The organism is Dehalogenimonas sp. THU2 (assembly GCF_039749495.1).
Classification (GTDB): domain Bacteria; phylum Chloroflexota; class Dehalococcoidia; order Dehalococcoidales; family Dehalococcoidaceae; genus Dehalogenimonas.
In genome coordinates, this window is sequence record NZ_JBDLLU010000003.1 from 1 (window position 1) to 55909 (window position 55909).

62 protein-coding genes (1 of these 62 cut by a window edge) are annotated in these 55909 nt (G+C 55.7%); 34 read left to right on the top strand and 28 right to left on the bottom strand.

Going from position 1 to position 55909, the window contains the following annotated elements; translation table 11 throughout:
- The first annotated feature begins 167 nt into the window (after positions 1–167).
- A complete protein-coding gene (locus ABFB09_RS01885; RefSeq protein WP_346999472.1) occupies positions 168–530 on the top strand; it encodes a prepilin-type N-terminal cleavage/methylation domain-containing protein in 363 nt (120 codons plus the stop codon).
- Here the strand turns inward: ABFB09_RS01885 and ABFB09_RS01890 are convergent.
- Entirely contained in the window at positions 527–1831 is a 1305-nt protein-coding gene (locus ABFB09_RS01890; protein WP_346999474.1) for a glycosyltransferase family 39 protein, read from the bottom strand. The two genes, ABFB09_RS01885 and ABFB09_RS01890, sit on opposite strands and share 4 nt — an antisense overlap.
- Positions 1832–2008: 177 nt before the next feature.
- Between ABFB09_RS01890 and ABFB09_RS01895 the strand changes: the two genes are divergently transcribed.
- Together ABFB09_RS01895 and ABFB09_RS01900 are read left to right on the top strand one after the other, a co-directional pair.
- Positions 2009–4543 carry a hypothetical protein gene (locus ABFB09_RS01895; RefSeq protein ID WP_346999475.1) on the top strand — a complete coding sequence of 845 codons (2535 nt, stop codon included), beginning with the start codon at positions 2009–2011 and terminating at the stop codon, positions 4541–4543.
- 148 nt (positions 4544–4691) lie between these two features.
- Positions 4692–5417 (top strand): acyltransferase, encoded by a 726-nt coding sequence (locus ABFB09_RS01900; RefSeq protein WP_346999476.1) that lies wholly within the window; start codon positions 4692–4694, stop codon positions 5415–5417.
- A gap of 286 nt (positions 5418–5703) precedes the next feature.
- Here ABFB09_RS01900 and ABFB09_RS01905 read toward each other — a convergent pair whose 3' ends face one another.
- A complete protein-coding gene (locus ABFB09_RS01905) occupies positions 5704–5844 on the bottom strand; it encodes a hypothetical protein (protein ID WP_346999478.1) in 141 nt (46 codons plus the stop codon).
- A gap of 115 nt (positions 5845–5959) precedes the next feature.
- Between ABFB09_RS01905 and ABFB09_RS01910 the strand changes: the two genes are divergently transcribed.
- Positions 5960–7243, top strand: a complete 1284-nt coding sequence (locus ABFB09_RS01910) for a glycosyltransferase family 87 protein (protein ID WP_346999480.1) — start codon at positions 5960–5962, stop codon at positions 7241–7243.
- A gap of 56 nt (positions 7244–7299) precedes the next feature.
- Here the strand turns inward: ABFB09_RS01910 and ABFB09_RS01915 are convergent, their stop codons facing one another.
- Both ABFB09_RS01915 and ABFB09_RS01920 read right to left on the bottom strand, forming a co-directional pair.
- Complete coding sequence (locus tag ABFB09_RS01915; protein WP_346999482.1) at positions 7300–7593, bottom strand: hypothetical protein; 294 nt, start codon at positions 7591–7593, stop codon at positions 7300–7302.
- Between the two features lie 10 nt (positions 7594–7603).
- Complete coding sequence (locus ABFB09_RS01920) at positions 7604–7888, bottom strand: hypothetical protein (RefSeq protein ID WP_346999484.1); 285 nt, start codon at positions 7886–7888, stop codon at positions 7604–7606.
- Positions 7889–8218: 330 nt separating this feature from the next.
- Between ABFB09_RS01920 and ABFB09_RS01925 the strand changes: the two genes are divergently transcribed.
- Complete coding sequence (locus tag ABFB09_RS01925; RefSeq protein ID WP_346999486.1) at positions 8219–8590, top strand: hypothetical protein; 372 nt, start codon at positions 8219–8221, stop codon at positions 8588–8590.
- A 5-nt stretch (positions 8591–8595) separates the two neighbouring features.
- On the opposite strand, the gene ABFB09_RS01930 is transcribed toward ABFB09_RS01925, so the two are convergent.
- Entirely contained in the window at positions 8596–8754 is a 159-nt protein-coding gene (locus tag ABFB09_RS01930) for a hypothetical protein (protein WP_346999488.1), read from the bottom strand.
- 154 nt (positions 8755–8908) lie between these two features.
- Here ABFB09_RS01930 and ABFB09_RS01935 point away from each other — a divergent pair, with 154 nt between their 5' ends.
- Positions 8909–9235, top strand: coding sequence for a type II secretion system protein (locus tag ABFB09_RS01935; protein WP_346999490.1), 327 nt, complete (start codon positions 8909–8911; stop codon positions 9233–9235).
- 81 nt (positions 9236–9316) lie between these two features.
- Here ABFB09_RS01935 and ABFB09_RS01940 read toward each other — a convergent pair whose 3' ends face one another.
- Positions 9317–9460 (bottom strand): hypothetical protein, encoded by a 144-nt coding sequence (locus ABFB09_RS01940; RefSeq protein WP_346999492.1) that lies wholly within the window; start codon positions 9458–9460, stop codon positions 9317–9319.
- 326 nt (positions 9461–9786) lie between these two features.
- Between ABFB09_RS01940 and ABFB09_RS01945 the strand changes: the two genes are divergently transcribed.
- The 8 genes from ABFB09_RS01945 (at position 9787) to ABFB09_RS01980 (ending at position 15987) form a co-directional block, all read left to right on the top strand.
- Positions 9787–10098 carry a hypothetical protein gene (locus ABFB09_RS01945; RefSeq protein ID WP_346999493.1) on the top strand — a complete coding sequence of 104 codons (312 nt, stop codon included), beginning with the start codon at positions 9787–9789 and terminating at the stop codon, positions 10096–10098.
- A complete protein-coding gene (locus ABFB09_RS01950) occupies positions 10091–11428 on the top strand; it encodes a phage portal protein (protein ID WP_346999495.1) in 1338 nt (445 codons plus the stop codon). Before ABFB09_RS01945 ends, ABFB09_RS01950 begins: the two co-directional genes overlap by 8 nt.
- Before the next feature lie 15 nt (positions 11429–11443).
- Positions 11444–11845, top strand: coding sequence for a hypothetical protein (locus tag ABFB09_RS01955; protein WP_346999499.1), 402 nt, complete (start codon positions 11444–11446; stop codon positions 11843–11845).
- 94 nt (positions 11846–11939) lie between these two features.
- A complete protein-coding gene (locus ABFB09_RS01960; RefSeq protein WP_346999501.1) occupies positions 11940–12860 on the top strand; it encodes a major capsid protein in 921 nt (306 codons plus the stop codon).
- Positions 12861–12951: 91 nt separating this feature from the next.
- Complete coding sequence (locus ABFB09_RS01965; protein WP_346999502.1) at positions 12952–13584, top strand: hypothetical protein; 633 nt, start codon at positions 12952–12954, stop codon at positions 13582–13584.
- 49 nt (positions 13585–13633) lie between these two features.
- A complete protein-coding gene (locus ABFB09_RS01970) occupies positions 13634–13873 on the top strand; it encodes a hypothetical protein (RefSeq protein ID WP_346999503.1) in 240 nt (79 codons plus the stop codon).
- A complete protein-coding gene (locus tag ABFB09_RS01975) occupies positions 13870–15609 on the top strand; it encodes a hypothetical protein (RefSeq protein WP_346999504.1) in 1740 nt (579 codons plus the stop codon). Before ABFB09_RS01970 ends, ABFB09_RS01975 begins: the two co-directional genes overlap by 4 nt.
- 168 nt (positions 15610–15777) lie before the next feature.
- A complete protein-coding gene (locus ABFB09_RS01980; RefSeq protein WP_346999505.1) occupies positions 15778–15987 on the top strand; it encodes a hypothetical protein in 210 nt (69 codons plus the stop codon).
- A gap of 3 nt (positions 15988–15990) precedes the next feature.
- On the opposite strand, the gene ABFB09_RS01985 is transcribed toward ABFB09_RS01980, so the two are convergent.
- Positions 15991–16245: an HNH endonuclease gene (locus ABFB09_RS01985; protein WP_346999507.1), complete on the bottom strand. Its 255-nt coding sequence runs from the start codon at positions 16243–16245 to the stop codon at positions 15991–15993.
- Between the two features lie 35 nt (positions 16246–16280).
- On the opposite strand from ABFB09_RS01985, the gene ABFB09_RS01990 reads away from it, so the two are divergent.
- Positions 16281–16760 (top strand): hypothetical protein, encoded by a 480-nt coding sequence (locus tag ABFB09_RS01990; RefSeq protein WP_346999509.1) that lies wholly within the window; start codon positions 16281–16283, stop codon positions 16758–16760.
- Here the strand turns inward: ABFB09_RS01990 and ABFB09_RS01995 are convergent.
- From ABFB09_RS01995 to uppS, 9 genes are all read right to left on the bottom strand, one after another.
- The gene (locus ABFB09_RS01995) at positions 16727–17248 is read right to left on the bottom strand and encodes a hypothetical protein (RefSeq protein WP_346999510.1); all 522 of its coding nucleotides are present in this window, start codon (positions 17246–17248) and stop codon (positions 16727–16729) included. The two genes, ABFB09_RS01990 and ABFB09_RS01995, sit on opposite strands and share 34 nt — an antisense overlap.
- A gap of 10 nt (positions 17249–17258) precedes the next feature.
- Entirely contained in the window at positions 17259–18956 is a 1698-nt protein-coding gene (locus ABFB09_RS02000; protein ID WP_346999511.1) for a proline--tRNA ligase, read from the bottom strand.
- A gap of 13 nt (positions 18957–18969) precedes the next feature.
- The gene (locus ABFB09_RS02005) at positions 18970–19527 is read right to left on the bottom strand and encodes a hypothetical protein (RefSeq protein WP_346999512.1); all 558 of its coding nucleotides are present in this window, start codon (positions 19525–19527) and stop codon (positions 18970–18972) included.
- A gap of 31 nt (positions 19528–19558) precedes the next feature.
- Positions 19559–20605: a flavodoxin-dependent (E)-4-hydroxy-3-methylbut-2-enyl-diphosphate synthase gene (ispG, locus tag ABFB09_RS02010; protein ID WP_346999513.1), complete on the bottom strand. Its 1047-nt coding sequence runs from the start codon at positions 20603–20605 to the stop codon at positions 19559–19561.
- Positions 20606–20657: 52 nt separating this feature from the next.
- Positions 20658–21704 (bottom strand): M50 family metallopeptidase, encoded by a 1047-nt coding sequence (locus ABFB09_RS02015; RefSeq protein WP_346999515.1) that lies wholly within the window; start codon positions 21702–21704, stop codon positions 20658–20660.
- On the bottom strand, positions 21705–22832 hold the full coding sequence (dxr, locus tag ABFB09_RS02020) for a 1-deoxy-D-xylulose-5-phosphate reductoisomerase (protein ID WP_346999516.1): 1128 nt from the start codon (positions 22830–22832) through the stop codon (positions 21705–21707).
- Between the two features lie 112 nt (positions 22833–22944).
- A complete protein-coding gene (locus ABFB09_RS02025) occupies positions 22945–24048 on the bottom strand; it encodes an aminopeptidase (RefSeq protein WP_346999518.1) in 1104 nt (367 codons plus the stop codon).
- Between the two features lie 106 nt (positions 24049–24154).
- Positions 24155–24949: a phosphatidate cytidylyltransferase gene (locus ABFB09_RS02030; RefSeq protein WP_346999519.1), complete on the bottom strand. Its 795-nt coding sequence runs from the start codon at positions 24947–24949 to the stop codon at positions 24155–24157.
- Positions 24950–24952: 3 nt separating this feature from the next.
- The gene (gene uppS / locus ABFB09_RS02035) at positions 24953–25663 is read right to left on the bottom strand and encodes a polyprenyl diphosphate synthase (RefSeq protein ID WP_346999521.1); all 711 of its coding nucleotides are present in this window, start codon (positions 25661–25663) and stop codon (positions 24953–24955) included.
- Between the two features lie 128 nt (positions 25664–25791).
- Here uppS and rplU point away from each other — a divergent pair, with 128 nt between their 5' ends.
- From rplU to ABFB09_RS02075, 8 genes are all read left to right on the top strand, one after another.
- Complete coding sequence (gene rplU, locus ABFB09_RS02040) at positions 25792–26112, top strand: 50S ribosomal protein L21 (protein WP_346999681.1); 321 nt, start codon at positions 25792–25794, stop codon at positions 26110–26112.
- Positions 26113–26127: 15 nt separating this feature from the next.
- Complete coding sequence (rpmA, locus tag ABFB09_RS02045) at positions 26128–26382, top strand: 50S ribosomal protein L27 (RefSeq protein WP_346999523.1); 255 nt, start codon at positions 26128–26130, stop codon at positions 26380–26382.
- A 7-nt stretch (positions 26383–26389) separates the two neighbouring features.
- The gene (gene rpmE, locus ABFB09_RS02050; RefSeq protein WP_346999525.1) at positions 26390–26599 is read left to right on the top strand and encodes a 50S ribosomal protein L31; all 210 of its coding nucleotides are present in this window, start codon (positions 26390–26392) and stop codon (positions 26597–26599) included.
- A gap of 101 nt (positions 26600–26700) precedes the next feature.
- Positions 26701–27657: a DUF1385 domain-containing protein gene (locus tag ABFB09_RS02055; RefSeq protein WP_346999526.1), complete on the top strand. Its 957-nt coding sequence runs from the start codon at positions 26701–26703 to the stop codon at positions 27655–27657.
- 93 nt (positions 27658–27750) lie between these two features.
- Entirely contained in the window at positions 27751–28644 is an 894-nt protein-coding gene (gene pdxS, locus ABFB09_RS02060) for a pyridoxal 5'-phosphate synthase lyase subunit PdxS (RefSeq protein WP_346999527.1), read from the top strand.
- 155 nt (positions 28645–28799) lie between these two features.
- Positions 28800–31646 (top strand): phosphoribosylformylglycinamidine synthase subunit PurL, encoded by a 2847-nt coding sequence (purL, locus tag ABFB09_RS02065; protein WP_346999528.1) that lies wholly within the window; start codon positions 28800–28802, stop codon positions 31644–31646.
- Positions 31640–32413: a phosphoribosylformylglycinamidine synthase I gene (gene purQ, locus ABFB09_RS02070; protein WP_346999530.1), complete on the top strand. Its 774-nt coding sequence runs from the start codon at positions 31640–31642 to the stop codon at positions 32411–32413. The genes purL and purQ overlap by 7 nt, the downstream gene beginning before the upstream one ends.
- 183 nt (positions 32414–32596) lie before the next feature.
- Positions 32597–33148 carry a molybdopterin-dependent oxidoreductase gene (locus ABFB09_RS02075; RefSeq protein WP_346999531.1) on the top strand — a complete coding sequence of 184 codons (552 nt, stop codon included), beginning with the start codon at positions 32597–32599 and terminating at the stop codon, positions 33146–33148.
- A gap of 3 nt (positions 33149–33151) precedes the next feature.
- Here ABFB09_RS02075 and ABFB09_RS02080 read toward each other — a convergent pair whose 3' ends face one another.
- From ABFB09_RS02080 to ABFB09_RS02100, 5 genes are all read right to left on the bottom strand, one after another.
- Complete coding sequence (locus tag ABFB09_RS02080) at positions 33152–33481, bottom strand: hypothetical protein (protein WP_346999532.1); 330 nt, start codon at positions 33479–33481, stop codon at positions 33152–33154.
- Positions 33482–33524: 43 nt separating this feature from the next.
- Positions 33525–33770 (bottom strand): hypothetical protein, encoded by a 246-nt coding sequence (locus ABFB09_RS02085; protein ID WP_346999533.1) that lies wholly within the window; start codon positions 33768–33770, stop codon positions 33525–33527.
- 229 nt (positions 33771–33999) lie between these two features.
- Positions 34000–34680: a zinc ribbon domain-containing protein gene (locus ABFB09_RS02090; protein ID WP_346999534.1), complete on the bottom strand. Its 681-nt coding sequence runs from the start codon at positions 34678–34680 to the stop codon at positions 34000–34002.
- Position 34681: 1 nt separating this feature from the next.
- Positions 34682–35179 carry a zinc ribbon domain-containing protein gene (locus tag ABFB09_RS02095; RefSeq protein WP_346999535.1) on the bottom strand — a complete coding sequence of 166 codons (498 nt, stop codon included), beginning with the start codon at positions 35177–35179 and terminating at the stop codon, positions 34682–34684.
- 2 nt (positions 35180–35181) lie between these two features.
- Positions 35182–36615: a hypothetical protein gene (locus ABFB09_RS02100; protein ID WP_346999536.1), complete on the bottom strand. Its 1434-nt coding sequence runs from the start codon at positions 36613–36615 to the stop codon at positions 35182–35184.
- A gap of 273 nt (positions 36616–36888) precedes the next feature.
- On the opposite strand from ABFB09_RS02100, the gene aroF reads away from it, so the two are divergent.
- Together aroF and ABFB09_RS02110 are read left to right on the top strand one after the other, a co-directional pair.
- Entirely contained in the window at positions 36889–37905 is a 1017-nt protein-coding gene (gene aroF, locus ABFB09_RS02105) for a 3-deoxy-7-phosphoheptulonate synthase (RefSeq protein ID WP_346999538.1), read from the top strand.
- 142 nt (positions 37906–38047) lie between these two features.
- Positions 38048–39439, top strand: coding sequence for a 4Fe-4S binding protein (locus tag ABFB09_RS02110; RefSeq protein WP_346999540.1), 1392 nt, complete (start codon positions 38048–38050; stop codon positions 39437–39439).
- Positions 39440–39506: 67 nt separating this feature from the next.
- On the opposite strand, the gene ABFB09_RS02115 is transcribed toward ABFB09_RS02110, so the two are convergent.
- The 4 genes from ABFB09_RS02115 to ABFB09_RS02130 all read right to left on the bottom strand — a co-directional run bounded on the left by ABFB09_RS02115 (position 39507) and on the right by ABFB09_RS02130 (position 46109).
- A complete protein-coding gene (locus ABFB09_RS02115; RefSeq protein ID WP_346999541.1) occupies positions 39507–40649 on the bottom strand; it encodes a GuaB3 family IMP dehydrogenase-related protein in 1143 nt (380 codons plus the stop codon).
- Between the two features lie 66 nt (positions 40650–40715).
- Positions 40716–43334, bottom strand: a complete 2619-nt coding sequence (locus tag ABFB09_RS02120; protein ID WP_346999543.1) for a PAS domain S-box protein — start codon at positions 43332–43334, stop codon at positions 40716–40718.
- Between the two features lie 156 nt (positions 43335–43490).
- Entirely contained in the window at positions 43491–45083 is a 1593-nt protein-coding gene (locus ABFB09_RS02125) for an FMN-binding glutamate synthase family protein (protein WP_346999544.1), read from the bottom strand.
- 654 nt (positions 45084–45737) lie between these two features.
- Entirely contained in the window at positions 45738–46109 is a 372-nt protein-coding gene (locus tag ABFB09_RS02130; RefSeq protein WP_346999546.1) for a methionine-R-sulfoxide reductase, read from the bottom strand.
- Between the two features lie 79 nt (positions 46110–46188).
- Between ABFB09_RS02130 and ABFB09_RS02135 the strand changes: the two genes are divergently transcribed.
- Positions 46189–47388 (top strand): MalY/PatB family protein, encoded by a 1200-nt coding sequence (locus ABFB09_RS02135; RefSeq protein WP_346999547.1) that lies wholly within the window; start codon positions 46189–46191, stop codon positions 47386–47388.
- A 27-nt stretch (positions 47389–47415) separates the two neighbouring features.
- Here the strand turns inward: ABFB09_RS02135 and ABFB09_RS02140 are convergent, their stop codons facing one another.
- Together ABFB09_RS02140 and ABFB09_RS02145 are read right to left on the bottom strand one after the other, a co-directional pair.
- Entirely contained in the window at positions 47416–48006 is a 591-nt protein-coding gene (locus tag ABFB09_RS02140; RefSeq protein WP_346999548.1) for a hypothetical protein, read from the bottom strand.
- Positions 48007–48048: 42 nt separating this feature from the next.
- Positions 48049–48993, bottom strand: coding sequence for a diacylglycerol kinase family protein (locus ABFB09_RS02145; RefSeq protein ID WP_346999549.1), 945 nt, complete (start codon positions 48991–48993; stop codon positions 48049–48051).
- 261 nt (positions 48994–49254) lie between these two features.
- On the opposite strand from ABFB09_RS02145, the gene ABFB09_RS02150 reads away from it, so the two are divergent.
- The 8 genes from ABFB09_RS02150 to ABFB09_RS02185 all read left to right on the top strand — a co-directional run bounded on the left by ABFB09_RS02150 (position 49255) and on the right by ABFB09_RS02185 (position 54694).
- Positions 49255–49767: a sigma-70 family RNA polymerase sigma factor gene (locus ABFB09_RS02150; RefSeq protein WP_346999550.1), complete on the top strand. Its 513-nt coding sequence runs from the start codon at positions 49255–49257 to the stop codon at positions 49765–49767.
- Entirely contained in the window at positions 49768–50616 is an 849-nt protein-coding gene (locus ABFB09_RS02155) for a DUF4382 domain-containing protein (RefSeq protein WP_346999551.1), read from the top strand.
- A gap of 206 nt (positions 50617–50822) precedes the next feature.
- Complete coding sequence (locus tag ABFB09_RS02160; RefSeq protein WP_346999552.1) at positions 50823–51686, top strand: DUF4382 domain-containing protein; 864 nt, start codon at positions 50823–50825, stop codon at positions 51684–51686.
- A 129-nt stretch (positions 51687–51815) separates the two neighbouring features.
- Positions 51816–52292 (top strand): HIT domain-containing protein, encoded by a 477-nt coding sequence (locus ABFB09_RS02165; RefSeq protein WP_346999553.1) that lies wholly within the window; start codon positions 51816–51818, stop codon positions 52290–52292.
- Entirely contained in the window at positions 52289–52546 is a 258-nt protein-coding gene (locus ABFB09_RS02170) for a PLD nuclease N-terminal domain-containing protein (protein ID WP_346999554.1), read from the top strand. The genes ABFB09_RS02165 and ABFB09_RS02170 overlap by 4 nt, the downstream gene beginning before the upstream one ends.
- Positions 52524–53459 carry an ABC transporter ATP-binding protein gene (locus tag ABFB09_RS02175; RefSeq protein WP_346999556.1) on the top strand — a complete coding sequence of 312 codons (936 nt, stop codon included), beginning with the start codon at positions 52524–52526 and terminating at the stop codon, positions 53457–53459. The genes ABFB09_RS02170 and ABFB09_RS02175 overlap by 23 nt, the downstream gene beginning before the upstream one ends.
- Positions 53456–54217, top strand: a complete 762-nt coding sequence (locus tag ABFB09_RS02180) for an ABC transporter permease subunit (protein ID WP_346999558.1) — start codon at positions 53456–53458, stop codon at positions 54215–54217. Before ABFB09_RS02175 ends, ABFB09_RS02180 begins: the two co-directional genes overlap by 4 nt.
- A gap of 21 nt (positions 54218–54238) precedes the next feature.
- The gene (locus ABFB09_RS02185; protein WP_346999560.1) at positions 54239–54694 is read left to right on the top strand and encodes a hypothetical protein; all 456 of its coding nucleotides are present in this window, start codon (positions 54239–54241) and stop codon (positions 54692–54694) included.
- 965 nt (positions 54695–55659) lie between these two features.
- Here ABFB09_RS02185 and ABFB09_RS02190 read toward each other — a convergent pair.
- Positions 55660–55909, bottom strand: partial view of an MBL fold metallo-hydrolase gene (locus tag ABFB09_RS02190; protein WP_346999561.1) — the final stretch only. The gene runs 1145 nt beyond the window's last position; 250 of the gene's 1395 nt are visible here — the last part of the coding sequence; its start codon lies off the right edge, out of view; it ends in the stop codon at positions 55660–55662.

Below are 55909 nucleotides of genomic sequence, written 5' to 3' on the forward strand. Positions count from 1 at the left end.
ACCCACTTGCATAAGCAATAATTGCTTTTCATGTCTAAAAAAGGCCCCCTTAAACGGGGGCCTTTTTTTGGTCCGCTACCCACTGGTCTTGACACAATGACATTGCCGGGTATAATAATCTGGAGTTGTAGTCGTGTTTTGGGAGCAAAACCCAGGGATATGTCGATATGAAAAAGATTGAAGAAACAAGGCAACGAGGTTTTACTTTATTAGAACTATTAGTGGTTTTTGCCATATTAGGTGTAATAGTTGCTGTGGCTATTCCTAATGTCCTTGGTTATATGGCTGAATCCAATCGTACCGCCGCCCTTGAAGAAGAGCATAACGTATTAGTCGCGGTTGGCGCTGCGATGAAAGAGGGCAACGGCACAATCGTCGGTGATTATGCTTCAAGCGGGAAGATACCGGCTAGTTCAAGCGCTCCTATCAATGACCCTGCCAGATATCTGGTCAACAGTTCAGAGTTTGAGTGGATAATTACAACGGGTGGCGTATTGACACCGGGCACCGGCAATCCGCTTAACGATTAACCATTACTATCATTTCCGTGGTCAATTGACATGGGTTGCGGCGTGTTGAGTTTATCCGGAGAAAATAAGTAGCGTATAAACACGTACAGCAAAACCCCGGCTGCCAATTTCCATGCATAAGGGATCGGTGCCAGGTAAACGAAAAAGCCGGTATGAACTATCAAAAACACGGTAACCGACCATTTTAACAGCCTCTTCAGAACGCTGGAGTTAAAAGCCGGATAGTTTTTGGTCAGGTCCCACAGAGATATCGCCACCGCCAGGCACAGAGCGCCTATCACCGGGTAGAGGTAAAAAACATAGCTTGTCCGGTCGGTGATCAGGCTTATCGGTATCCAGATCAGATAGGTGCCGGTAAACCACGCCAGGCAGAATATCGCGGCGTTGCTTCCCCTCCTGGCTTTTACTGCCATGTACGCCATAGAAGGTATGGCCACCAGCCAGATATTCGGGCTGAGCATCGCCAGATAGTGCGGGTCAGGCCAGTAAGTGATTATTTTCAGGTTCAGCAGCCACTCCCACGGCCTGCTCAGTAGTGTCGAGTCAATTTCAGCAAAGGTCGAGTAGCTGTTGAGTCGCAGCATCGTTATCGTCTCTTCTAACGGGTCGATGAATTTCCCCCAGATGATCCAGTCCAGCGCCGGCAGCATCACCATGTAGAACACCGGTATAAGGGCAATGGACAGACCGAACCTGAACCAGTTTTTTCTATTGGTCAGAAGCCAGTGCAGGCCGATCACCGGAATCGCCAGGACACCGGTGAACTTGGCAAGCATCGAAAGCGCGATCAATCCCCCGCTGACCATATATCTGCCTTTCAAGTACAACAGGAACGCCGCCAGGGCAAATGTGACGCTGAAAACGTCCAGCATCCCGATGCTGGATTGAACAAAGCTGAAATTCTCAAATGCCAGTAGGAAAGCGGCTATGAGGGCGAGCTGATCCGGCAGTTTCAATTCCTTGCAGATCAGGTAGATGAGGACTATGCCGGCAAGGCCGAACATGACCGGAAAGATGCGCCAGCCGAACGGATCATCCCCAAAGACCGTAATGCCTCCGGCAATTATCAATCGGCCCAATGGCGGGTGCTGTGGGATGAAGCTGCCGGTTCCCTCAGCTATAAACCTGGCGTCTTCAACATACCAGTGCTCATCGAAAACAAGATCCGGCGGGTTGCTTATGGTGGTCAGGTGAAGAAAAAAGGTCAAAGTGACCAACACGCTCAGCCAGAAATAGGGCCAGCGCCGGGCTTTGTCCAGGTAACACTTGAAATTACTAAGGTACTCTACCATTGTTTCCATGTCGGGGGTATTATGTTAAAGTTACCCCTATATCTGTCAAGGTGCGTTGCTCAAAGAGCGGATGATAGAAGCCTTTGTGTATGGCGGTTGGTAGAGCTAAAGTCCATCCAAAATTAGAAAAATCCAAGCTGAAGTACGTAATGACCCCATCATACATTTTGAGATTTCAGAGGTGGCGTGAAAAATAGTATATTCAGCTCCATCGAGAAACACCCCACGACGTTTGCTTTACTAATAGCGGGATCAATTGCGGCTTTAGTTTTTGGACCGCATCTTTTTGACCAGCTTGTGCCGATTGAAGGGGATGTTCGTGCGCATATTTTCAAGATTGCTCAGTATAATGAAGCGCTAACAAATGGTTCTTGGCCTGGTTGGACCCAATACTGGTACCAGGGGTTACCTTTGGGGCAGTATTATCCCCCAGGCTTTTATTTTTTAGGTGCGTTGATCGAAATTATCGTTGGGAGTTCGGTCGTAGCGTATAAATTACTGTTGTTTATAAGTCTGGTGACAAACGGTTTAGCATCCTATGTATTTGCGAAAAAAATATTAAAGTTTGATCAATTCACGAGTCTGATATGCATGGTCGCTTACCAGACATCCACCGCTCTCTTGATTAATTATTTGTATGGTGAAGGACCAAATCTACTCGGGTGGAGTCTGTGCCTATGGTTTATGATAATTATTTTCAACAAACTACTCGCCAACAGATTGACGTTTACAGATTCGCTTATACCTGGTTTAATGCTCGGCCTGACGATCCTTATTCACCCATTCCCGGTGGTTTTTGCGGCGCTGGCGGTGGGTGTTTATATGATCGTCAGTATATTTGGCGGCAAGATAAGACTGGCTGATTTCCCGCGTTTACTACGGTACCTGATTTATATCATGGCGATTTCCCTTTTAGTTGGCGCGCATTACTGGATACCAGCTGTCCTGACCTTTCATTTTGCAAGTCCGATATATGTTTACACAGTAGGTTTTTGGCCTGCCGGGGTCCCCTTCTTAGTATGGTTGATTTTGCTTGCGTTGGTATCTGGAGTCATATTCCGGAAGAGGCTGGCTGATGCGTTTTGGGTAAATGTATTAATCGGATTACTCTTGGTAAGTTTGGTTCTTGGTTTTGGTGGAACCCGTTTTATACCTGGAGATTTTGGGACTTTCCTCCATGAGTTTCGGTTTGCCACAATGATGGCGCCTCTGTTCTCAGTCTATCTTATCGGATTCGCTCTTAATCAACGTGAAACCGCCTATGGCCTCCATTTTACTAGATCAGACGGGTGGCTTTCACTTTTAGTCATTTTGCCGGTTTATGTGGTCGGTGGCCTGATAATTTTTTCCGCTTATTACCAAGAAGAAAATTTCTGGAAAGCTATTCTTAACACTTATTTGAGTTTAGTTATTATCATAGCGCCAACCTTCATCGTCATTCATTCGATTCTATCTTCCACCATTAAAAACACTGATTCTCCATTTCGAATGGATTTGAGGCTTGTCTTGGCCTTTTCTTTAATTTTGATCACAACTGTTTTGCCTGCCGCCAGCACATGGGAATCATCCGGCTTAACCCGAATATTTCAATATGTTGAAAATTACAGACAGAGCCAATATGAAGAAATCCTTGACCAAATAGATGAGGGACGATTAATAGTACCCCCTTATGCCGGATTTTTGGGAGAGGGTGATTCCTTTGTCACTTTTGGATGGCAGCAGGGCGTGGAAACAGTGAACGGACCGTACAATCAAGGAGACCCGAAATTTTTTTCACTGACAGTTCATTTGGAATGGGAAGAAAGATGGTTGAGTTTTCCGTATTCTTTGGAAAATTTAATGCAGGAAAGTGGTGCTAAATATCTGTTCGTGAGAGATTCTCATTCCTTGCTCAGCTTTGGTACCGCTGAAGTAATTGATCCCATACTTGATGATTCATATGGTATTTTATATGAGATTAATGAGAGCGTCGCAAGAGCTGTTCACGTTACGCCCATTCTGTTGGATGTAAATGATCCTCAAATGGTTACGGAGATCTTCAACATCATGCTTCCGGATGGGTACAGATATGTTTTCGTCGATAAGGCCGTAGTCAGTGACGATCTGCTGGAAGAGTTTGAATACGTTTTCGTGGATGATATAGACGAATTAGAGCAATATAGCAATCACACTAGAGTATTTCTAAATGATATTCCATATGAACAAGAATCATCTGTAACTGACTCAAATAATAATATGGTAATCAGTTTGCCGTTCACTCATATATATGAAACAAATTTTTACCTTGGTGATCAAGGTTATAGTAAAGGGTGGAATGATTTTGATTTTGATACGCCTTATTCCCAATTAGTAAGAATCTTTGATTATTTGGATGATATCGCCCTTGATGTAGAGAGTATACTTGATAGGTTAGAATATAGTCCCGCGCAATATCAATATTCGAACAATCAAATAGAAGTTCAATCAAATCCGGGTTTCACCCTTATTAAAGATTCCTATTTTCCGTATTGGCAAGGAGATAACCTTGTTAGCACCACCCAAGGGCTTATGCTGGTCAAATCTGATACCGGAAAAATCGAATTGACATATGACAAACCGTTGATAAACGGCATTGCAGGACTTATCACGGTGATATCCTTATTTGGGTTATCAATTGGACAAATTGTGGTGTCGTTACGTAGAAGGGCAGATCGTGTCAAACAAGCTTTATCGAAACCTTAAGTTGCAGTACTATCCGACGGTTCCTTCGGATTTGTTGCATTTGTGAAGAATATCGAGTTGGCTTATTGACATAGCTTTGAAACGGCATGTGTTAGAAACAAAAATACAATGAACTTAGAGAATGTGACCACAGGCCGGAGCAATAACCTTGATTCAATCAGGCTTGTGGCAGCCTTCTTCGTCGTTCGGACATTCATTTCCGTCTGGCAGTCCTGTATTCCCGTTCTATCCGGCAATGGGATTTTTGGGCGTTGTAATATTTTTTTTCATTAGCGGTTTTCTCATTACTCAAAGTTATGAACGATCAAATGATCCTCTCAGATTCTTGTGGGCGAGGATTTTAAGAATTGATCCTGCCCTTATAATGGTTGTTGTTGTCACCGTGTTTATTATCGGTCCGTTTGTGACAACATTATCTGTTTCAGAATATTTTTCCTCTGACGCTACATATAAATATTTGCTCAATGGATCTCTTATAGATTTTGTGAGGCATTTACCTGGAGTGTTTGAAGGGAATGATGTGAACATCCCTTTGTGGACACTGCAATACGAGTTTCTCTTTTATTTAGTGGTCTTGTGTGTCGGCATGCTAAATATGATCAAACACAAAAAGGCGGTTTTGGGAACCTTCCTCGTTTTTGTTGTTTTATCTTTTCTTAATATATTCCAGGATTTTGATAATTTGGATTCGTTTAGTTACGCAAGACTAATTTTTCTGTTTTTGTATTTCAGTGCTGGCATGACTGCTTACCTGTACCGGTCACATATAAACCTGTCAATTCCAATATTCGGATGTGCCGTCATTCTCTTGGTTGGTGCCTCTTTTATTGGCGGACTTCCGGATTATATTTGGGTATTTCCGATGGGGTATTGAGTTCTGTTCCTGGGTTACTACCCTGGCATCAAGATACCGTTGGCAAAATATGGGGATTTTTCTTATGGTGTTTATCTGTGGCATTGGCTTATTATTAGTCTGATATGGCATGCATACACTGAGATTAATCCATGGCTAGTATTGGTCGGCGCTGGGAGTTTTGCGTACTTGATGGCGGTTATCTCTTGGTTTGTTATTGAAAAACGCGCTTTAAGCTTAAAAAGCAAGGAGTTCAATATTCCAAGAATCGCATTTATTCGTTCGGATAAGTGATTATCTTGCCCGGTTATTGATTTATCTCCCGTTGCCGTTTTAAGTAGTTCAGTATCTCCTGCGCCACGCTGGCATGCCATTCTTCTTCCTTGGCTATTTCACGGAACTTGTCCTTGAAGCCTTCCGGTACCAGCCTGGTGGCCGCGGCGTGCATTTCGTGGCCCTCTTGTTTTTTGCATACTCCGGTCGTGCCTGATGCTTAGCATTTGGTGGCACCTCCGCAGGCGGCGGGGGATTGCTACGGATACGGGGGGATATGGCAGCCGGGCGTGGCAAAGTGTTACCATTGGGAGGTGAAAGACACCTCCTCTAACCAAACTTGCCTCCGCTGGCCGGTGGCGGCGGTGTTCATGGCGGTTCATATCTTCATTTTCACCGTCGGGTTTTCCATGGGCTTCTACGAAGATTACTCCTTCAACGCCTTCGGCATCCATTACATCTACGCCGATAACATTCTGAACGGGCAGTTGCCTTACCTGGATTTTCCTGTTGAATATCCGCCGCTGGGGCTGGTGTTCATGGTCATACCCCGGCTGTTTGCGGAGACGCTCTCCGGTTACACCGGTTGGTTCATTGCGGAGATGCTGCTGTTTGACCTGGCGGCGCTTTTGGTGCTGGGGGTTTTCTCCGCCCGGCTTAAGATCCCGCCTTGGAAGACGCTGGCGGTCTTCACCCTGCTGCTGTTAGCGGTGGGACCGATCATCACCGTGCGTTACGACATGGTGGCGGCGTTATTGTCGCTCGGGGCGGTTTACGCCTTCGCCCGGGGCCGCTACACGCTGGCCTGGGTGGCGCTGGGGCTGGGGGTGATGACCAAGCTCTACCCGGTGATTCTGGTACCGCTGTTTTTGATCTGGCATTTCCACGGCGGGCAGTACCGGCGGATGTTCAAAGGCGGCGCGGTGTTTGCCGCGACTGTTTTGGCGTCGGCCGCGGTGCCGCTGTTGATCGACCCCGGCGGGTTTATCGATTCTTTCGCCTATCACGCCGCGCGACCGCTCCAGCTTGAGAGCCTGTATGCCTCGATTCTGCTGATGGCGGAATCGCAGGGATGGGTGACGGCAGCGCAGGAACTCAGCTTCGGCTCGATCAATCTGATTTCCCCGGAGGCGGATTTTTTCGCCTCCGCGTCGATGTGGTTTATGGCGGCCGGTCTGGGGGTGATCTACCTGGCCTGGGAACGTTTAGCCATGAAAGAGGCCTTGAACCGGGAACTGGCGCCGGGCTACGCGCTGGCGGCTTTTTCAGCGGCGGCGGTGACCGTGTTTTTAGTGTTCAACAAGGTGCTGTCGCCGCAGTTCATCATCTGGCTGTACCCGATGATTCCCCTGATGTGGCGTAACGGCCCGCTGCCGGTGGCCATGTTCGCGGCGGTGGGTTTCATGACCGCCTATATCTATCCGCTGCACTACGATGACCTCCAGCTCGGTGATGGCGCCGCCCGGTGGGTACTCCTGGGCCGGAACGTGTTGCTATTGGTGATGGCACCGCTCTTGTTGAGATGTGTGTGGCGGGGTGGGAAATGCGTGGATTTTACGAAGACCGGGGGGTGAGGGGATCGTAGGGGCGAAACACCGTATCGCCCATGGGAAGGTGGGGGTGGCTCAGCTTACGGGTGCGGTGTTATAGCGACAATCGTGATGCAGTCTTTAGCCGGACCGTAGAACCAGAATACGCGGTATGCCGCCGCCGTCCGCTGTTCCGCATAGGCTTCGAAGACTTTCTCGCCGCCGGGACCTCTAAGACTGGAGAATTCATGTGTTTGCAGGCTGTTGTGCCGGGGGTCGCCTGCCAGAAGCTGGAGTGTTTTCCTGACAGCTTTATAACGTTTCAGGAGGGAAGGGCTGGACTTCAGCGTCTGGTAGGTATCATGGGCTTCCGGCGTCCAGTACAGATCAAACAATGGTCCGGCCTTACAGCGTGCTGGTATCGATTTTGGTGAGTTTACCGGCAGCCGCGTCTGCCAGACCGCGGCGTACCGCGGCGATGGCCTCAGGATTGGCGTACAGCCAGGCTTCCGAGGCCGGAACGGTGACCTGAGGGTCGAGGACTATCTGTCCCAGCCGGTTGGTATAGACATGATAGGTGACATCCGGCAGCACATCCACCTTTTTCAAAACGACACGGTGTTTGGCGTCGGGCTTGACACCGGCGGCTACCCGTTTGAAATCCGGATCCCTGATAATTTTAGTGGTCATGGAGATATTGTAACACGGGTGGGAAACAGTAACAAGTGGGAAGCGCCCACTGGGGCGAATAATACCAATACTACCAATATTACCAAATCAAAATACTACCAATAGGGTACGAGTTACTAGGTGATAGTTACTAGTGGTGGGTTTGGAATCTTTGGTATTTGGTCATTGGAATTTGTTTAGGATTTGGTGCTTGAGATTTGGAATTTGGGCAGTGGGGGGGATGAGGGGTAAATTACGTACTCAAAATCCGAAAAATTACGTATAAATGTCCATTGGCAACCGGTGGTAGAACGGTATAATGAAGATTGTATACCGATGTACGATACGGCGATGATGGACAAATTTGGTTTGAAGGAAATCTACAAAGCGCGGGAGCGGGGTTTTACCCTGCTGGAGCTGCTGTTATTGTTTGCCCTGTTCGCTTTTTTGGCGGGGGCGGGCATCACCGCCACCGTCAACGGCATCGGCAAAGGGGACAGGGAAGCCAGGGTTACTGAGTTGAACGTCGTCATGGCGGCGGTGAGAGAAGCACGGGGGGATGACGCCGGTATCTTGCGGGCGGTGGTGGAATACGAAGACAGGGTCATTATCGCCAACGGTTCCATGCCGGTCAACGACCCGGCCCGCTATCTGTCTGAAACCACCAGGTACAAGTACACCATAATGTCGGACGGCACGGTCGAGCAGGGAAGCAAGGGGTAGGAAAATTAGTCGTCTATGATCTCGTTCAACCCATCGACAAGCTGATCCATCTGCTCGGGGGAAATCCATCGAGCCAGATCTTCAGCGATACCTTCTTCCGCCATCGCCTGCTCTTCCGCGACATCTGCCTTGGCGCACTCCAGCGCTAAACGCGAACGTTGCATTTGTTCCGTTGTTCCTCGATCTTCCGCCTCTGGTGTTACTGTAAATCATATCGGGAAGGGGTGTCAACGGAGCGGGGATTATTGAACGGTTTGTCAATGTATTAAGAAACGTGCTAAACTAAAGTACTATATCCTAATCAACGAGGTACGTGTAATGCCCGTTTTCTTCAAGCGCTTGAACTCCGGTCAGAAGGGTTTTACTCTCATCGAACTCCTGGTCGTCGTGGCTATTTTGGGCACCGTTTCCGCCGTAGCCATGCCCAATGTGTTGGGGTTCATCGGTGAGGGTAAGGTCGAGGCTGCCATGGCGGAGCGGCATAATCTCCAGATCGCCATCACCGCTTATTATTTTAACGAGCGTGAAATGCCGGATGACATAACTGAGGTCAGTGCCTATCTCATCAATACCCCGCAGTTCGCCTGGACCATCGAGGATGGCGCCATCGCCCCGGGCACCGGCAATCCGCTCGCCGGCGCCTGATATTCCGGTAATCTAAAAGCTTGAATTAAAAAACCCCCGCCAGGGGGTTTTTTTGTTGTCACCAGAACGACGGCTTACAGGTCAGTGGGATATCATGAAGGCCAGTGAGGCGAAGGTGATCACCAGGAAGGCAAAGCCGACGATGTTGAACTCCATGTAGAAGGCGGCGAACCCAGCCACCAGGGTGAAGGCGGGGGCGACGTTTCGGATTCGTTTAATTCGCATCGGGCGATTATAAGCCATGATATGTTCCGCTGGCAACGATAACGGAAATTTATCTTCCCAAAAATATTTTCAAAACCCGCCAAAATCCTCTTGACAAAATTTATAGAACACCATTACTATACTTACACGGCCTGAACAGACGGGTTGACGGGCGGTGCGGCGGCGGATGCGGCCGGTGGTTTTAATCCCCAGGTTTCGATAATGCCTTCAGCTTTGGCTGTGGCAGAGAACATACGTGCGGTAATAAATTGCGAGCATAGCCAAGATAGATTCGCCGGGGGCGCGGGAGAAACCCGCCCCGCTCGCGGCGGGAATGATGAGCGAGAATGGAAGAAGAACTATCCCCGGATCCGGACGAGGCGCCCCGTTACAACCAGTACCCCGACACCGGCTGTGAGCTGGCCGGAGCCTGCCTCAACTGTCCTTACCCTCTGTGCCATTACGACGATCCCGCCCTGGCCCGCCGCCTCCGCAATATCATCATGGGCAAGCGGCTGCTGTACCAGTTGAAACGGGGGCGGACGCTGGTCGAGGCGGCCGCGGCTAAAGGCTTGACGCTCAGGACGGCGGAGCGGCGGGTGGCGGAGTACCGTGAGGCGAAAGAAAAACAACGGGGAGTGGAGTTTGACGATGTCTGATACCTTCCAGATCGATTCGACCGGCGACCGGCGCAGGCGCTACCGGGAGATGCTGGATTTCTACCGGGGACGCCAGCAATCCGGCCGGAACCGGGAGGCCACCCGGCTCACTCTCAACTACGCCGCTGCTGTGGTGGACAAGGCTACCGCCTACCTGATGAACGGCTTGTCGGTCAAAGCCGTCGCCGCTAACGACGATGAGAGATCGATAGCGGCGGCCAAACGGGCCCAGGCGCTCCTCGACCGTGCTTACGGCGCAAGCCGCCTGGAGCTGCTGGACTACGAGACGGAGATCGACGTCGCGGTGCTGGGGGACGGCTGCTACCGGCTGGGCTGGGACGCCGCCGCCGGAACGGTACGGGTGACCGCGCCGGACGTAGCCGGCATCGACGTCGATTACGCCCTGGACGGATTGACGGCGGAACGGGTGACGACGGCTTACACCCTGGACGCCGGGGCGGCGGCCCGGGCATGGGGCGCGGCGGAATCCCACGTCGTAGGGGCGACCGGCCGGTCGCCCTCCCGGAGCCCCAGTTCGACGGGCAAAGAAGTCGAAGTCGTCGAGGCCTGGACGTCGGAGGCGTTCGAAATCTCCTGCGGTGGCGTAGTGGTAACGGCGGGGGAGAACCCTTACGGCTTTATCCCCTTCATCGTCTTCCCCAATCTGTCGCGGCCGAAAACCACCTGGGGCGCCTCCGACCTGGAGAACCTCATCGAAGTGCAGCGGGAACTGAACCGCGCGGCCGGCCAGCTTTCCCGCATCCTGGAACTATCCGGCAACCCCATCGCCGTGCTGGAGAACGTCCAGTCATCGACGGACATCGCCGTGGCGCCGGGAGCGGTGTGGCACCTGCCGGAAGACACGCGGGCGTATCTGCTGGACCTGCTCCAGGGAGGAGGAGCGCAGCTTCACGTCAACTACATCGACCTGCTGTTCCGGGTGCTGCATGACCTGGGCGAGATGCCGCGGGCGGCCTTCGGCGGAGCGGGACGGGACATCTCCGGCGTGGCGCTGGAACTGGAACTTCAGCCGCTTTTGCACCGCGTCTGGCGTAAACGGCTCATCCGCACCGGCGTCTACCGGCGGCGGGCGGAGATGATCCTGGAGATGTCCGCCAGGTTCCTCGACGAGAACTTCGACGGCTGCCGCATCGAGGTGAACTGGTCGCCGGTGCTGCCCCGCGACACCGCGGCCATGGCGGCGGTGGAAAAAACGCTGGTAGAAACCGGCATCCACTCCCGGCGCCGGGCCATGGATGCTATGGGCGTCGATGATCCGGAGCGGGAATTCCGGGACTGGCTGGACGAAAGAATGGCTTTACAACAATAAAAAAGGAGGAAAACCATGGAACCAACAGAAAACGGAATCGTTTCACTCGATTCCGCGACAGCAAACGAATCACAGACAGAGGCCGAAACCCCGGTGTCACCCAGCGATGCCATCGACCGCCTGACGCAAACCCTGGCCGACCGCGAGGCCGTGATCATCCAACTGAACGCCAGCCTCGACGAGGCGGTGGCCGCCTACCGCGCTTCCGCCGCGGCGCGGAACCCCGCCATACCGGCGGAAATCATCACCGGCGATACCGTCGCCGCCGTCGACGAATCGGTTAAAAAAGCCCGCGCCCTGGTGGAGCAGGTCAAGGCCGCGCTGAAAACCGCCCCGCCCCCCGTGATCGCCGCCCGCCGCGGCGCGACCGGAACGATGACCGTGGAGGAGAAGATCAGGCGGGGGCTGGGGTTTTAGACCCGGGGGAATTGTTTCAATTGTTTTCACCCCTGAAATCAATTCCTAAAAATTTCCTAGCCAAACCAAAGAAAACTGAAGGAGAAAATAGAATATGGCCATCACCCTGACCGAAGCATCCAAACTATCCAATGACCTGCTGCTGCAAGGCGTCGTCGAGACGATGATCAAGGACTCGCCGGTGCTGAACCGGATGCCGTTCATCGAGATCACCGGCAACGGCCTGACCTATAACCAGGAGAAAACACTCCCGGACATCGCCTTTTACGACGTCGGCGAGGACTGGGCGGAAAGCACGCCGACCTTCGAGCAGAAAACGGCTCACCTCAAGATCATGGGCGGCGACGCGGACCTGGACAATTTCCTGAAGACCACCCGCTCGGACCACCAGGATCTCCAGGCCGCCATCATCCAGCAGAAGGCCAAGGCGCTCAAGGACAAGTTCGAGGACATCTTCATCTACGGCAACGCGGCAGTCAACGCTAAGGAATTCGACGGCCTGCGGGCGCTTCTCGGGACCGAAACCGGCGGCAGCCAGGTCATCGCCGCTGGAACGAACGGCGCGACCCTGACCCTCGACGCGCTCGACCAACTGATCGACGCCGTCAAGGGCGGCAAACCGGACATGCTGATGATGAGCCGCCGCACCCGGCGCAAGGTATCCACCCTCATCCGGGCTTCCGGCGGCGTGCTGGAAACCGACCGCGACGCCTACGGCAACTTCATCCAGTTCTGGAACGGCGTCGCCATCGGCGTCAACGACTGGATCAAGGACACTCACGTGGTAGCCGGCGGCGTGGAAGCGGCCGTCACCGGCGGCGACTGCTCCACTGTCTTCGCCGTCCAGTTTGGCGAGGGCGCCCTGTCCGGCCTGTCCAGCCCCGGCTTGATCCAGGTCAAGCACATGGGCTCCCTGGAAGGCAAGGACGCCGTCCGCACCCGCATCAAGTGGTACTGCTCTTTAGCCCTGTTTTCATCGGTGAAAGCCGCCGCGCTTATCGGGGTCAAAGACTGACGCCCCCGGCTATTTGTAGTATTTGCCATTGGTAGTATTGGTAGTATTTGTCATTTGTAGTATTTGTAGTATTTCCCCATGAGGAGCCACCATGAACATATCATCGATACGCGCCCTGGTCCGCAAAGACCTCCGCGACACCAACTCCGCCACCTACCGCTGGCCGGACGAGGTACTGGACCGCCATATCTCCCGCGCCGTCGCCGAATATTCGGCGGCGGCCCCGCGTGAAATGACCATGACCTTCACCACCACCCACGGCAACCGTGACATCGATCTAACCCCGATCATCGACCGCGTCTGTGTCATGGCCGCGGAGTACCCTGCCGGTGAGAACCCCCGCCGCTTCCGCCGCTACTCCATCTGGGCGCACCGCCTGACGCTGGAGGGCGACCCGGCGCCGGACGGCTCTGACCTGACCGTCTATTACGGCGCTCTGCACACTCTCGATGCCGGAACATCGACGCTGCCGGCCGGACATTACGACCTCATCGCCACCGGCGCGGCCGCCTACGCCGCCATCGAGTGGGCCGCCTTCGCCGTCAACCGGGTCAACAGCGGCGCGGACGCCGCGGGCGGCTACTTCCGCTGGGGCAAAGAGCGCCTGTCCCTCTTCCGCGACGAATTGCGGCGTTTATCGCAAAGAAGCAGCCTGCGGGTGAGCCGTTTATACGTGGCGCCCGAATCCCCGCCCGAACCCGCCTTCTTCGACGATGCCTGTTGATCAGAACACAAAATCAACCACAAATATCCAAATTCAAAAAGGAGCATCAATGAACCCCTACAAACAACTCTGGTCCCGCCTAGGCGGCCGCCCCTGGACCTACATCATCCGCGACCTGTGGCACCGCTTTGAATGGCTGTGGCTCATCGGGCTGCTGCTTATCGGCTACTTCATGGGCTGCAACGGCTACGAGGACATGCTCGGCTGCATGATCACCTTCAACCTGGGCTACGTAGCCGGGCATGTCTTCTGGGGCACGCCGTACGTGCCGGGGCAGAAGGGGGAATGATGCGGCCCATTTCGACGACACTGCTCGACGCCCAGCGCTCGGACTCCCGCGCGCCTTACGTCAAAGCCGGCGTCAAACGCCGGTTCCCCGTCTGGCAATCGGTCTATACAGGCACCGAGTCCGACGCGCCCCACGCCGCCGCATTCGCCGCCGACGGCTCGATGATCCGCGCCCGCCTCACCCCGCCCGCCGATTCCCGCAAACTCTACCGGCAGCGGACGGCGGCCCCGGGCATCGGCGCCGATTTCAGCCAGTGGGTCTATACCGGCGAATCGGACGCGGTCAATGTCGCCGTCGCCGCTTATGGTTCCGCGGTCTCGATAGTCTGGATCAAGAGCGACCGCGGCATCCGGCGCATGGTCAGCGGCGATAACGGCCTCACCTGGAGCGCGCCGGAACTCATAGATTACACCCCGACCACCGCCATCAACGGCCTGGCGGCGGCGTACGAACCAACCGGCAACCTGGCCGTCTTCTTCGCCGACCAGGCGACGCTGTATGTGAAAAGGTGCATCGATGGTGCATGGCAGACTCGTACGGTCTGGAACAAAACAACCAGTGCGCTCACCGGAGTCGCTTGCGTCTATGACGGCGATTACAACCTGATGCTGACCGGCCGGGCGGTGAACGGGGATTATCGTCTATGGTCGCTGGTTTACGGCGGGGATGGAAGCTGGGGAAACCTGATCGAGATCGCCGCCTCGCCGTCCGGGGAGCCGTATGAGTTCCGCCAGGCTTTCCTCGACCGGACGGACGTTTACCGCTGTTCATACGTCGAAAAATACACCGGCACCGAGCCGTCCAGCCGCGTTTACCTGAATTCGACGGTGCCCGGGGCGGGGTTCGGGGAGGGGTTGTGGACGGAACCGCAGCCTTTCGATGCGTTCGGGGAATACGGCCTGGCACTGATTCACGGCGACGACGCGATGTGGCTGGCCTCGGCTGTTTCGCTTTGGCGGGCGGCCACGGATACCGCTGAAGTCGATATCACCGCTGATATCAAGGCGGCCACCCTCGAACTCGAAGCTTTCGACGGCAAACTGACCCTCCGCCTGGACAACGCCGAAGGCAGGTATAACGAATCACTGATCGAGGCCGGCGACGAAGTCGCGCTCAGTCCCGGTTATATCACCGAATCTGGCATCGAGGTCAGCGGCGGGCTGGGCTTCACCGTCACTGAAACCAGCCGCCGCGGCGCGCCGGGAGAATCCATCTTCACCGTCGAAGCCGCCGATGGCTGGACAGCGATCAGGGATTGGCAAGCCCGGAGCCAGTTGCGTTGGAACGGGACTCTTTCCATCAAGGATATCCTCGCCTGGCTGCTGGGGCGGGTGGGACTGCGGCTGGAAACCGTATCGGCATCTGAGATCATTACAACTCTGTACCCGGACTTCTCGATCAATCCCGGTGGGGATGGGATGGGGGCGGTCAAACGCCTCCTGTCCGAGGTGCCGGACAAACTGTTCATCGAGGGCGGGACAGCCTGTTTGGTCAACCCGCTGCCCGATGACGCGCCAGTTTACGCGTACGGCACAGATCACGTGATCTTTGCCGCAAACCTCGTCGAATCAGGTGAAAGCGAGATCACCACCCCGCCAAACTGCGGTCAGCAACTCCACGACATCGTCGAGATCGCAAACCTCGATACCACGCGCTACCGGATCACCGCCATAAAGCTGGATTACCAGCCGGACAAAGGCAAACACGAGATGAAACTACGCTTCAAAGGTGCGTGAGGTCGATACTTCTCCCTTTGGAGAAAGGGAGACTAAGAGGGATTTTCTCTTCCCTGCCTCACCAAACCGCCAAGAACCCGCCACAAAACTCCCCCTCTGTCATCCTTGAGCGCAGCGAAGGATCCCGATGCCTACCGTGGGAACTACTAAGTGAATAGGGAAATAACAATGGACATAAAACAAGCCATCTTAAAAACTTTCGACGCCGGCAGCCATACCGCCACCATCCGGCTGTCAGGCTCTGCGCACGCCTACCTGGAAGGCGTGACGGTGGACCACAACATTCCTGTCGCAGAGATGGTTCCCGGCCGCAAGCTCGCTGTCATCTTCTTCGACAGGTACCGGGTGAGTGAGGCGGTGGTGGTGGCGTCCTGGTGAGGGTCAGATATCCGCTTTCGGTGCGGCGGATCTTGCCTCCGCGTTCCGATGACATCGCAGGCAGAGCATCTGGCAGTTGTGGATGTCGTCTGAACCATCCGGGTCGATGGGGTAGTAGTGAGCCTCGTGATAATGCCAGATGAAGACCATACAGCGGCCTTTAGGGTGTTCCGGACAACCCGCGACGCACTGGCACTGGAGACCGGCGTTCTGATAGGTGCGGAGTTTGACCGCGTCGGAGAAGTATATTTCGGACATCGATCAACTCTCTGACATGATTATAGAGAGTTATAATGACAAGTCAAGACAATTTTTCCGGAAGTATGATTGACACCGCGGCGGGGCGCTCCTACAATGGCGGCATGGAAGAACAAGAAGCAACAACGGGCCAGGGCAAACCGGTTCTCGTCGCCGCGCTGATCTGCGACGTGGCGGTGAAAGAGCCGACCAGCGGCAAGATATCCCTCATCGGTATTTTCGACCGGGTTCATGTGAAGGAGTTTCCGTCCAAGCGCCCGGTTTCGATGTACGCCAAACTCACCGAGGCCGAAGGCAAATACGATTTTCAGGTCAGGTACGTCTATTCCAATACCGGTGAGAAACTGGCCGAGGCCAAGGGTAATTTCACCTCACAAGACAAGCTGGCGACGGTGGAGCTGAACCTCCAGTTCCCCCCGTTGCCCCTCCCCGGCGAAGGCCGCTACGACTTCCAGATCTGGGTCAACGGCCAGTTCCTGGGTCAAACCTTCATCGACGCGGCGGGGATGGGGTGAGGCGGGGTCTCAGAGTTTAGCCCAAAACTCTTCAATCCCTTTTCTTTCATCATCTGTTGTATATGACCGATATGTGATTGAGTCTCCGCGGTCTGTTTGGCGAGCATCTCAGAAAACTCTTTATCAGCAGATTTGAATATCGTGAAACAATCTTTTTCGATCAGGCTGTTCTCAAGATACAGGGCGGTGGTCAGCGCCTGTTTTTCAGTCAGGTTCTGACTTTTAGCGGCGGTAATCTCTTTGGACATGTAGGTTTTGAAGGTAGCGATCGCCGCGGGTGAAAATCGGTCAGCCAGAGCGATGGATTTATCATCGACGGCTTTCAGAGTGTTTCGTAGCCATGAAGCATGTTGCTGTTCCTCGTTGGCCAGGTGATGCCAGAAATCAGCAAGACCCTGCAGGCGCTGCGCGTAAAGCAGATACAGATCGCTTATCAGGTTTTCGTTCTGGGCTAATAATTCTATTACATCGGCCGGATTCGTTTTCATGGTGTGCTCCTTAAGCCACCGCCGTCTTAACCGCCTCAACCGCATCATCGACCGCCACCAACCCGAACGCCTTCTCGCTGCGTTTCTTGAGTTCCACCCCGCCCTTATCGAGCGACCGCGGGCTGATGGTGATCCTGAGCGGCATACCCAGCAGGTCAGCATCGTTGAATTTCACCCCGGGTGACTCCTGCCGGTCGTCGAAGAGCACTTCGATACCGGCGGCCTTCAGGTCGTCGTAGAGCTTTTCGGCTTTCTCCCTGACCGGCGAGTTCTCCAGTCCCAGGCCGCACAGGTGCACCTGGTAGGGGGCGATGGGCATCGGCCAGATGATGCCCTTGTCGTCGTGGTTCTGTTCGATAGCGGCCGCCAGCAACCGGCCGACGCCGATGCCGTAGCAGCCCATAACGCAGGGTTTCTGGTTGCCTTCCGCGTCGGTATAGACAGCGCCGAAGGTCTCCGCGAGGAAGGTGCCCAGCTTGAAGACGTGGCCGACCTCGATGCCGCGGGTGGACTGAAGCGTGCCGCCGCAGCGGGCGCAGCCGGCGCCGACGGCGGCGGAGGCGATATCGGCGGTCTTGTAGGCGTTGAAATCCCGCCCGAAGACGATGTTCCTCATGTGGCGGCCGGCGACATTGGCCCCGCCGACATAGTTGATGCCGGAGACGACCGAATCATCGGTGACCACCCTGCTCTTGAAGCCGACTGGAGAGGCAGAACCGGCCACCACACCGGCGCCGGAGACTTCCTCCGCGGTAGCCAGGCGCAGGTCGGCGGCCTTCAGGAGGTTTTTAAGTTTGATCTCGTTGACCTCCAGGTCCCCCCGAATGACGGCGATGACGAATTCTTTATCGGCGATGTAGAAAACGCACTTTAACATTTGCGATGGCGCCAGTCCCAGGAAAGCGGCCACATCCTCGATGGATTCTTTGCCCGGCGTGGCGACCTCTTCGGGCGCCAGCGCTTCCTGAGCTTCGACGGTGCCCTTGTTGAAGACCGCTTTCTCGAGGTTGGCGGAATAGCCGCACTCAGAGTTGGAGCAGAAGATGACCTCGTCCTCGCCGGATTCGGCCAGCACCATGAACTCATGCGACGCCTTACCGCCGATAGCGCCGGAATCCGCCTCGATGGCCATAGCCTTGAGGCCGCAGCGGCGGTAGATGTTCTTGTAGGCTTGCACCATCTTCTGGTAGCTGACTTCCAGCCCGGCGTCATCAGCGTCGAAGGAGTACATGTCCTTCATGATGAACTCGCGGACGCGGATGAGGCCGCCGCGGGGGCGGGGTTCGTCGCGCAGCTTGGTCTGGATCTGGTACAGGCGCTGGGGCAGGTCGCGGTAGGACTGGATGTAATGGGCGGCCAGGTCGGTGACCACTTCCTCATGGGTGGGTCCCAGGGCGAGCGTCCTTTCCTTGCGGTCATTCAACCGGAACAGGTTGTCCCCGAAGGCGGCGCCGCGCCCGGACTTCTCCCACAGCTCGATCGGCTGGAGCACCGGCATGGCGATCTCCTGGCAGCCGGCGGCGTCCATCTCATCACGGATGATGTCCATGATCTTGCGGGCGCTGCGCCAGGCCAGCGGCATGTAGGAATAAACGCCGGCGGTAAGCTGGTTGATCATGCCGGCGCGCAGGAGCAGCCGGTGGGAAACCGTTTCCGCCTCGCCTGGGATCTCGCGCTGGGTCTTGCCGAAGAGCAGGGAAAATCTCATCAAATACCTCTGTTTATTTTAAGCGGATTTCTTCCATGGTCCGGGGTTTCAAGTCCGGCTGTTGCAGGTGGGATACCAGTTCCACCCGTTCCTCACCCCAGCTGAACCAGATGGGCACGCCGCGGACCTTGAAGTGGGCCAGCGAGCGGCGGGTGAAATCCTCGAAATGATCGCAATAGAAGCCGCGGCGCTCGGTTTCCTGCCTTAGGTAGGGCAGCAGCCGGTACCAGCAGCGGATGGCGGTGGGTCCGCCCAGCGTCTCGATGGCCAGGTTTTCATTGATCTCCCGGTTGCGGGTGACGGCGCCCAGCAGGTTGAACCAGTCCACCAGGTGGTCGATGCGCACCCGCTGGTAGTCGGCCAGGGTGCTCCACTGTTCCGCCTTGACGCCGTAGATGCTGCGGATGACGGCCTTGAACTCGTCGCTGCGGAAATCCCGGAAGAGGTCGATAGCCAGCTTGGCGTCGTCGCGGCGCCGAAATTGCAGGTATTTACTGACGGCGAAAAAGAACCCGATGGTGAAGACGATGACGGTGACGGCGGTTGCCGCCTGCCAGAATGCGCTGTCCATGATTTCCCTCCGAACTGTTGGCGGCTATATTTTAGAAGTTTTCGACTTCATTTAAAAGCGCGGTGAAGAAATCATTTTCAACGACCACTCTCAGCTTCTCGCCCCGGCGGAATAAAATGCCCTGTCCTTTGCCGCAGGCGATGCCGACATCCGCGTCCCGGGCCTCACCCGGACCGTTGACGGCGCAGCCCATGACCGCTACCCTGATGGGCTTGTCGATCGATTCCAGCGCCGCGGCGACTCTCTCCGCCAAAGCGACGACGTTCACCTCGGTGCGAGAACAGGAAGGGCAGCTTATCAGCACCGGGCCCTTTTGCCGCAGGTTGAGGCTTTTCAGTATCTCGTAACCGGCGCGGACCTCTTCGACGGGATTGGCGGACAGCGAGACGCGGATGGTGTCGCCGATGCCCTCGGCAAGTAAAGCTCCGATGCCCACCGCCGATCGGATGATGCCGGTGCGCGGCGTGCCGGCTTCGGTCATGCCCAGGTGGAGGGGGTAATCGACCATACCCGCGATCATGCGGTAGGCGGCGACCGTCTCCGGCACGTCGAAGGCCTTGAGGGAAATCTTGATCAGGTCGAAGTCCAGGCTTTCCAGCAGTCTCACCTGAGACATCGCCGAATCGGCCATCCTCTTGTGGAGCGGTTTGTCAGGCTCGAATTCTGGCGGGAGGGAGCCCCCGTTGACGCCGATGCGGATAGGGACCTGTCTAGCTTTGGCAGCGAGCGCGACCTGTTTTACCCTGTCGGTTTCGCCGATGTTGCCGGGGTTGATTCTGAGTCCATCGACGCCGGCATCGATGGAGGTTAAAGCCAATCGGTAATCGAAGTGTATGTCGGCGATGACCGGGATAGGGCTCTGACGCTTGATCGAGCGCAGCGCCTCGGCCGCTTCGGCGTCCGGCACCCCGCAACGGATGATCTCGCAGCCGGCCGCAGCCAGTTCCTTGATCTGCGCCACCGTAGCTGCGACGTCGCGGGTGTCGGTCTTGGTCATCGATTGGACGGTTACGCGCGCGCCGCCGCCGACCTGAGTTCCGCCAACGTTGATGACCCTGCTTTTATGACGTTCAATCATACTTAGGCTGGTCTCTTATTTCGGATTTCGACATTCGTGCTTCGGATTTCGTTTATCCTCCCCCCACGATCCTCATTATATCGTTGAAGGTCACCATGACGATAAGGGTAATCAGGATGGCGAAGCCGATGAAATGGATCTTGCCCTCGGTCTGGGGATCGATGCGCTTGCCACGGCGCGCCCATTCGACAACGACGAAGGCGATGCGTCCGCCGTCCAGCGCCGGTATCGGCAGGATGTTGAGGATGGCCAGATTGAGAGACAACAGGGCGGTAAACTCCATGAGTGGTGACAATCCGGCGCGGGCTACCTCTCCGGTGAGCTGAGCGATGCCCACCGGTCCGGCGACGCCGCCCTCGGCGGTACCGGTGATGAGACTCAGGATGCTGTTCTTGAACAGCACCAGCGTATCCAAGCTCTCGCTGAAACCCAGGCCGACGGCGCTGAAGAAAGGCTCGGATTCTTCCGTGATAACCACATCCTCGGTTCTGGTCTGCAGGCCGACCGCGCCCTGGCCTTCCGGAGGTTCCCAGCGCGGGGTAACGGTAACCGTGGTGGTGGTGCCGTCGGCGCGCAGGACTTCCATCTCTGCCGGCTGGCCGAGGTTTAAAAAGATGACGCGTCCCAACTCGGCGTTATTGGTTAGAGCACGTCCGTCGAAACTTACGATGATATCACCCGCCACTACGCCCGCCTCTGCAGCGGGGGAGTTCGGGGCGACTTCGATGACCGTGACGGTGCCGGTGGCCACATCGTGGGGCACCATGAAGGCGCCGGTGAAGAGGATGATCGGCAGTAGCGCGTTGATGACGGCGCCGGAGGCTAGCACGATGATGCGCTTGGCGTGGCTCTTGGAGGCCAGCGAGTTTTTAACATCCGGATCTTCCTCACCGGCCAGCTTGACGAAGCCGCCCAGCGGCAAAGCGTTAACGGAATACTCGGTGTCACCGCGTTTTACGGCGAAGAGCCGCGGCGGGTAACCGATGCCGAATTCATTGACCTTGATCCCGAAGGCCTTGGCGGTGAAGAAGTGCCCGGCCTCATGGGCCAGCACCAGCACCCCCAATACCAGCATAAAAGCTAATAATGTGAATAACAACTAAAGACTCCTTGCCAGTTCCGAAACTTTTTGCCGCGCCCAGGTTTCAGCGGCTGCTATACTATCTAACGACGGGCTGCCCGTAGAGTTATGTTCTTCCAGCGCCCGGCCGACCAGCCGGGCGATATCGCCGAACCTGATGCGGCCGCCAAGAAAAAGGTTGACAGCTTCTTCATCCGCGGTGGACAGCACGGCGGGATAGGTGCCGTCCTTTCTGCCGGCCTCGATGGCCAGCTTCAGGCAGGGGAAACGCCCGTAATCCGGCGCCGAGAAATCCAGCCGGCCGATTTTAGTCCAGTCGGCGCGGGGGAGGTCGGGGTTGTCCCAGCGGTCGGGGTAGGAGATGGCATACTGTATCGGCAGTCTCATGTCCGGCGGCGAAAGCTGTGCCTTGACCGCGCCGTCGCCGAATTCCACCATGGAGTGGACGATGGACTGAGGGTGGATGACCACTTCGATGCGGTCATAATCTATGCCGTAAAGCCGGTGCGCCTCGATGACCTCCAGCCCCTTGTTCATTAGGGTGGCGGAATCGATGGTTACTTTTTTCCCCATCTTCCAGGACGGGTGGGCCAGCGCCTGCTCCGGCGTGACGGACTCGAGCTGATCGATGGAATAATTGCGGAACGGGCCACCGGAAGCGGTGAGGATAAGCTTCTCCGGTGCGCTTGGTTCGCCAATGAGGCATTGCCAGATGGCGGAATGCTCAGAATCCACTGGCCGGATCTGCGCGCCGTGCTTTTTGGCTTCCGCCAGGAGGATGGCGCCGGCGGCGACCAGACATTCCTTGTTAGCCAGGGCGATGATCTTTCCCGCTCGCGCTGCCGCCAGGGTGGGGGCCAGTCCCGCGCCGCCCGGCAGGGCTACGACGACGATGTCGATATCCGGGTGTAACGCCATCTGCTCCGGCGGCAGACATACCGCGTCACCACAAACAAGCTGACGATCGGCGCAGGAAACGAAACGCGGTTTGAACTCCTCCGCCTGTTTGCGCACCAGGGCGATATTCTCTCCGGCGGCCAGGGCGACCACGCTCAAGCGCTCCGGGTGGCGGCGCGCCACGTCCAGCGTCTGCTGTCCGATGCTGCCGGTGGAGCCCAGCACGGCGAGGTGAATAGGAGATGTCATTACATAATAATAGCGTAAAAAGGGCGTTACAGGCTAGTGTTGGCAGTTAACCCATAACGCCCTTTGATCGACGATTGAATGTTTTAACCACAGCATGAGGATTGAGCGGGTGTCAGATAACGAACTTTCCGTCCTTGTAGAACAGTTCCCCGTCCACCCGGATCTCTCCACCCTGTCGCAGGTCGCAGACCATGTCCCAATGGATGGCACTCTCGTTCTTCGCCCCGGTCTCCGGTATGCCGGCGCCGAGGGCCATATGGAAGCTGCCGCCGATCTTCTCGTCGAAGAGGATTTCCCGGGTGAAGGCCGTAATGCCCTCGTTGGTGCCGATGGCCAGTTCGCCCAGGTATCGGGCCCCGGCGTCGGTGTTGAGTATCTGGTTCAGGTAATCTTCGTTCTTCTCGGCCGTCGCCCTGACCGCCCGTCCTTTCTCGAACCACAACCGGACGCCGGTGACCTCATGGCCGCCGTGGATGGCCGGGTAGGAGAAGTACACATGGCCTTCCGCCGAGTCTTCTATTGGCCCGGTGAAGACCTCACCGTCCGGCATGTTTTTCTTGCCGTCACAGTTTTCCCAGGTGCGTCCCTTTATGTTGAAATGGATATCGGTGTCCGGTGCGGTTATGTGCACCGTCTCCTTGCCGGCCAACCAGTCGATGATCCGCTGTTGTTTAGCGGAGAAATTCTTCCAGTAACCCACCGGGTCGTTAAGGTCCGGCATGCAGGCACCGAAGAGGAAGTTGGCGTATTCGTCCAGGCTCATGTCGGCGTCCTGGGCCATGGCGTTGGTGGGGTAGGGCGCGATAGTCCAGCGAAACTCCCCTAAGGCCGATCTCCGCATCATCGTTTTCATCAGGTGGCGGCGGGCGGCGGAGTACAGCGTCATCTTTTGTGGATCGACGCGGGATAGGAAGCGGGTATTCTCCTCGGCGAGCACCGAGATGCGGACATCGTACTCTTCGGTGATATGCGCCAGCGGCTGGTGGACGTACTCTATCTGCTCTTTGCTGCCTTGGCGGAACAGCAACTCCAGTGTTTGTTGTGGTGGGGACATGACGATGGGAAAACCGCCGGCCTTGAGAGTTGCCAAAAACAGGGCGTCGGTGAGGGGCCGGGCGATGTCGGGGGAAAAGATAGCCACCCGGTCGCTGGGGCGCACCTCGACAGAATAATTAACCAGTAGGTCAGCCAGTTTGCCGATACGGGGGTCATGCATGGACGTAACTCTCCTTATTTCAGTCAATTGACGACATTATAACACCTGGGAAAATACCCCGGAGTTTATGGTGGAGAAGCGAATTCTGAAGATTGACGGTTAACCACTACTGCGCGAACAAGACGACATAATAGTAGACCAGTATCGCCGCGAAGACGACACTGTCCATGCGGTCCATGAAGCCGCCATGACCAGGGATGGAATTACCGGAATCCTTCACCGCCATATTGCGCTTGAAAAGGGATTCGATAAGGTCTCCCGCCTGTCCGATGGCGCTGGCCGCCAACCCGAGCAGACCTAGGGCGATATAGCTCGACGGCAAATCGAGCACCGGTTTGAGGATCATTGCTATGGCGATGGCGGCGATAGCTCCGGCGACGGCGCCTTCCCAGCTCTTGCCGGGGCTGATCGACGGCGCCATTTTATGCTTGCCGGTGGCCCGGCCGATGAGGTAGGCAAATGTGTCTGAGGCAACGGTAACGGCAAGTGCGAACAGTACCCACTCCCGGCCGCCATCCAGCCCGCGCAGGGCGACGATGAAGGAAAGCAGCCAGCCGATGTAGATGACTCCAGCCAGCGTCCAGCCCCAGCGGATGAAGGCCTGGGTACGGTCACCGGGCTTCAGAAGGTATAACAGAGAGATTACGGCGAAACCAGTCAGCAGCGGCGGCAGGCTGTCCTCGACGTGGGGACTGGCGATGAAAAGCACGGTGGCCACCGTACCTATGACGATGAAAGGCTGGGCTTTTACCTGGGCGACCACGTGGTTGAACTCCCGCAGAGCCATGACGCCCCACCACGTCACCCCGATCGTCAACCACGGCAGCGGTTCGTCGAACCACACCGCCAGAAAGGCGATGACGAACAGGACGATGCCAGAGATGAAACGCTGTTTGAGCATCGGCTAAAGCCCCCCGAAGCGCCGCTGCCGCCGGGCATAATCGGCCAGGGCTTTTTCGATCTCGGCGCGGCCGAAGTCCGGCCATAGAGTATCGGTAAAATAAAGTTCCGCATAAGCGGACTGCCAAAGAAGAAAATTGGATAATCGTTTCTCACCGCCGGTGCGGACCAAAAGGTCCACATCAGGCAGACCTGTGGTGTTGAGGAACCCCTCGAATATCGTTTCGTCGATCTTGCCGGGTCTGATGCCGCTCTCGACAGCTTTCCGGGTAGCTTCAATTATTTCGGTCCGGCCGCCGTAGTCGAAGGCGAAACTGGCGACGGCGCCTTTGTTGCCCTTGGTCTGCTCGACGATCCGCCCGATACCCAACCGCAGCGAAATCGGCAGCCGGTCCAGGCGTCCCAGATGGCGGATGACGATATCCTGCCTGTGCAGTTCTTTGGCTGTATCATCGAGGGCCTCGGCGAGGAGTCTCAAAAGGCCGGCGATCTCATCTTCAGGCCGTTTCCAGTTTTCGGTGGAGAAACTGAAGAGGGTGACATAGGGGACGCCCAGTTCCACCAGGGCGCGCACCGCCTTACTCACGTTCTTCAGTCCGGCGCGGTGACCTTCCATGCGCGGCAGACCCTGACCGACAGCCCAACGCCCATTGCCGTCCATGATGATAGCGACGTGTTGGGGCAGGGCGGCGGAGGCGCCTTGTGTCTCACTCATTAAGAAGCTATTTTAGGCTTATATGGCGGCGGGGGCAAGGGGGAAAGGAAAATTGAAGTCCCCCCCCGCTTGCACCGCCCCCTTTAGATTGGTATAATGGCAAGTTGTTTTTATCTGGAGGTGCGCCCATTTACGCTATAGTTGAATCTGGTGGCAAGCAGTACAAAGTAACCGAGGGACAGGTAGTCGACGTTGACAAGCTGGATATAGAAGCCGGCAGCACTGTGGAACTGGAGCATGTGCTCTTTTTCTCCGATGGTGAGACTTTGACCGCCGGCAAGCCCCTGGTGGAAGGTGCCAAAGTAGTGGCCAAGGCAGAGGGCAACGGCATGGGTGAGAAAGTACGCGGTCTGCGCTACAAATCCAAGACCCGCGCTCACACCCGCACCGGCGGCCGCCCCCTGTTCACCCGGCTCAAGATCGAAAGTATAGTCGCCCCGGCGAAGTAATAGAGGAGATTTCAAATGGCTCATAAGAAAGGCGGCGGTTCAAGCCGCAACGGACGCGATTCAAAGCCCAAGATGTTGGGCGTCAAACGTTATGCCGGGCAGAAAGTAAGTGCAGGCACCATCCTGGTGCGCCAGCGCGGTACCCCCATCAAAGCCGGCGTCAATGTCGGTATCGGCCGGGACCACACTCTGTTCGCCCTCACCGATGGCGTCGTGGAGTTTACCCCGACCAGCAACAACAGGAGGATGGCCAGCGTCGTCACTGGCTAACTTAATTATGAAAGAAAAATTACACCCTAAATTTTTCCCGGAAGCCAAGGTGACTTGCTCCTGCGGCAACGCCTTCCTGCTGGGTTCCACCAAGCCGGAGATCAAAGTAGAACTTTGTAACAAATGTCACCCCTTCTACACCGGCGAACGCCGCATGGTGGACACCGCCGGCCGCGTCGATCGCTTCAAGCAACGCTACGGTCTCAAGGACAAGTAAAAAGAACACCCGAATGGCTAAAAAAAAGGGGCGGCTAATCACCGCCCTTTTTTATTTCGGTATTTGGAATTTGGTATTATTTAGTGCTTAGGATTTAAAATTTGGCTCAAAAATTTTTTTACGGCGGCCAGGCGATCATCGAAGGGGTCATGATCCGCGGCCAAAAATCACTGGTCACTGCCGTACGCCGTCCCAAGGGTGAGATCTGCGTCGAGTCCAAGCCGGTACCCAAGATATATACTGGCAAGTTGCGGCAACTGCCTTTTCTCCGCGGTGTCATCGTGTTGCTGGAGGCGATGCTGCTGGGCGTACAAGCGCTGATGCACTCGGCGGACGTGGCTCTGGAAGAGGAAGAAGAGGAAGTTTCTCCCTGGATGATGTGGGGGATGGTCGGTTTTTCCCTGGTCGTTTCGGTTGCCATCTTCTTTATGACGCCGCTCTTTGTGACCCGCATCTTCGACCAGTGGCTTGAATCAGCTATTCTGTTTAACATCGTCGAAGGCATGATCCGCCTGCTGCTGTTTGTCGCTTATCTAAAGCTGATCGGGCGCATGCCTGATATCAAGCGAGTTTTTGCCTACCACGGCGCGGAGCACCAGACGATAAATGCCTATGAGCATGGGGTTAAGCTGGAACCCCTGGCGGTGCGTGAGTTTTCCACCGCCCACACCCGCTGCGGTACCAGTTTCCTCTTGGCGGTGATGGTTATCGCTATCGCTGTATTCAGTTTGCTTGGCAAGCCGGCTCTGTGGCTGATGGTAGCCTCTCGTATCCTTCTGTTGCCGCTCATCGCCGGAATCAGCTATGAATTCACCCGCTACGCAGCTGGACACGGTGATAAAGTCCTGGTCAGGGCGATGGCCCGCCCTGGTCTGTGGCTCCAGAGTATGACCACCCGGCAGCCGGAACTGGCCCAGCTTGAAGTTGGCATCGCCGCTCTCAAGAAAGCCCTGGTGATCGACCATCCGGAGTTGGAGGCTGAACTTTATCCGGTTGATGTCGCGGTCGAGATGGAAACTGGACTTAACGTCGAACCGGAGCTGGAACCGCTGACCTGATTTGAACTCGATGATCGCGGGTCATGTTGCCATCGCTCGCGCTAAATTGTAGAATTACAGTTCACCGAATTTCTAAGAAGGGTCTTTGTGTTTATGGAGAAAGAATCCACCATCGGTACGTTTAAAGTTAAAAGCGGTCTGGCGCAGATGCTTAAGGGCGGCGTCATTATGGACGTCACCACGCCGGAGCAGGCTAAGATCGCCGAGGATGCCGGCGCCTGCGCCGTTATGGCGCTGGAACGTGTCCCGTCCGATATCCGCGCCGCCGGCGGTGTCGCCCGCATGGCTGACCCTACCATCATAAAAGCTATCATGGAAGCGGTCACCATCCCCGTAATGGCCAAGTGCCGCATCGGGCATTTCGTCGAAGCCCGGGTGCTTGAGTCCATGGGCGTGGATTTCATCGACGAGTCAGAGGTTCTGACCCCCGCCGATGAGTCTTTCCACGTCTGGAAGCAGGATTTCAAGGTACCCTTCGTTTGCGGTTGCCGCGACCTGGGTGAAGCCCTCCGGCGCATTGGCGAAGGCGCCGCCATGATCCGCACCAAGGGCGAACCGGGCACCGGCAACGTCGTCGAAGCTGTCCGCCATATGAGAGCCGTTCAGGCTGGCATCCGCCGCGTGGTGGCCGCCCCGATCGAAGAACTCATGGCTATTGCCAAGGAACTCAACGCCCCCTTTGAGTTGGTGCTTGAATTACATAATACCGGCAAACTGCCGGTGGTCAACTTCGCCGCCGGCGGCATCGCCACGCCCGCCGACGCCGCCTTGTTGATGCAGCTCGGCGCCGAGGGTGTTTTCGTTGGCTCCGGCATTTTCAAATCCGCTGACCCGTCGCTCCGGGCGAGGGCTATCGTTAAGGCCACCACCCATTACCAGGACCCGGCCATCGTCGCCGAAGTTTCCGAGAACCTGGGTGAGGCGATGCCCGGTCTGGAGATCGGGCAAATCCCCGCTGAACAGCGCATGGCGCCGCGCGGCTGGTAGACCCGGATAGCCAACACGTGCCCAATCTGGGGGCCGGAAACGGTTTGTAGGAGAGCACGCCTCGCCCGCCGGGTGTATCACGAATGGCTGATGATCACTCACTCTGCCGGAAAACCGTTGGCTCCCTTGCCTGATTTTAGCTATAATGAGGCATATTGATTTACCGCATCGACGTTTCACCCGCGCCCGGCACTCCTGACCGCCGCGGCGCTTCGCTTCTAAAGGATATCGCCGACCTCAACCTCGGTGGCGTCACCTCAGCTCATGTCGGCGACGTTTACTGGCTCAAAGGCGATCTAGATCCAGCCACCGTCACCATGCTCGCGCGAGAACTGCTGACCGACCCGGTGACCGAGACCTTTGCCATCGACGCGCCCGTCGAAATGACAGCGTCTGTCCGTGCAGTGCTCGTTGCCCACAACGCCGGAGTCACCGATCCCGTAGAGGAGACGATCCTCAAGGCTTCCGCCGATTTGGGTGTCACACTCGAAGGCGCCCGCACCGGGAAGCTCTATCTTTTGGGCGGAAACTTCGATAATGGTACCCTTTCGCTCATAACCAACCGCCTGCTTTTGAACCCTATCGTTCAGCACGCCGTGACCCCGCAATCGGTGATCTTCGGTGAGAATCCGGTCTACCGCTTCGAGCTCCGTGAGGTCGAACTGCCCGGGGGCGACGCAGGGTTGTGCGACGTGGGCAGGCTCTTTTGCCTGTCACCCGCCGAAATACGCACCGCCGCCGCCTATTACAAAAAACTAGGGCGCAAACCCACGGATGTGGAATTGGAGACGCTTGCACAGTCATGGAGCGAACACTGCGTCCATAAGACTTTTAAAGCGAAGTACAACTTTGACGGGCGGGTCGTCGATAACCTGTTGAAATCGACCATTGCCCAAGCGACGAAGCAACTCGATAAACCCTGGTGCCTGAGTGTCTTCGTGGATAATTCCGGAGTCATCGATTTCGACGGTGAGAACGCCGTCTGTTTCAAAGTTGAGACCCACAATCATCCATCGGCCGTCGAGCCTTACGGCGGCGCCGCCACCGGCCTGGGCGGCGTCATCCGTGACGTGCTGGGCACCGGCCTGTCGGCTCGGCCAATCTTCAACACCGATGTCTTCTGCTTCGGTGAACCGGATATGCCTTACGATAGCATGCCTCCCGGCACCCTTCACCCCCGCCGTGTTTTCAAGGGCGTCCGCGCCGGCGTGGCGGACTACGGCAACCGCATGGGCATCCCCACCGTCAACGGCGCTGTCCTCTTCGACGAACGCTACACCGGCAATCCGCTGGTATATTGCGGCACCGCCGGCATAATGCCGGTCTGGGCGGCAAAACCGGGTCAGCAAAAACCCGGCGATCTGGTCGTCCTCATGGGCGGGCGTACCGGCCGCGACGGCATCCATGGCGTCACTTTTTCTTCAGAGGCGCTGTCAGACAAGAGCACCGAGCAGTCCTTCTCATCGGTGCAGATCGGCAATCCCATCGTGGAGAAGCGCATGACCGAGGCCATTTTGAAGGCTCGTGATGAGAAGCTCATCGCCCGCATCACCGATGTCGGCGGCGGCGGCTTGTCCTCCGCGGTCGGTGAGATGGGTGCGGATACCGGCGCCAAGGTATGGCTCGACCGGGTGCCGCTGAAATACTCCGGACTGACTTATGCCGAGATATGGATCTCCGAATCCCAGGAGCGCATGATCCTGGCCGTGTCGCCGCGGAATATCGACCGGTTGATGGAGATCTGCCGTGGAGAGGGTGTCGAGTCCACTGTCATCGGTGAATTTACTGACGACAAGAAGTTAAAGCTTTTCTATAACGATACACAGGTTTGCGACCTGGATATGGATTTCGTGCATGGCGGTCTGCCGCAGCTTGAACTCAAAGCGACTTCGCGAGCGTCGAACCATCCCGAGCCTTCATTCCCCTGTCCGCCACGCCTCGATGGCGACCTGCTGACGTTATTAGGACGCTGGAATACCTGCTCCAAAGAGTGGGTTATCCGCCAGTACGACCATGAGGTGCAGGGCGCCAGTGTGCTGAAGCCGCTGGTTGGGCAACAATCTGACGGTCCCGGTGACGCCGCTATCGTCCGGCCGGTGCCGGGTTCCAAGCGCGGTGTTATCGTCTCCTGCGGCATCAATCCGGCTTATTCCGATGTGGATGCCTATAACATGGCCGCTTCGGCTATCGATGAGGCGGTGAGGAACGTCATCGCCGTCGGCGGTTCGCTGGACCGGCTGGCACTTCTCGATAATTTCTGCTGGGGTTCGGCCAGTGATGAAGCCGCCCTGGGTGCGCTGGTCCGCGCCGCCCAGGCCTGCGCCGACCTGTCTCTCGTCTTTGAGACGCCTTTCATTTCTGGCAAGGACTCCCTCAACAACCAATTCCGTGTCGGCGACAAGACGGTTTCGATACCCCATACACTGCTCATTTCTGCCATCGCCGTTATGGCCGATGTTTCCAAGGCTGTGACCATGGATCTCAAGGCGCCGGGTAACCTCATCTATATGGTCGGCCAAACTAAAGAAGAACTCGGGGGTTCGGCTTATTATGCCTCGAAAGGCTTTATCGGTAATCGCTCCCCCGGCGTCGATCCCCCGGCTGCCAAAGCGCTCTATGAAAAGCTCTCGACGGCGACCGATAAACGGCTGATTCAGGCCTGCCACGACCTGTCCGAGGGAGGGCTTGGTGTTGCCCTGGCTGAGATGGCTTTCGCCGGCGGCTTTGGTGCAGAGATTGAACTTTCCAAGATGCCGTGTGACGATACCATCGAACGCGATGACTTTAGGCTTTTCTCCGAATCCAATTCTCGCTTCCTGGTCGAGGTCGCCCCGCAAAACCACCAGGAGTTTGAACAGGTTATGGGTATGTCCCCCGTCGTACTCATCGGCAGCGTCGCCCGGGATGAAAGACTGGTCATCAAGGGTATCGGCGGCAACGTAATTATCGATTCGTCGATCAATGATCTGAAAGACGCCTGGCAGAGGCCGTTGAAATGGTAAAAGAGGTCAAGGTCTTAGTTTTGCGTGCCCCCGGCACCAACTGCGACAGGGAAATGGCCGAGGCGTTCGAACTGGCTGGCGGTACACCACGTATCGCTCATATAAATGAACTTATTTCCGGCGCGGTCAAGCTCAAGGATTACCACATCATGGGCCTACCGGGCGGATTTTCCTACGGCGATGACCTGGGCGCCGGTAAAGTCCAAGCCAATGAGATGCGGCGGCGTATCTTCGACAGTTTGCATGCGTTTATCGAGCGCGGGGGACTGATCGTCGGCGTCTGCAATGGTTTTCAGGCGCTTATCAAAACCGGCATCCTGCCTGGTCCCCCCAGCCCCGCCCTACCCCATGTTACCCTGACCAACAATGATTCCGGCAGGTTCGAGTGCCGCTGGGTGAAACTGGCGGCGGAACCATTGAACCGGTGCGTGTGGACGGAGGGCATCGAACATCTTGACGTTCCGGTGGCCCACGGCGAAGGGAAGCTCATCGCCGCGCCGGAAATGCTCCCCCGCCTGCGTCCGGTCTTCTATTATGCGGACGCCCTGGGTAATCCCACCGCCGAATATCCGGCTAACCCCAACGGCGCGGTGAACAATATCGCCGGTCTCACCGACAACACCGGCCACGTTTTCGCCCTCATGCCCCACCCTGAACGCTTCATCCGCGCCTCCCAGCACCCTAAATGGACACGCCAGTCAGTTGATGAGCCGGGTGAAGGACTCAGGATTTTTCAAAATGGCGTAAGGGCCGCACAGAAGACCTAAAGAGCTCCTGACCTGCGTGCGCTGGATGCAAATCTTGTTGTCCCCCAATGTCTTCCTTAAATTTGGAGATACATTATCAAATTCTTTCATGCGAGGGTGATCAGGTACATTGTTCTTATTTTTTCCAAACTACTTGTAACCAGCATCACTGACATTTGTCCGTCGAGCACTCATAATGACATTATGAAGAATTTGGTGTTATCAACTCTCAAGACAATTATGGCTGCCTTCGTTATGTTGGCATTGGTGCTGATTTCTGGTTGCGCCGTCACTGAATCATTAGCCTCTCCGCCGGACGCTGCCGAGTCTTATGTTCCTGGGAAGAACATATCCGACATTATAAATTACAGAATCTCTGTCAGCGGTCTGGTCGAACAGCCTTTGAATTTGAGCTACGGAGATCTTGTGCATTTAGACACAACATCGGTATTTGCCTATCTGTTCTGTCCAGGTGTGTATTATGAATATAACAAATGGACAGGTGTCTCGATAACCAGCTTGCTGGATTTTGCTGGTGCGAAGGAAAATGCGGGGCATGTTATTTTCACCGCCATTGATGGCTATGAGATGATTTTCACTGTTGAACAACTTGAAGAAAATAGCGCTATCCTAGCCTACTTGAAAGACGGGGCTGAACTAACGGATGAGGACGGATACCCTGTTAGGTTGGTCGTACCGGATCTGGATGGGTATTACTGGGTGAGATGGCTGATTGGAGTGGACATAAGCAGTTGAAACCTAATTGAACTCTTTCTCGGACATAACAATCAAAACCAATGCCGGCACACCTAACGGAATGAATGACGCCGCAGCCGTCACCCCGCCGATCAAAGCCCATCGGTAATTCCTGCGCTTTAGAATAAAAACCCCGCCAATTATCGAAACTGCGGCAATGATCAAAGCCGGGATGGGCAAGCTGAAAATGATACTGGGTACGAAGGGCGGTATGTCTCCTTTGCCGAAGCCGCTGTGTTCAGGACCGAAGCCGATCCAGTAGTTAAGAATTCCCAGTCCGCCGATCAATCCGGCAAGAATCGATAAAATACCCCCGATCCCTGGTCTGTTCATTGTTTTCATCGAAAAGACCGCATGTGTTGTGACTGAATTATTATCATTCGAAACTGAAATCCGAGAATGAGGGGAAACCGTCGTTCGAGATGATAAAGGAAATCACAAATACTGTGATTAGGAGCCCCAGCGCGAACATCCTCCAGGCCAGTTCGCTATCCTTTCCCTTAATCGCCGTCCAAGCGAAGATACCGCCCACCACGCCAAACAATACAGGCAACAGCCACCATGCGCCTGATGGTTTCCCTGCTTTGGAACCCGTTGTATCACCGGTTCTTGAGTTCGTCATCGATACCCCGGCCGGATTGACTGACGCGCCGCAGGCTTCGCAAAATTTCGAACCCGCGGGATTCGTTGTCCCGCAACGCTGGCAATAGAATTGAGGCTGTGGTTGAGCGGTGATTGACGGTGCTACCCGGGTAATTGCTAATGTAGCCCCGCAGTCCCCGCAGAACCGGGCCCCGGTCTCATTCATCGCGTGGCAATTGGGACATTCCATTTGTTATCCTCCGAATCGATTATGGCAAAGCCCGGCCGCAGCCATTACAAAACTTCTGTCCGGGTGCTGTCATCCGGCCGCATTGCGGGCAGGATGATGACCGGTTGTAAGCGGGGGTGGCGGTCCGGAGGGGTGAAAGCGCGATGCCGCAGCTCCGGCAGAATTTCCGGTTCGATGAATTCCGCGCGGCACAATTCGGACAGGGTACCGAAGATGTGACCGGGGCTGTGAATGTTCCGGTAGAGACCAGCAGTCGGCGTGCCAGCAGGGTGCCGTTCATGCCGATAGCCATTCCGGTGGCCAGATAAACCGATGAAAGACCGTAGGCGGCAATGGTATCCTGTCCCAGCATCGCCAGAGCCTGAGTGGCGCTGAACGACAATCCCCAGATTATCAGATAGACGACAGATCGTTTAGCAGTGATTTTATCACCGTTTACGTCGATCCTGGTGGTGAACCCCTGAAACGCGCCACCGAGCAACCCGGCGCCCAGCAGTCCCCAGGAAAGCAGTGTCGGCTCGCCCAAGTTGAGCAAGAATCGATATAGCACCAGGAATGCGGCGCTGAACAGCATCTGTGTTAATAGGCCGGATGCCACCAGCGGGCGTGGTTTGCCGACAGTTCGCACTATGGCAAATACCGAAAGCAGCACCAGCGGGATTGAAGCGTAACCTGCGATGACCAGGACTGTATTGAGCACTCTATTGCCTCACCTTCCCACAATTGTTGCAGAACCGGGCGCCGGATTTGAGTTCATGACCGCAGTTACGGCAATAGACACCTTTGGTAACGGGGGTGTGGGACGCGGAAGATTTCTGCGCGGGAGTGCCGCAATTCAGACAGAATCGTGACAATGCAGGCAGTTGAGCGCCGCATTTATCGCACGCCCCTGTCTGTTCCATTTTCCGTAGATAATCGTGCCAGGCACTTTGAATGGTGAAAACTATTTGGCCGGATGGTTCGTCGCGGACCCACTTGTCTCCTGCTCGCCGGTACCACTTCCCAGACCCGGCGCCGATCGTCCAAATCGCCTTGTTTTCGTCGAAAAAGCGGAGTGTTTTCAAAGCGTTGCTGTATTGCCGAAAGGAAAATTGCCCCTTGCGGTAAGCGGCACAAAGGTAATAAAACAAGGCAAAAGCCTGGGATGGGTGGTACATCGGGAGCTTGGGAACCGGTGATTGCGGGATGATTTGACCCACGGTTATTTTCCTTTCATCCGGTGATAAATACTCATGAATTCTTGTACCTCCCCGGGATTGTCCGGGTTTGGTATCTTACCGTGGTTTTCATAATATTCCCGCCATGCTTGATGAGCGGCATCGTCTTTCTGATAAACACAGCTCGCTTCGATAGCCCCACCGGCATCAGGTTCGACATAATCTCTTAAGATGTTAGCGCCGCCGGAAATATCTCTGACGTCGCCTTTGGCGTTGGTGAGTGAAGTCAAATTCATAAGACGCCTGATGATCCTGATTCCTTCGACGGCCCCTTCCTCATATTTTTCTCTGTTTACCTGTTTAACAAATTCAGAAGGATCGTTATCGGTAAGAGCTGGGCCCAATTTACCGCCGCTTCCAAGCGGTGGATTTTCCTTTATCACATCTCCAGCATGTTCCCACTCGGCATGCTGTCTTTCACGCTCCTCCGGTGACTGTCTTTGCCCCCACCCGTATTCTCTTTTTGTTCTATCCCACCACTCTGTCCAGTTTTCATCTTCTGACGCTGGATGACCGAAGATAGGAGGACGTTCAGCCGGTGCCTGCGGATTCATGCGTCGCCCTTCAAGAAAGGCATTCCAAAGCATTTCCAAACCTGTTTCATCGCTGCTGGCAATCATAATGCGATCGGCTGGATCTTCCGGCGATGGAATTTCGGCTATCTCAATCGGTGGCCGGAGTTCGGGCGGCAGTAGATCCTGGCGATAACCGGCGATGTCTATATCTCCTATACTGTCACCGGCATCGGCGATGAGCGGTTCGCCGTCTTCCGCCAGGGGGGAATCCCCGTCTCTCTCAACCCGGTTCAGCAGCAGTGCCCCGCCCCCCGCCACCACGGCTGCCACCAGCCCGGCGACGGCGGTAGTGCCCAGTGCGCCGAAACCGGAGACCAGGTCTGTGGCGGTTTCATTGTTGGAGATATCGATGCCGTCGGTGTGGTGCCACACCGCCTGTTGAGCGTCGTTGCCGAAACTACCTGACCGGTTGATGTTCTGCAGTGTCTGCAGCAGACTGCCGGTGGCAAATCCGCCGGGCGTGAATATATCTGACCGGCGGGGTCCTGAATCGTGTTTTTCACCGCAGAAGGCGATGATGAGACTCTGGCTGGCGCCTGGCGGTACGGTTATGATCTCCGCCCCGGCGGTAAACATCGTCTGGGTCCCGACATTCTGCGGAACCATGGCCAGCCCGATGGGGACCTTTATCGTAAGGGTTTCGCCGGTGGTGTTATTGAAGGTAGCCTGGAGAGACTGTCCGTAATATCCCCCGCCGGAACCGTTGACCGTAACATTGAGTCCGGAAACCGCGCCGTTCATGACATCCTGAATTTCGTGATCGGCGGCGGAGAGGGGGGAGGGAAGGCTGCCGATGAAGACCAAGGCAAGTGTAACCAGTACTACGGGAGCCAGGCGTTTCATCTTATCGCTCCGGTTGTCGGTCCAGCATTACTTTATGCTTGGTTGGTGCTGTTGTCAATGGTTTTTGCTTTACCCGCGCATGATAACTGCTCGGAGCCGATCACCTGGGGAACTTCTGGAGGTGACGTGACTGGAGATCACGGTCATTATGCCGAAGAGAATCGGGATCAAGTCACCCCTGTTCCGGTCTTCATTCCCGGTCTCAACTCTAGATGTGCTAAAGTATAAGTGGCAACGAAATTTTTAATCCGTCGATAGGAGATACCCTGCCCCGTGATCGTAGAGATGAGAAACGGCGCACCCAAAGACGAGATTGACGCCGTAACCGATAAAGCCCGTTCCCTAGGATTGAACGTGCAGCTCAACCTAGGCACCGACAAGGTCGTCGTTGCCCTTTTGGGCAGCAATACTGGACTCATACCCACAGATCAGTTCGCCGTACTGCCGGGGGTGGAGTCCGTCACCCGAATCATGAAGCCGTACAAACTGGCCTCGCGGGAGTTCAAAAGGGCGGATACCATCGTTTCGGTGGGAGGCATCGATATCGGTACCAATCGCATTGTAATCATGGCCGGTCCGTGCGCCGTGGAAAGTGAAGAGCAGCTCACCGAGGCGGCGCGCGTGGTCAAAACTTCCGGCGCCAGCATTCTGCGCGGGGGCGCCTTCAAGCCCCGCACCTCCCCGTTTAGCTTTCAGGGTCTCAAAAAATCAGGACTGGAACTGCTGGATAAAACCCGCAAGAGCTTCGGCCTGCCGGTCATCACCGAGGTCGTCGATGCTCATGACGTCGATATGATGTCGGATTACGTCGATATCTTGCAGGTCGGTTCGCGTAATATGCAGAATTATTCGCTGCTGACTCACCTGGGCAAGACTCGGCGTCCGGTGCTCCTCAAGCGGGGCTTCGCCTGCACTATCACCGAATGGCTGACTGCCGCCGACTACCTCCTTTCGGAAGGGAACGAGCAGGTCATCCTGTGTGAGCGCGGCATCCGCACTTTCGAGGATTCCACCCGCTTTTCCCTCGACATCTCGTCCATCCCGGTGATCAAGAAGGCCAGCCACCTGCCGCTGGTGGTCGATCCCAGCCACGCCGCGGGTCACTACTCGCTGGTCCCGGCCCTGGCCAAAGCGGCGATCGCCGCCGGCGCCGACGGTCTGCTCATCGAGATGCACCCGGATCCGCGCAAGGCGTTGGTGGATGGCATCCAGTCCCTTTCGCCTTCCGATTTCATCCGCTTGATGGAAGAGCTCAAGCCGGTGGCTGCGGCGGTGGGGCGGACGCTTTAACCAACCGTCATCGTAGCCACAGCGTCTTGTAAACCGGTTGTTTTCTAATCCCTTTTACCGAGTTAGTGCTTTAACTCCGTAATCCACAAAAATTCCATTATTTATTCATACTATTACGATTATTCCTCAATATAATGGCTGGATGAGTAACAAATCCTGGTTTCGGCGGTTTACAGTCTCTTTCGTCCTTGCTCTTGCTACACTCCTGTTAGTCGCAGCGCCCCTTTTTGCCTGCGAGATAACCATCAAGCCCGAAAAATCCTCCGGTCAGGTGGGGGATATTATCAAGCTGGATATCACCGTCGTCCTTACCCACCGCAACTGTCCAGTCCCCATGTCGGACACAAAGTTCATCACAAGTTCTAATCTGGCTATTGTGGGCCAAACTGCCTGGGTATCCGCCGGACGTGATACTTATAAAACGGTGCTCACCGTTCAGTTGTTGGCGGCGGGAACTGCTAAGTTGGAGATTGTACGGGATTGCATCAAAGAAGGCGGATATGAGGTTGTTACGTTGACGGCAGGCGGTACCGCCGTGATCGACACTCCTGTCACAACCAACATACCGCGGGAGGTTTCACCGGGTGTCGTCGTTGTACCATCGACCTCTTCCATCGGTGGCGATACAGTGGAACCCGCATCGGAGATGACATGGCTGGAAGCGTTCAAGCGAGCGTTCAGTCAGCCGTTCATCTGGGCTTACCTGGGGCTGACTTTCTTTGCGTACTTCGCCTTATTGTTCCGGCGCCGTCGCTGGCGCTATATTTCACTGGCTTTTTCTATGGTATACCTGGGATTTTTTCTTGGGTTGTGCCCCTGTGTTATCGGCGCCATGCAGAATGTACTCCTTCATTTGGGTGACCCGAAGCAATATCTGGCGCACTTTATCATTTTGGCGGTTCCGATCCTCTCGACGGTGTTTTTGGGGAGGCTTTATTGCGGCTGGGTGTGTCCGATGGGGGCGGTGCAACAATTCCTTTACCGCCGCGACCTCAGTGTTAAACTACCTGCCTGGGTTGGCGATAAACTCAGGTGGCTTCGCTTTGGTATTCTGATAGCGATTATTTCCGCTGCCTTATATACCGGAACCGAAGTTTTTGCGGAGATCGACCCGTTCAAATCCCTATTCAATGCCCAGATTTCGCCGGTACCTACCACTTTCCTGGTAATTCTGGTGGTGGCTTCGATTTTTATATTCACTCCCTGGTGCCGGTTTCTGTGCCCTATGGGAGCGGTGCTTTCAGTTGTGGGGCGTATTGCCCGCCGGGAACTTAGCTTTAAGCCAGAGTGCAAGAACTGCGGGGCTTGCGCCAAGACTTTCTGTGAATACAAAGCTATCACTCCCGGCAGCGTGTTACCTAAGATAGAGCAGCATGAGTGCGCCCGTTGCGGCGAATGCATCTCTCGCTGTCCGAAGAATGCCATGGAATATGAGATTCCGGATAGAAAGAGTAACGGTTCGGTTTCCCTGCCGCAATCCCCGGTGTTGCGACATCCGATTCCGGAACGTGTTGTACCGGATCCTGGCGATTGACATTACCATCCATGACAAAACGAAAAGAGGGGCGAAAGCCCCTCTTTTAAATCTCAGATAGATCTTTCTATACGCACTTGGAAAGCTGGTAGCTCTTGCCCTCGGTGGTGATGGCCGGGGCGATGACCATTTCCGCCTGCTGCATCTCGCGGATGTTGGCCGCGCCGCAGACTCCCATGACCGTCCGGAGGGCTCCGACGAAGTTCTGGGAGCCATCGACGACGGAGGTGGGGCCGAAGAGAATTTGCTCCAGAGGCGCGGTGGTGCCTACCTTGATGCGGGTGCCGCGTGGCAGGGAAGGGTGGGGATGGCTCATGCCCCAGTGGTAACCGTGGCCTGGCGCTTCTTTAGCCTGGGCGATGATGGAACCGAACATAGCGGCATCGGCGCCGGCGGCGATGGCTTTACAGAAATCGCCACCTTTCTTGAAGCCGCCATCGGTGATGATGGTGACATAACGGCCGGTCTCGGCCAGGTAAGCCTCACGCGCCGCGGCGCAGTCCATGGTGGCGGTGATCTGCGGCACACCCAGACCCAACACTTCGCGGGAGGTGCAAGCGGCGCCCGGGCCGACGCCTACGAACACACCGGCAACGCCCTCGCGCATCAGTTCCAGCGTGGCGGAGTAGCTGACGCAGTTACCGACGACGACCGGGATCTTGAGGCTGGAGCAAAGTTCGGAGAAGATAAGCCCGCGGTAGCTCTTGGAGATATGGCGGGCGGTGGTGACGGTGGAGGCAACTACCAGGATATCGGCGCCGGCTTCGGCGACCACCGGGGCGATGCGTTTGGCGTTGGCCGGCATGACCGCCACGGCGGCGATACCGCCGGCGGCCTTGATGGCCCTGACCCGCTCGGCGATGATATCGTCCTTGATGGGTTCGGTATAGATCTTCTGAAGCAGCGCCGTGACCTCGGACTGGGGTGTCTCGGCGATCTGCGCAAGGACAGCCTCCGAGTCATGGTAACGGGACTGGATGCCCTCACCGTGCAGCACGGCCAACCCGCCGAGCTGGCTCATCCGGATGGCCATGTTGACGTCGGTGACGGCGTCCATGGCGGCGGCGATGATCGGTATCTTGAAGCTGACGTCGCCGATCTTGAAGCCGACATCAGTCTGCTCGGGGTTGATGGTCACGTCCCCGGGCACGATGGCAACTTCGTCAAAACCGTAAGAACGGCGGAGTTCTTTGAACTGGGGATGGGTCATTGAGGCCTCCTTGTTTAAGGAGTAACTATATCAAAAATGACTTTCCGGGGTCAAGATTTCCTATCATTATTCCGTTATTCCCGCAGTGTTGTCGCGAGGTGGCGGATTTAGTGGCAGTTCGATGATGAAGGTAGCACCGTTGCCGGGTTCGCTCTCCGCCCATATCCGCCCGTCGTGCTGTTGTACTACGCCGTGGCTGATGGATAGTCCCAGTCCGGTGCCCTGACCGACATCTTTGGTGGTGAAGAAGGGGTCGAATAGGCGCTCCAGTATCTCCGGCGGAATGCCCGGTCCGTCATCGGTAAAGGTAATGCGGACCACCCCCGGCTTCGGCCAGTAAGTTGTAGTGATGATCAGCCGACCCCGTTTATGGGCTTTGAGCATGAAGAATTCGGCGTTAATGACGATGTTCAGAAACACCTGCTGCAACTGGAAATAGTCGGCGCCGATCTCCGGCAGTTCCGGGTCCAGTTCTGCGATCATTTCTATATTATTAAGTTTCGCCTCATACGCCCGCAGAGCCAATACCCGTCCGATAACCTCATTGACATTCAACTGTTCACGTACCTGCGGGTGGCGGCGGGCAAAGATGAGCAGATTCTTGACCACATCAGCCGCTCTCTGGGCTTCCGAATGGATGAGACCCACATCCTCCCGGATGTTATCAGGTATGTCTTCTGAAAGCACCAGTTCGGAGAATCCCAGGACGCCGGTCAGTGGGTTGTTGATCTCATGAGCGATGCCGGCAGCCAACTCGCCGACGGAGGCCAGGCGGTTGGTTACCATGAGCTGTTCCTGAAGATGTTTGCGTTCGGTAATATCCTGGGAGACATGCACACTGGCGATCACCTCTCCCCCGGAGCCGAACATAGGGTAGGTGGATACCACGGTATAAGTGCCGTGTTCGGTATCGTGAATCTCCACCTCCGCCGGTACACCCTCTTTGAGTGTCTTGTGGTGGGGGCAGTTGTGAACCGGTTCGGAAGTCCCGTGGCTGACTTCGAAACAGGTCTTGCCGATAAGCTTATCGGGCGTAGTCTTCATGGCTTTGGCGAAGGCCTTATTGACTCGAATTATCTTGTAGTCCCGGTCCTGGATGGATATCGGCGTAGCCATGGCGTCGAAGGTTGCCCGCCATTCCTCTGCGGCGTTCCGCAGTTGGGCTTCCAGGCGTTTGCGACCGGTGACGTCACGGAAGCTCCAAACCCGTCCGACGATCTCACCTCCGAGGCGCTGCGGCCGGGAGTAACGCTCAAACATCCGACCATCCTTGAATTCGATCACGTCGGAGCTGGACATATCGGGCTGGGCGTACAATTCCTTGACCCGTTTCATGAAATTGTTTGGGTCGGCAGTTTGGCCGATCACATATTCGAGCAGTTTGCCGTCGTCGCCGGTGTCCAGTATTTCCCTGGGGATGCGCCACATTTTAGCAAATCTGCTGCTGTATCGCGCTACCCGGCCGTCCACGTCAACTACCAGGATGCCGTCGGCGGTAGCCTCAAGCGTGGCGGTCAACAGCGACAGAGACCGGTTGATTTCCGCCTCCGCTTTTTTCCGTTCGGTAATGTCCCGGGCTACCGTCATGAACATAGGGCGGTTATCCATCAGGACCTGCCGGGCGCTCAATTCGACTGGGATTCTTTGCCGGTCTTTGGTTAGGTGTACCTGTTCAAATACTGCTTCGCCGCTGGTGCCTAACTGGTGCATGATGGCCGGCTGATCGATCCTTGCCGCGGGATCGTCGATGTCACCGATCCTCATCTTCAGCAGTTCTTCCCGACTGTAAGCTAGTGAACGGCAGGCTTTTTCGTTGACCTCGACGAACCGCCCGTCCGCATCATGGAAGAACACGGCGTCATTTGAACTGTTGAACAGCAGTCGGTACTTCTCTTCGGACTGACGCACCGTTTCCTCCACCTGCTTGCGGGCGGTGATGTCGCGGGAGACCCCCAGGATATGAGACGGGTGGCCATCGTCATAGGCTAGCCCGGCACTGACCTCGGTCCACACAGTGGTGCCGTCCTTGCGAGGTTGTTCCACCTCGTAATAAACGCTGGCGTCCTGTTTCTCCCCGGTGGTTATTTCCTTTATCGCAAGGGCAAAACCCGCCTCGATTGCGGCAATGGACCCAGAGCAGACCGCTTCCTCTAGAGATTGTCGCAGTACCTCCTCTGGGGTATAACCGCGGAGTTCGTATACCGACGGGCTAACATAGGTGAATTTGCCCTCCAGCGACATCGTCCAGATGACGTCCCTGGAGTTTTCGGCCAGCAGCCGGTAACGGTGTTCGCTTTCCTTTCGAGCCGCTTCGGCCTGTTTGCTCCGGGTTTTGTCCTTGATTATGCCGAAAATGATGCGTTTTTCCGGATGGTATTCGGCGACGGAATGGATATCGATGATCGCTTTATCAGTCGGGCGGCTTATCTTGAACTCTATATCGTAAGGTTTGTTGCCCGCTATCAGGTCCGCCATAGCCTGGTCGAGTAGGGGGCGGTATTCCGGGAGGGGGATGCGCTGGATATCGCGGGCAGGCCAGGATTCCCCGGTCAGACCGTAGATGCGGCGAGCGTTCTCCGAGGCTTTGAATACGCCTTCATCGAGATGCAGTTCCCAGGAGCCGATGCCCGCTACCCGTTCGGCTTGTTGGAAGAGTCGTTGGGTTTCAGTCAGCGATTTCGTCATATGCTTTCGAGCCTGACGCGACCTTATTCATAAGTAAAAGTTATAAGCATAATGAGCTGAAACGTCTGTTTTGTCAACCGGTCAGGGAGAATCCGCAATATAAAATGCATGGCCACGCTCTCGCGGCCATGCATTTATCTGACCGTATTCAGCGGTTTAGCTGTCCAGAACGTCGATGGCTTCCTGTCGGTAAGCTTCCATTACGTAAGGAATCCCCGATACTTTAGCGCATTCCTCAGTCAGGGACATCAGTTCGTGTCGGGAGATGGCGGGTAGACTGAAACAGCGGGCGCCGGCCATCAACTGTTGCAGACCTACCCGCAGTTTCTCGGTATAGCTGTAGAGGCCAACGGCGCCTAGCGGGAGATTTTCGATCTCTTCCGAGCCGACCAGTTGCTTCACTTCCTCGTAATGCACGAAGATCTCTTCCACGGTCGAGCCGAACTGGCCTACGGTGCGCGGCAGCTTGCCCTCCGCCAGCCAATCCTTGATATTCTTGCCGACCATGCCGGGGATCATCAGCGCCCGGCCCATGCATACCGCCTTGGTGAAGGGCGCGCCCAATGCCAGCGCCTTAAAGACGCCGTCCTCGCTGGAGAAGCCGCCGGCAAACGCCAGGTCAGGCACTCTCTCGCCCTTGTCCTGCAGCCGCTGAGCGAACTCATATGCGGCGGAATGGAGATAAAGGCTGGGCACACCCCACTCCTCCATCATCCGCCAGGGGCTCATGCCGGTGCCGCCGGGTGCGCCATCGATGGTGATAAGGTCGATCCTGGCCTTGGAACCCCATTTCAGGGCCATGGCCAGTTCCCGAAGGGAATAGGCGCCGGTTTTCAGGGTGATGCGGCTAAAGCCGATCTTGCGCAGCCGGTCCACTTCGTTCATGAAAGATTCTTCGCTGATGAAGCCCAGGCGGCTGTGGCGCTCGAATTCCTTGAGGGAACCGTCGTTGAAGGAGGCCACGTTAACCTCGTCAGTCGGGTCGGGGGTGACGATATAACCGCGGCGCTTGAGTTCCAGGGCGCGCTCCAGGCTGTTGACCTTGATCTCGCCGCCGATGCACTTGGCGCCCTGGCCCCATTTGAGTTCGATGGTCTCCAGGCCGTGCTTCTCATGCACGTATTCGGCTACGCCCAGCCGGGTATCTTCCACGTTCATCTGCACCAGTATCTCGCCCAGGCCGCGGTGGTAGCGGCGGTAGGTCTCGATGCGGCGGTCCATGTCCGGGGACTTGGAAACCTTGCCGTCGGCGTTAAGTTCCAGCCGCGGATCGATGCCGCAGACGTTCTCGCCGCAGACCAGGGTGATACCCGCGATGGCGGCGCCGGTGGCGAAGTGGTCCCAGTTCTTGCGGGCGATCTCGGTGGAGCCCAGCGCACCGGTGAACACCGGCAGGCGCATCTTGACCTTTTTATCCCAGCCGTATTCGGCGGTGGTATCGACGGAAGGGAAGGTAGCCGTGTCGGGGTTGGCTTCGACGCCGTTCGGCATGCCACGGCCGCCGAAGGCGTAGCCCTGGATATTGAAATGGGAATAGTCGATGGGGTAATCCTTGTCGCCGCCGGCGGTCATGTGGCCGAAGGGACCGGGATAGATCAGCTCGCGGCCGCGGAAGGTGGACTTGAAGACCTCGCAGTTACCGGTACAGTCATCGGTGCAGCGGGAGCAGATACCGCTCATGGGCACGACGCTCTTGGAACGGTTGGAGGTGAGGGTGGCTTCGTTGGCATTGGGTCGCTGTAGATTCATGACCTTCTCCTTCAGATAACCTTCTTCAGTTTATACGGTACTTATATGCCGTATAACTCCGCCGGAATTATTACTAATATGTTACACGATTGTCAAACGTAAAACCCTGTGTCGAAACCAGGTCAGAATCGGAGAATGGGAGAGATATGACCGTTGATAATGATAGTATAACGGCAAGGTTAACCGCTTCTAACGGCGAAAAATGTCGTTAGTCCTGTCGCCACCGATGCCGTAGGGACCGATCGCAGGTCGGACCTGGGGTGGGGTGACTCCGGGAAAATTCAGTTGTTAAAGAGCGCCCCGCGGGTGAACCGGAATATTGTTGAGTGTTTAGCAGTGGTTGCGGTGACATCACCGCCGCCAAAAACAAAAATTCATAAAACAATTCCGATGCTTAGCTATGGGCTAAACGTGGGATTCGATATTTGAGTCGAATTCCGGTTCCGGAGAAAGTCGTGCCGGCGGGTTTGCCGATTCGTTTCGTGGAAACAAATGGTACATGTGTTCTTTAATAGCACAGGTTAATGATATGGGCTGAGGGCCGGATTTGTCAATAGGATTTTGGCGGGTTTTTAAAATATGTTTTAGTTGTCAGTTAACAGTTTTCAGTTATCAGTTTATTGGGTGGGGTCACGTTTCCAAAATCCGGGTGAATTACTTTCCGGCGGCTTCCGGTACGAACTTGATCGACAAAGAATTGACGCAATGGCGGGTATTCTTAGGCGTGAATCTCTCACCGGTAAAAACATGCCCCAGGTGACCCCCACAGATGGCGCAGACTATCTCGGTGCGCCTTCCATCGGCGTCCGGCACGTGTTTGACCCTGCCCTGTATCTCCTCATCGAAACTGGGCCAGCCGCAACCGGAGTGAAATTTACTGTCTGACTTATAAAGCGGAGTGTTGCAGCGGCGGCAGATGTAAGTTCCCGGTCCGGTGGTGCTTTCGTATTCGCCGGTGAACGGCGGCTCCGTACCTTTACGCACGATTACCGCTTCCTCTTCCGGAGTGAGTTTGTTGTATTCCATGTCCTTACGCCTCCCATGCTTTATAATTACATTATAGACCTCAATACAAGGACATCGATAAACTTATGGAGACGACACCGTGAAGTACGATTTCGACCGCCTAATCGACCGCACTGGCACCAACAGCGCCAAGTGGGACATGCGGCGTGAAGTGTTCGGCACCGAGGATGTGCTGCCCATGTGGGTGGCGGACATGGATTTCCCGGTGGCCGAACCGATCACCGAAGCTCTTCGCCGCCGCATTGAGCATCCGATATACGGCTACACCCATCCCTCCCCCTCCCTCGTCAGGGCCATAATCGAGCGTATCGAACGTAAATACAACTGGCGCGTCAAAGCCGAGTGGCTGGTGTTCACCCCCGGCGTCATCCCCGCCCTGGCCGCCGCCCTGCGCGCCTTCACCCATCCCGGCGACGCCGTGGTCATCAACGACCCGGTCTATCACCCTTTCTGGTCGTTGGTGCCGAACGCAGGCTGCCGCATCGCCGCCAGCCCGTTGAAGATGATCGATAGCAAATACGAGATGGATTTCGACGACCTGAAGCGCCGATTCGCCCCGCCCGGCCCCGGTTTCCTGGCCGCCCCCCAACCCAAGGCGATGATACTGTGCAACCCGCACAACCCTGTCGGCCGCGTGCGGACACAGGAGGAACTCGTCGAGGTCGGCCGCATCGCCATCGATGCCGGTGCTGTGGTGATCTCGGATGAGGTTCACTGCGAACTGCTTTTCGACGGGGTGAAGCATACTCCCTTTGCCGCGATTTCCGAGGAATTCGCCCAGAACTCGGTGGTGTGCATGTCGGCCAGTAAGACCTTCAACCTGGCTGGCCTGGCAGCCTCGGTCATCATCATTCCCAACCCCCGTCTCCGCGCCACCTTCCAGTCCGCCCGCAGCGGCATCATGCCCCAGCCGGACGTCATGGCCCTGGCCGCCCTGGAAGCCGCCTTCCGCGACGGCGACGAGTGGCTGGGACAGTTACTGGCCTATCTTCAGGGCAACCTCGATTTCCTCGTCGATTTCTTCGAACGCCGCATCCCGCAGATCAAAGTGATACGCCCGCAGGGAACCTATCTGGTATGGCTGGATTGTCGCGGATTGGGGCTGGACAGAAAACAGCTATGCGACTTTTTCATCCGGCAGGCAAAGATAGGTTTGGATGAGGGCAGCCGGTTTGGGGCGGGGGGTGAGGGGTTTATGCGGATGAATATTGCTTGTCCGAGGAGTACGTTGGAGGAGGCGTTGAGGAGAGTGGAGAGGGTTATCAGCCATTTGTCTTAGAATGTTGGGTAGTGATACTCCGGTCGATCAACCAGTGTTTCGGAGAATGATGCTCCCGTTTTCCTCCACGTCCACGGAACGGTACAACGCCAATCCCAATCCAACTCCTCCAATAGTGTAAATAATCGTTAGTATGTGTGGCCAGACGTTAGATTGGATAAAAAATAGGATTGGAGTCGTTATCAGAAAACCGAGAGCGAAAAACAAGGCCCCATATTTAACGAGCATCAAGCGAAGATCATTTCGTTTGAGAACAAGAGAGTATAACAATCCCATCCCGGAACCCATTAAACCGTAGAGTAAAACGGTTGGCAAATAGTTAAAAATACCAGCGCTTCCTCCGAATTCGAAGACTGGCCTCAGAAAAGAGGCGATCCCCACTATACTCTGAAACAACAGGGGGAATGCAACTAGCCCCAGGAATGGAAGAAAAAACACCATTCGTTTTTCTCTTAACGCCAGTCCGAGTCCCAGTCCACCCCCGGCTCCGAATACTGCATGAGCAAGAAAAAAATTGGTATCGGTGCTTGCTCCGCTTCCGAAAGCGAGAAAGACCAGTCCGGCTAGTGTAAAACCGCCACCACAAAAGGCTATCGTCCTGATCTGCTTCAAATTCATGGACAACTTTCTTCTCCTTTCGACTGCGATATGTGTCGCAATTTATATAATCACACTCAACGCCCCCGGCAGCAACGAGAACCGGAACGACCCCTCCCCGATGATCTCCCCGTCAGCCTGGAGCAGCAGTTTTTCCACCGAGGAAAGGTTGACCGTGGCGGCGCGTTCAACCCGGACTTTGGGGTGAGTGGTATGGGTGCCCTTATATACGCGCGGGAACGCCTGCATCAGCTCGAATTTGCCGATATCGCCTATGGTCAGGACATCGAAAAGCTGATCGCCCAACAGAGCGTCCGGGGCTACTTTCATGCCACCGCCGAAATAGCAGCCGTTAGCTACGATGACCGAGAGGCTTCTGCTTAGAGTTTCATCGGCTTCGTCCAGCTTTTTGGTGATGGGCTTGTTCCGGTAGCCAAAGAGCGTACTACCGACGCCGATGAGGTATGAAATGGGGCCGCGGAAGAATTTCGGGAGCTTGCGGCGAGCGTCGGCGGCCTCGGCGTCGAAGCCGACACCGGCGGCGTTCACGAAGTAGCGACGGTTGGCGTTTCCATTGTGTGTCCACTCGATAACGCCGACGTCCACCATCAGGCGTTTGTCGGAAAGCAGGTGATGGCAGGCGCGGTCGGGGTCGCGGGGGATACCTAGTGAGCGCACGAAGTCCGAGCCGGTACCGGTGTTGATCACACCCAGGGATATCCTCGTCACTGGTTCTCCCTTATCGAGACCCGCGAATTCAGCGGCCAGTATGCCGTTGACCACTTCGTTGATGGTGCCATCGCCCCCCACCGCCACGATGTAACGGTAGTGCAGTGTTGCCGCCTCTCGCGCCAGCTCGATGGCATGGCTAGGCCGCTCGGTGAAAACAGCTTCGTAAAGGATACCCAGCTTTTCCAGTTCGCTCTTGATATGCGGCCAGTGCCGGATGGAACTACCGGTGCCCGCGACAGGATTGACGATTACCTTGGCGATTGTCCTATGAGTCATTGCTGCCTTCCAGAAAGGACGACTGAGATATTTTACCATAACCTGTCGAGCCTTCGTCCCCCTGAATGCCGTTCGAATGAAACGACGGAAAAAAATAAAAAATGAACCCTTAGGTTTCGTTCAGAGTAAATATTTCAGGCAACGCCAGAGGTTCCTGACATAATTGTTGCCCTAGCGTTACTACAGTTAGTAACAGACTTCTTGGGGGCAGTGATATTATTAACGGAGGCATCTATCAGGCAAGAGAACCCCGAGAGGCTTATGGAACGACGGAAAGAATTAAAAGAAAAAGAGGTCCGGCTTGCCAGCCTGTTCGAGGAATACTATGACCGGATTGCCCGTTACGCGTTTACCCGCATCGGTGACCGCGGAGACGCCGAGGACCTCGCTTCTGACGTCTTCGTCAAGGCCCTCAAGGCGCTGGACTCCTTCGAGGAGCGGGGTTTGCCGATGGGCGCCTGGCTGTTCAAGATCGCGCACAACCTGGTCGTGGACTATCACCGGCGCAACAGTCAGCGGAGAATCACCGATATCGAAAAGATCGACATCGAGGCTGGCGGCGATCTGGCGATGGAAGTCGAAACCAGGCTGGAGATGGAACGAGTGACGCAGGCGATGGAAATCCTCACGGAAGACCAAAGAGAGATTATCCGGCTGCGCTTCTACGGTGGGCTCTCCTCCGCCGAGGTGGGCGCAATGCTCGGCAAGAGCGACGGTGCGGTACGCGAGGCCCAGTCCACCGCCCTCAAGAAACTACGGATTAAACTAACTTAGATGAAAACCGATATGAACGACAACTATAAAGATATCGACCTGGTCCTCGATGCCTGCCTCGATCGCATGCAGCGCGGCGAGAGTATCGGGACCTGCCTGGCCGAACATCCAGAGCACGCTCAGGCACTCAGGCCATTGCTCGAGGCGGTGGCGCGGCTCGACCGCTCCAACAGCTTCACTCCGTCCGATGAAGCCAAACGGCGGGCGCGGCAGCGATTATTCGCCCACATCGACAAGAGGAAAAAGGCGCCGTTCTGGGCCAGGTTTCCGGCTTGGGCTTCGGTGGCCGGCGTATTGCTGCTGATCCTGGTCGGTGTATTCAGTTATAACGTTATAGTGCCCATGGTGGAAGAACCCCCGGTCATCGTCGTTTCCAATCCGCCTGTAGCCGGGCAGGGCAATTTCGTCTTCCTCGTCAGCGACCAGCCCAACGACATCGGCGATTTCACCAGTCTCATCGTGACCGTGGATCGCGTAGAACTATTGAAGCAGGGTGGCGGCGGGGATGCCCGTATCGTGTTTACGCCTGAGATCAAGGATTTCGACCTGACGGAGCTTATCGGCGAGGCCAGCCAGGAACTCTGGCGCGGCGATGTCCCGGAGGGGGAATACACCCGGGTGGTGGTTTTCACCACCACGATCCGTGGCACGCTGACCACCGGTGAGACCATCGATATCAAGCTGCCCAGCGACAAGCTCCAGATCGACCTCCCGTTCACCGTCGGCGGCGGCAACGTCACAAGCTTTACCTTCGACATCACCGTCAACAAGACCGGTCAGGGTTCCGGTAAATACATCCTCAAACCGCAGACGGGTGAAAGCGGAGCCGAGTATGAGAAGGTACAATAACCAAGAGACAATATCCAAACAAATTCCAAATCTCAAGCTCCAAATACCAAACAAATACAAAACCCTAAATTTCAAACCAGAGGCATGCGTGCGCGTCTCTGCTCTTTTCATCTCTAATAGTACCAACGTACGATGCCTCGACTCCTGACGAATCCGTCTGCCGCGCGTTACCATTATCGTAACCAACAACAACTAGGAGAAGAAAAATGAAAAACAGATTTTTACCCGTTATCGCGGCTTTATTGATCGCGATGCTAATCATCCCGGCTGGCTGCGCCGAACTCGGTATCCCCAGTCCGGGCGACCTGATCGGTTCTCAACCGACAACCGGACGGCTGGAGGTCAGGGTAACCGACGCGCCTCCTGAAAAAGTCATCACCGCGATCGACGTCACAGTCGCCTCGGTTGAAATAAATATAGATGGCGGAGAAACAGGTGAGGGCAGCTGGCAGTCGCTGACCGTGCTGGAAGGTAAGTCTACTTTTGATCTGCTTCAGGTTCAGGGTCTGGAAGAACTTTTGGCTACTAGCGATCTGGAACCCGGTGTCTATAATCAGATCCGCATGGAAGTTACCAAAGTGTTGGTAACCTTCGAGGGCGAAGAACCGGTTGAAGCCACGTTACCCAGCGGCAAGCTGAAGTTTATCCGGCCGTTCGAGATAGTCGCCGGTAAAACCACGGTGCTGCTCTTCGACTTCATCGCCTCCGAGTCCATCCATACCGCCGGTAACTCGGGCAAAGTAATATTCCAGCCAGTCATTAAATTGAGCGTGACCCAGGAACCCGGCGCCATTGATATAACTACAGAGACCCTGCCTGACGGCATTGTCGAAACCGCCTACACCACCGCTCTGGCTGTTATGGGCGGCACCGCCCCCTACGCCTGGAGCGTCGTTTCCGGCAATCTCCCGGCTGGTTTGATTCTCGATGCGGCCACCGGCATTATCTCAGGCATACCGACGACGGCTGGCGAATACACATTTACCCTGACCGTTTCCGACAGTTCCTCCCCGGTATTGACCGACACCCAGGAACTCACAATCGAAGTTGACCCGGCTGCCACCACGTAGCTTTTTAGCGACCGATTACTGGCCGGAAGGGGAGTAGAAATACTCCCCTTCCGCTATATTGACACCCGCCGGTGACGCGGTATAATATTTCGGAAGTTAGCGAAATACCGAATAAAACCGGGGGTACACATGGAACAGCTCTGGGCGCCGTGGCGCGGCAAGTTCATCGAATCTTTCAAGGGCGACGGCTGTATCTTCTGCGACCTGCCAGCCCGGGGTGAAGACCGGGAGACACTGATCCTGCACCGGGGGCGGGAAGCTTTCATCATCATGAACGCCTATCCCTACGCCGCCGGGCACCTGATGGTAGCGCCTTTCCGCCATGCAGCCCGCCTGTCGGATCTGACTGATTCCGAACGCCGGGAGATCATCGATCTGGCTGCCCGCTGTGAATCGATCTTGACCACTGCCATGAGGCCGGAAGGCTTCAATGTCGGCTTCAACCTGGGCAAAGCCGCCGGCGCCGGGGTCGATCAGCACCTGCACTGCCACATCGTGCCGCGGTGGTTCGGCGATACCAACTTCATGCCGGTGATCGGCGGGACCCGGGTCATCAACGAGGATCTGTACGCCACTTACGATAAATTGAAGGAGTATTTGCCATGAGCGATTCAGAACTGCAACTGATTAAGGATCTCCTGCCGCTGCTGATCCCGGTCATTATCATCGAGTTGGTCCTCCTGGTGATTGCCCTGATGGATCTGGTCAAGCGCAAACGGGTCAAGGGTGAAAGCAAGGTTGTCTGGGCGCTGGTTATCATCTTTATCAATCTCATCGGCCCCATCGTCTATCTGGTCTGGGGGCGCCATCCCGACGCCGGACAGGAGGATGAGAGCAATGACTCCGGCTATAAGAACTGAAGGCCTGTCCAAGCGTTTCGGTGATATCGTCGCCGTGGAACACCTGGATCTGCAGATCGCCGAACGCGCCGTGTTCGGCTTCCTGGGACCCAACGGCGCCGGCAAGACCACAACGGTCAAAATGCTTACCGGCCTGTCGCGTCCTACCGAAGGCCGCGCCTTCATCTGTGATGAGGAAGTGACCCAGTCGTCGGTGACTGTGCGCCGGAATTTCGGTTTCCTGCCGGATGTCCCGGCTTTCTACGACTGGATGACCGGGGAGGAATACCTGTATTTTGCCGGTGAGCTTTACGGCATGGCTTATCCAAACCTTAAGAAACGCGCCGCCGAACTGCTAGAACTTGTGGAACTCAAGAAGGCAGCCCGGCGCAAGGTCGGCGGCTATTCCCGGGGCATGAAGCAGCGCCTCGGCATTGCCCAGGCCATGCTCAATCATCCCAAGGTCCTTTTTCTCGACGAACCGACCTCCGCCCTCGATCCCATCGGCCGCCGCGACGTCCTGGACCTCATCGGCAGGCTCAAAGAGGAGGCCACCGTCTTCATGTCCACCCACATCCTTTCCGACGTGGAGCGGGTCTGCGATTCGGTCGGCATCATCAACCAGGGACGTCTGGTGGTCACCTCCACCGTCGAGGAACTGCGCACAAAATACGCGCGCTCCATCTTCGAGATTGAATTCGCCGAGGATGCCGCGCCTTTCATCGCCGCGGTCGAACCGTTGCCCTGGTTTGTCAAATCCGATTCGGTTTTGGTGAACTCCAGCCCCACCCTCCGCATCACTACCCGGGATGTGGCAGCCGCCCGCAAAGAGTTGCCGCGCCTGATCGCCGGCAGCAACCTGACGCTCCTGCGCTATGAACTGACCCAGCCCAGCCTGGAGGACATTTTCGTCGAGGTGGTGAAAGGCTCATGAACGGCTTCAATACACTGATGAAAAAAGAATGGCGGGAACAGGTCCGCACCTTCCGCCTGCTGATCGTCGGCGGAGTCTTTCTGTTCTTCGGACTATTGACCCCGGTGATGACCAGGTATCTGCCGGAGATCATCAAGCTAGCCGGTGAGGATATCAGTTTTATTGAAATACCGCCCCCCACCGCTGTCCAGGCATTGGTGGAATATTCCGCGACGGCACTCCAGATGGGGCTGCTGGTGGCTATTCTGGTCACCATGAGCGCCATCGCCGGGGAACGCAGCCGGGGTACGGCGCTGATGACCCTTTCCAAGCCGGTGAGTACAGGGGCGTTCGTCACCGCCAAGCTGATGGCCATCAGCTTCACCTTCATCATCGGCCTGGTCCTGGGCGGCATCGGCGCTTTCGGTTACACCTGGATGCTGATAGAAGAAGGCAATCTTGCCGGGTTCATCGGTCAAACGGCGTTGCTATCCGTTTATCTGATCTTTTGCATCACCACCACCCTGGTTTTTTCGGCGGTGTTCCGCAACTCCCTGGCCGCCGGCGGCGTAGCTATCGGCGTTCTGCTGGTGGGTGCCGGGCTGGGGGCGGTGCCATGGGTGGGACGGGTTATGCCCGGGTCGCTGACCAGTTGGGGAAATCACCTGGTGGCCGGAGAGAGCGGCGGCGCGGAGTGGCTGGCGCTGGGAGTGACCCTGGTTCTGATCGTTGGAGGTGCGTACCTGGCGACACGGATCTTGAAGGGTAAGGAGATCTAGAACAGGGTATCACTGCCCTCGATGAACGGCCAACTGTATGGAGTTAGAGTAAAAATGAGTGTCTTTCCTGATATAATAACCATAAAAGTGGTGGAAGAAGATTCCATGAATCCACTTTCGAATATTGCAGTAGCTATTGAGTTGTTCGCAAGCCGGAAAAATGATTATTACTTTGTTTTGCCATCGACGGACTTGAAAGGCACAATTCAAATTACAAAAGAATGGTTAAAAAGAGAAATTGAGAAAGATATCAGTTTATTTGTTATGGATTATGCAGCACGTCTCGAAGACTGTGCCTTTGGAATAAGACTCAGTGTCTTAGATCAGGACTCAGTTAATCGCACGATCGAAGCCCGAAAATCATTCAAGAAAGTAATGGGGACACCGCAGGAAGATATAGATGAATTGATACGCGCGGACAATGCTCGGTACAACCGATTTCAAAAATCTTTGAGTTATCCGGCGAATCGAATATAGAAGTTGAAATAAGAGTTGCACCTAAATATTAATAAAGCATGCGTGGGGGAGTTTTGTGGGAAAAAACAATAAACCCTAGGCTCGACCGGTAATGATATTTTCTGGAGTCTTGTTGGCGGCGATGGTAACCGCAATCGCCGCTATCGAGTTATTCGCAATCTTAAGTGTAAAGTTGTATACGGGGATGGAATTCCAATATGGGCGCATTTGCTAAATTGCCTATTAACTTCTATTCCGAGTTCTATACCCAGATAAATCATGCTCGTTTGATTTGGTCTTCACTGACCGTTGATATTGCAGAATGATATTATTTAATACAATAGCGATCGCCTTTATCATAATCGGTATATTGCTGGCCATTTTTGCAGAACCTATTAACAGGAGGTTGAACAAGGCAGAGGAATACCGTAAAGAACTCCTTTTGAAGTATTTTCCAGATAAGGAATTTGTCGAGGAGTCATATCAGCGGCATAAATTTCCACCAGAACACAGCTTTGCTTGGACTGTCATTATCTGGACATGGCGTTTGGTTGCTCTTTCTTTCGCAGGAGTTGCATTGTATCTCTTAATTAGGTTCAATTAGCTGTCGATAAATAGCCTAATCACAGGTCCAATTAGGTGACCAATCTTAACGAGGCTGCATATCTCAGAAGCAAGCCGCCCCAGACCTCCTTTTTACGATACCTAGCTCTATGACCGTATCATCCCAACTATCACTTGCTCCGCAAGATTGACCAGGTGGTCGATTCTCCTTTCATTACTATTGAATTCTTAGACGGATAAAATCTCATTAACTGGGTTTTTTGCAACTTCCCCATAGAAACTTTCATGCCGATATATGATTGACATAACTCGATGGCGGATCCCGAGATCAATTCGCCAATAATTTGAAAAACCTTCGGGTATTACCAGAAGAGAGGCGGCGATGCTGATCGCCCTCGGTGCCAAATTATCCTTATAAGGAACTAAAGCTCGAAGCTGTCCTCGTACCCGGGCGCGGTGACCGTCCAGCCGGTGCGTTTCTGCAGGGCTTTGACGAAGGCGCCGGCCGCTGATTCTTCGCCATGGGTGACGAAAACGTGCCGCGGCGCTTCGGCCAGGTGGGAGGTCCATTCCAGCAGTTCGGTGCGGTCGGCGTGTGCTGAAAGCCCCTGCAGTTGCCTGATATCGCCTTTGACCTCGAAGTGCTGTCCCAGGATGCGCACCGGGCTTTTA

Bases quoted from the DNA above. Each gene is read 5' to 3' on its own strand.
- ABFB09_RS01885 (WP_346999472.1), top strand. From the start codon at position 168: ATGAAAAAGATTGAAGAAACAAGGCAACGAGGTTTTACTTTATTAGAA.
- ABFB09_RS01890 (WP_346999474.1), bottom strand. From the start codon at position 1,831: ATGGAAACAATGGTAGAGTACCTTAGTAATTTCAAGTGTTACCTGGAC.
- ABFB09_RS01905 (WP_346999478.1), bottom strand. From the start codon at position 5,844: ATGCACGCCGCGGCCACCAGGCTGGTACCGGAAGGCTTCAAGGACAAG.
- ABFB09_RS01920 (WP_346999484.1), bottom strand. From the start codon at position 7,888: ATGACCACTAAAATTATCAGGGATCCGGATTTCAAACGGGTAGCCGCC.
- ABFB09_RS01925 (WP_346999486.1), top strand. From the start codon at position 8,219: ATGATGGACAAATTTGGTTTGAAGGAAATCTACAAAGCGCGGGAGCGG.
- ABFB09_RS01930 (WP_346999488.1), bottom strand. From the start codon at position 8,754: ATGCAACGTTCGCGTTTAGCGCTGGAGTGCGCCAAGGCAGATGTCGCG.
- ABFB09_RS01935 (WP_346999490.1), top strand. From the start codon at position 8,909: ATGCCCGTTTTCTTCAAGCGCTTGAACTCCGGTCAGAAGGGTTTTACT.
- ABFB09_RS01940 (WP_346999492.1), bottom strand. From the start codon at position 9,460: ATGCGAATTAAACGAATCCGAAACGTCGCCCCCGCCTTCACCCTGGTG.
- ABFB09_RS01945 (WP_346999493.1), top strand. From the start codon at position 9,787: ATGGAAGAAGAACTATCCCCGGATCCGGACGAGGCGCCCCGTTACAAC.
- ABFB09_RS01950 (WP_346999495.1), top strand. From the start codon at position 10,091: ATGTCTGATACCTTCCAGATCGATTCGACCGGCGACCGGCGCAGGCGC.
- ABFB09_RS01955 (WP_346999499.1), top strand. From the start codon at position 11,444: ATGGAACCAACAGAAAACGGAATCGTTTCACTCGATTCCGCGACAGCA.
- ABFB09_RS01960 (WP_346999501.1), top strand. From the start codon at position 11,940: ATGGCCATCACCCTGACCGAAGCATCCAAACTATCCAATGACCTGCTG.
- ABFB09_RS01965 (WP_346999502.1), top strand. From the start codon at position 12,952: ATGAACATATCATCGATACGCGCCCTGGTCCGCAAAGACCTCCGCGAC.
- ABFB09_RS01970 (WP_346999503.1), top strand. From the start codon at position 13,634: ATGAACCCCTACAAACAACTCTGGTCCCGCCTAGGCGGCCGCCCCTGG.
- ABFB09_RS01975 (WP_346999504.1), top strand. From the start codon at position 13,870: ATGATGCGGCCCATTTCGACGACACTGCTCGACGCCCAGCGCTCGGAC.
- ABFB09_RS01980 (WP_346999505.1), top strand. From the start codon at position 15,778: ATGGACATAAAACAAGCCATCTTAAAAACTTTCGACGCCGGCAGCCAT.
- ABFB09_RS01985 (WP_346999507.1), bottom strand. From the start codon at position 16,245: ATGTCCGAAATATACTTCTCCGACGCGGTCAAACTCCGCACCTATCAG.
- ABFB09_RS01990 (WP_346999509.1), top strand. From the start codon at position 16,281: ATGACAAGTCAAGACAATTTTTCCGGAAGTATGATTGACACCGCGGCG.
- ABFB09_RS01995 (WP_346999510.1), bottom strand. From the start codon at position 17,248: ATGAAAACGAATCCGGCCGATGTAATAGAATTATTAGCCCAGAACGAA.
- ABFB09_RS02000 (WP_346999511.1), bottom strand. From the start codon at position 18,956: ATGAGATTTTCCCTGCTCTTCGGCAAGACCCAGCGCGAGATCCCAGGC.
- ABFB09_RS02005 (WP_346999512.1), bottom strand. From the start codon at position 19,527: ATGGACAGCGCATTCTGGCAGGCGGCAACCGCCGTCACCGTCATCGTC.
- ispG (WP_346999513.1), bottom strand. From the start codon at position 20,605: ATGATTGAACGTCATAAAAGCAGGGTCATCAACGTTGGCGGAACTCAG.
- dxr (WP_346999516.1), bottom strand. From the start codon at position 22,832: ATGACATCTCCTATTCACCTCGCCGTGCTGGGCTCCACCGGCAGCATC.
- ABFB09_RS02025 (WP_346999518.1), bottom strand. From the start codon at position 24,048: ATGCATGACCCCCGTATCGGCAAACTGGCTGACCTACTGGTTAATTAT.
- ABFB09_RS02030 (WP_346999519.1), bottom strand. From the start codon at position 24,949: ATGCTCAAACAGCGTTTCATCTCTGGCATCGTCCTGTTCGTCATCGCC.
- uppS (WP_346999521.1), bottom strand. From the start codon at position 25,663: ATGAGTGAGACACAAGGCGCCTCCGCCGCCCTGCCCCAACACGTCGCT.
- rpmA (WP_346999523.1), top strand. From the start codon at position 26,128: ATGGCTCATAAGAAAGGCGGCGGTTCAAGCCGCAACGGACGCGATTCA.
- rpmE (WP_346999525.1), top strand. From the start codon at position 26,390: ATGAAAGAAAAATTACACCCTAAATTTTTCCCGGAAGCCAAGGTGACT.
- pdxS (WP_346999527.1), top strand. From the start codon at position 27,751: ATGGAGAAAGAATCCACCATCGGTACGTTTAAAGTTAAAAGCGGTCTG.
- purQ (WP_346999530.1), top strand. From the start codon at position 31,640: ATGGTAAAAGAGGTCAAGGTCTTAGTTTTGCGTGCCCCCGGCACCAAC.
- ABFB09_RS02075 (WP_346999531.1), top strand. From the start codon at position 32,597: ATGAAGAATTTGGTGTTATCAACTCTCAAGACAATTATGGCTGCCTTC.
- ABFB09_RS02080 (WP_346999532.1), bottom strand. From the start codon at position 33,481: ATGAACAGACCAGGGATCGGGGGTATTTTATCGATTCTTGCCGGATTG.
- ABFB09_RS02085 (WP_346999533.1), bottom strand. From the start codon at position 33,770: ATGACGAACTCAAGAACCGGTGATACAACGGGTTCCAAAGCAGGGAAA.
- ABFB09_RS02100 (WP_346999536.1), bottom strand. From the start codon at position 36,615: ATGAAACGCCTGGCTCCCGTAGTACTGGTTACACTTGCCTTGGTCTTC.
- ABFB09_RS02110 (WP_346999540.1), top strand. From the start codon at position 38,048: ATGAGTAACAAATCCTGGTTTCGGCGGTTTACAGTCTCTTTCGTCCTT.
- ABFB09_RS02115 (WP_346999541.1), bottom strand. From the start codon at position 40,649: ATGACCCATCCCCAGTTCAAAGAACTCCGCCGTTCTTACGGTTTTGAC.
- ABFB09_RS02120 (WP_346999543.1), bottom strand. From the start codon at position 43,334: ATGACGAAATCGCTGACTGAAACCCAACGACTCTTCCAACAAGCCGAA.
- ABFB09_RS02125 (WP_346999544.1), bottom strand. From the start codon at position 45,083: ATGAATCTACAGCGACCCAATGCCAACGAAGCCACCCTCACCTCCAAC.
- ABFB09_RS02130 (WP_346999546.1), bottom strand. From the start codon at position 46,109: ATGGAATACAACAAACTCACTCCGGAAGAGGAAGCGGTAATCGTGCGT.
- ABFB09_RS02140 (WP_346999548.1), bottom strand. From the start codon at position 48,006: ATGAATTTGAAGCAGATCAGGACGATAGCCTTTTGTGGTGGCGGTTTT.
- ABFB09_RS02145 (WP_346999549.1), bottom strand. From the start codon at position 48,993: ATGACTCATAGGACAATCGCCAAGGTAATCGTCAATCCTGTCGCGGGC.
- ABFB09_RS02150 (WP_346999550.1), top strand. From the start codon at position 49,255: ATGGAACGACGGAAAGAATTAAAAGAAAAAGAGGTCCGGCTTGCCAGC.
- ABFB09_RS02155 (WP_346999551.1), top strand. From the start codon at position 49,768: ATGAAAACCGATATGAACGACAACTATAAAGATATCGACCTGGTCCTC.
- ABFB09_RS02160 (WP_346999552.1), top strand. From the start codon at position 50,823: ATGAAAAACAGATTTTTACCCGTTATCGCGGCTTTATTGATCGCGATG.
- ABFB09_RS02165 (WP_346999553.1), top strand. From the start codon at position 51,816: ATGGAACAGCTCTGGGCGCCGTGGCGCGGCAAGTTCATCGAATCTTTC.
- ABFB09_RS02170 (WP_346999554.1), top strand. From the start codon at position 52,289: ATGAGCGATTCAGAACTGCAACTGATTAAGGATCTCCTGCCGCTGCTG.
- ABFB09_RS02175 (WP_346999556.1), top strand. From the start codon at position 52,524: ATGACTCCGGCTATAAGAACTGAAGGCCTGTCCAAGCGTTTCGGTGAT.
- ABFB09_RS02180 (WP_346999558.1), top strand. From the start codon at position 53,456: ATGAACGGCTTCAATACACTGATGAAAAAAGAATGGCGGGAACAGGTC.
- ABFB09_RS02185 (WP_346999560.1), top strand. From the start codon at position 54,239: ATGAACGGCCAACTGTATGGAGTTAGAGTAAAAATGAGTGTCTTTCCT.